54 protein-coding genes and 1 pseudogene (1 of these 55 cut by a window edge) are annotated in these 57,671 nt (G+C 45.6%); 17 read left to right on the top strand and 38 right to left on the bottom strand.

The annotated features are described in order from the left end of the window. Positions 1-100 precede the first annotated feature (100 nt). From GC093_RS03680 to GC093_RS03640, 9 genes are all read right to left on the bottom strand, one after another. On the bottom strand, positions 101-1,600 hold the full coding sequence (locus GC093_RS03680; protein ID WP_171650499.1) for an extracellular solute-binding protein: 1,500 nt from the start codon (positions 1,598-1,600) through the stop codon (positions 101-103). A gap of 58 nt (positions 1,601-1,658) precedes the next feature. Continuing rightward, positions 1,659-2,537, bottom strand: a complete 879-nt coding sequence (locus GC093_RS03675; RefSeq protein ID WP_171650498.1) for a carbohydrate ABC transporter permease — start codon at positions 2,535-2,537, stop codon at positions 1,659-1,661. A gap of 21 nt (positions 2,538-2,558) precedes the next feature. Further along, positions 2,559-3,416 carry an ABC transporter permease gene (locus tag GC093_RS03670; protein ID WP_171650657.1) on the bottom strand — a complete coding sequence of 286 codons (858 nt, stop codon included), beginning with the start codon at positions 3,414-3,416 and terminating at the stop codon, positions 2,559-2,561. A gap of 99 nt (positions 3,417-3,515) precedes the next feature. Continuing rightward, the gene (locus tag GC093_RS03665) at positions 3,516-4,838 is read right to left on the bottom strand and encodes a Gfo/Idh/MocA family protein (RefSeq protein WP_171650497.1); all 1,323 of its coding nucleotides are present in this window, start codon (positions 4,836-4,838) and stop codon (positions 3,516-3,518) included. 301 nt (positions 4,839-5,139) lie between these two features. Beyond that, positions 5,140-6,414, bottom strand: a complete 1,275-nt coding sequence (locus GC093_RS03660) for a YCF48-related protein (protein ID WP_171650496.1) — start codon at positions 6,412-6,414, stop codon at positions 5,140-5,142. Positions 6,415-6,570: 156 nt separating this feature from the next. After that, positions 6,571-6,873: a YciI family protein gene (locus GC093_RS03655; protein WP_171650495.1), complete on the bottom strand. Its 303-nt coding sequence runs from the start codon at positions 6,871-6,873 to the stop codon at positions 6,571-6,573. A 124-nt stretch (positions 6,874-6,997) separates the two neighbouring features. Continuing rightward, entirely contained in the window at positions 6,998-7,570 is a 573-nt protein-coding gene (locus tag GC093_RS03650) for a pyridoxamine 5'-phosphate oxidase family protein (RefSeq protein ID WP_171650494.1), read from the bottom strand. Positions 7,571-7,614: 44 nt separating this feature from the next. Next, positions 7,615-8,544, bottom strand: a complete 930-nt coding sequence (locus GC093_RS03645; RefSeq protein ID WP_171650493.1) for an alpha/beta hydrolase — start codon at positions 8,542-8,544, stop codon at positions 7,615-7,617. Positions 8,545-8,600: 56 nt separating this feature from the next. After that, complete coding sequence (locus GC093_RS03640) at positions 8,601-9,569, bottom strand: LLM class flavin-dependent oxidoreductase (RefSeq protein WP_171650656.1); 969 nt, start codon at positions 9,567-9,569, stop codon at positions 8,601-8,603. Between the two features lie 173 nt (positions 9,570-9,742). On the opposite strand from GC093_RS03640, the gene cysK reads away from it, so the two are divergent. Then, positions 9,743-10,684, top strand: a complete 942-nt coding sequence (gene cysK, locus GC093_RS03635; protein WP_171650492.1) for a cysteine synthase A — start codon at positions 9,743-9,745, stop codon at positions 10,682-10,684. 372 nt (positions 10,685-11,056) lie between these two features. On the opposite strand, the gene GC093_RS03630 is transcribed toward cysK, so the two are convergent. Beyond that, positions 11,057-11,713 carry a pentapeptide repeat-containing protein gene (locus tag GC093_RS03630; protein ID WP_171650491.1) on the bottom strand — a complete coding sequence of 219 codons (657 nt, stop codon included), beginning with the start codon at positions 11,711-11,713 and terminating at the stop codon, positions 11,057-11,059. A 172-nt stretch (positions 11,714-11,885) separates the two neighbouring features. Beyond that, positions 11,886-12,224, bottom strand: a complete 339-nt coding sequence (locus GC093_RS03625) for a YlbF/YmcA family competence regulator (protein WP_171650490.1) — start codon at positions 12,222-12,224, stop codon at positions 11,886-11,888. 174 nt (positions 12,225-12,398) lie between these two features. On the opposite strand from GC093_RS03625, the gene GC093_RS03620 reads away from it, so the two are divergent. The 5 genes from GC093_RS03620 (at position 12,399) to GC093_RS03600 (ending at position 18,773) form a co-directional block, all read left to right on the top strand. Then, the gene (locus GC093_RS03620; RefSeq protein WP_171650489.1) at positions 12,399-13,766 is read left to right on the top strand and encodes a YheC/YheD family endospore coat-associated protein; all 1,368 of its coding nucleotides are present in this window, start codon (positions 12,399-12,401) and stop codon (positions 13,764-13,766) included. Positions 13,767-13,783: 17 nt separating this feature from the next. Further along, positions 13,784-14,956, top strand: coding sequence for a YheC/YheD family endospore coat-associated protein (locus GC093_RS03615; protein WP_171650488.1), 1,173 nt, complete (start codon positions 13,784-13,786; stop codon positions 14,954-14,956). Between the two features lie 131 nt (positions 14,957-15,087). Beyond that, a complete protein-coding gene (locus tag GC093_RS03610; protein ID WP_171650487.1) occupies positions 15,088-16,458 on the top strand; it encodes a YheC/YheD family endospore coat-associated protein in 1,371 nt (456 codons plus the stop codon). Next, entirely contained in the window at positions 16,459-17,643 is a 1,185-nt protein-coding gene (locus tag GC093_RS03605; protein WP_171650486.1) for a YheC/YheD family endospore coat-associated protein, read from the top strand. A gap of 23 nt (positions 17,644-17,666) precedes the next feature. Next, complete coding sequence (locus tag GC093_RS03600; RefSeq protein WP_171650485.1) at positions 17,667-18,773, top strand: YheC/YheD family endospore coat-associated protein; 1,107 nt, start codon at positions 17,667-17,669, stop codon at positions 18,771-18,773. 472 nt (positions 18,774-19,245) lie between these two features. Here the strand turns inward: GC093_RS03600 and GC093_RS03595 are convergent, their stop codons facing one another. Next, positions 19,246-19,890, bottom strand: coding sequence for an HAD family hydrolase (locus GC093_RS03595; RefSeq protein ID WP_171650655.1), 645 nt, complete (start codon positions 19,888-19,890; stop codon positions 19,246-19,248). A 320-nt stretch (positions 19,891-20,210) separates the two neighbouring features. Here GC093_RS03595 and GC093_RS03590 point away from each other — a divergent pair, with 320 nt between their 5' ends. Next, the gene (locus GC093_RS03590; protein WP_171650484.1) at positions 20,211-20,633 is read left to right on the top strand and encodes a DUF6526 family protein; all 423 of its coding nucleotides are present in this window, start codon (positions 20,211-20,213) and stop codon (positions 20,631-20,633) included. A gap of 384 nt (positions 20,634-21,017) precedes the next feature. Here the strand turns inward: GC093_RS03590 and GC093_RS03585 are convergent, their stop codons facing one another. The 6 genes from GC093_RS03585 to GC093_RS03560 form a co-directional block, all read right to left on the bottom strand. Beyond that, a complete protein-coding gene (locus tag GC093_RS03585; RefSeq protein WP_171650483.1) occupies positions 21,018-21,587 on the bottom strand; it encodes a manganese catalase family protein in 570 nt (189 codons plus the stop codon). 46 nt (positions 21,588-21,633) lie between these two features. Then, entirely contained in the window at positions 21,634-21,897 is a 264-nt protein-coding gene (locus GC093_RS03580; protein WP_171650482.1) for a spore coat protein CotJB, read from the bottom strand. A 19-nt stretch (positions 21,898-21,916) separates the two neighbouring features. Next, complete coding sequence (locus GC093_RS03575) at positions 21,917-22,120, bottom strand: spore coat associated protein CotJA (RefSeq protein WP_171650653.1); 204 nt, start codon at positions 22,118-22,120, stop codon at positions 21,917-21,919. Between the two features lie 249 nt (positions 22,121-22,369). Then, positions 22,370-23,416, bottom strand: coding sequence for a sporulation integral membrane protein YtvI (gene ytvI / locus GC093_RS03570; RefSeq protein ID WP_171650481.1), 1,047 nt, complete (start codon positions 23,414-23,416; stop codon positions 22,370-22,372). Positions 23,417-23,440: 24 nt separating this feature from the next. Beyond that, entirely contained in the window at positions 23,441-24,577 is a 1,137-nt protein-coding gene (gene yfkAB / locus GC093_RS03565) for a radical SAM/CxCxxxxC motif protein YfkAB (RefSeq protein WP_171650480.1), read from the bottom strand. A gap of 180 nt (positions 24,578-24,757) precedes the next feature. Beyond that, positions 24,758-25,855, bottom strand: coding sequence for an HD-GYP domain-containing protein (locus GC093_RS03560; protein WP_171650479.1), 1,098 nt, complete (start codon positions 25,853-25,855; stop codon positions 24,758-24,760). Between the two features lie 375 nt (positions 25,856-26,230). Between GC093_RS03560 and GC093_RS03555 the strand changes: the two genes are divergently transcribed. Further along, positions 26,231-27,046, top strand: a complete 816-nt coding sequence (locus tag GC093_RS03555; RefSeq protein WP_171650478.1) for an undecaprenyl-diphosphate phosphatase — start codon at positions 26,231-26,233, stop codon at positions 27,044-27,046. A 132-nt stretch (positions 27,047-27,178) separates the two neighbouring features. Here the strand turns inward: GC093_RS03555 and GC093_RS03550 are convergent, their stop codons facing one another. Both GC093_RS03550 and GC093_RS03545 read right to left on the bottom strand, forming a co-directional pair. Further along, positions 27,179-28,624: a bifunctional metallophosphatase/5'-nucleotidase gene (locus tag GC093_RS03550; RefSeq protein WP_171650477.1), complete on the bottom strand. Its 1,446-nt coding sequence runs from the start codon at positions 28,622-28,624 to the stop codon at positions 27,179-27,181. Between the two features lie 40 nt (positions 28,625-28,664). Beyond that, positions 28,665-29,120 (bottom strand): molybdopterin-dependent oxidoreductase, encoded by a 456-nt coding sequence (locus GC093_RS03545; protein WP_171650476.1) that lies wholly within the window; start codon positions 29,118-29,120, stop codon positions 28,665-28,667. Between the two features lie 158 nt (positions 29,121-29,278). Between GC093_RS03545 and GC093_RS03540 the strand changes: the two genes are divergently transcribed. The 3 genes from GC093_RS03540 (at position 29,279) to GC093_RS03530 (ending at position 32,314) form a co-directional block, all read left to right on the top strand. Further along, positions 29,279-29,968, top strand: a complete 690-nt coding sequence (locus tag GC093_RS03540) for a molybdenum cofactor biosynthesis protein (RefSeq protein WP_171650475.1) — start codon at positions 29,279-29,281, stop codon at positions 29,966-29,968. A gap of 60 nt (positions 29,969-30,028) precedes the next feature. Beyond that, a complete protein-coding gene (locus tag GC093_RS03535; RefSeq protein WP_171650474.1) occupies positions 30,029-31,108 on the top strand; it encodes a ThiF family adenylyltransferase in 1,080 nt (359 codons plus the stop codon). A gap of 132 nt (positions 31,109-31,240) precedes the next feature. Next, entirely contained in the window at positions 31,241-32,314 is a 1,074-nt protein-coding gene (locus GC093_RS03530; RefSeq protein ID WP_312886453.1) for an HD-GYP domain-containing protein, read from the top strand. Between the two features lie 118 nt (positions 32,315-32,432). Here the strand turns inward: GC093_RS03530 and GC093_RS03525 are convergent, their stop codons facing one another. Together GC093_RS03525 and GC093_RS03520 are read right to left on the bottom strand one after the other, a co-directional pair. After that, positions 32,433-33,569 carry a C40 family peptidase gene (locus GC093_RS03525; protein WP_171650472.1) on the bottom strand — a complete coding sequence of 379 codons (1,137 nt, stop codon included), beginning with the start codon at positions 33,567-33,569 and terminating at the stop codon, positions 32,433-32,435. 418 nt (positions 33,570-33,987) lie between these two features. Next, on the bottom strand, positions 33,988-34,224 hold the full coding sequence (locus GC093_RS03520) for a hypothetical protein (protein ID WP_171650471.1): 237 nt from the start codon (positions 34,222-34,224) through the stop codon (positions 33,988-33,990). 205 nt (positions 34,225-34,429) lie between these two features. Between GC093_RS03520 and GC093_RS03515 the strand changes: the two genes are divergently transcribed. Continuing rightward, positions 34,430-35,158, top strand: coding sequence for a DUF2238 domain-containing protein (locus GC093_RS03515; RefSeq protein WP_171650470.1), 729 nt, complete (start codon positions 34,430-34,432; stop codon positions 35,156-35,158). 438 nt (positions 35,159-35,596) lie between these two features. Here the strand turns inward: GC093_RS03515 and sufB are convergent, their stop codons facing one another. From sufB to GC093_RS03485, 6 genes are all read right to left on the bottom strand, one after another. Further along, positions 35,597-36,994: a Fe-S cluster assembly protein SufB gene (gene sufB, locus GC093_RS03510; protein WP_171650469.1), complete on the bottom strand. Its 1,398-nt coding sequence runs from the start codon at positions 36,992-36,994 to the stop codon at positions 35,597-35,599. 32 nt (positions 36,995-37,026) lie between these two features. Continuing rightward, positions 37,027-37,449: a Fe-S cluster assembly sulfur transfer protein SufU gene (gene sufU / locus GC093_RS03505; RefSeq protein ID WP_216624476.1), complete on the bottom strand. Its 423-nt coding sequence runs from the start codon at positions 37,447-37,449 to the stop codon at positions 37,027-37,029. Continuing rightward, positions 37,436-38,662: a cysteine desulfurase gene (locus GC093_RS03500; protein ID WP_171650468.1), complete on the bottom strand. Its 1,227-nt coding sequence runs from the start codon at positions 38,660-38,662 to the stop codon at positions 37,436-37,438. Before GC093_RS03500 ends, sufU begins: the two co-directional genes overlap by 14 nt. Continuing rightward, positions 38,659-39,972, bottom strand: a complete 1,314-nt coding sequence (gene sufD, locus GC093_RS03495) for a Fe-S cluster assembly protein SufD (RefSeq protein WP_171650467.1) — start codon at positions 39,970-39,972, stop codon at positions 38,659-38,661. Before sufD ends, GC093_RS03500 begins: the two co-directional genes overlap by 4 nt. A gap of 28 nt (positions 39,973-40,000) precedes the next feature. Beyond that, on the bottom strand, positions 40,001-40,831 hold the full coding sequence (gene sufC / locus GC093_RS03490) for a Fe-S cluster assembly ATPase SufC (protein ID WP_171650466.1): 831 nt from the start codon (positions 40,829-40,831) through the stop codon (positions 40,001-40,003). A gap of 179 nt (positions 40,832-41,010) precedes the next feature. Further along, positions 41,011-41,577: a DUF1802 family protein gene (locus GC093_RS03485; RefSeq protein ID WP_246313319.1), complete on the bottom strand. Its 567-nt coding sequence runs from the start codon at positions 41,575-41,577 to the stop codon at positions 41,011-41,013. Between the two features lie 194 nt (positions 41,578-41,771). On the opposite strand from GC093_RS03485, the gene GC093_RS03480 reads away from it, so the two are divergent. After that, positions 41,772-41,951: an asparagine synthase gene (locus GC093_RS03480; protein WP_171650464.1), complete on the top strand. Its 180-nt coding sequence runs from the start codon at positions 41,772-41,774 to the stop codon at positions 41,949-41,951. Positions 41,952-42,190: 239 nt separating this feature from the next. On the opposite strand, the gene GC093_RS03475 is transcribed toward GC093_RS03480, so the two are convergent. Continuing rightward, positions 42,191-42,364, bottom strand: a complete 174-nt coding sequence (locus GC093_RS03475) for a hypothetical protein (protein ID WP_171650463.1) — start codon at positions 42,362-42,364, stop codon at positions 42,191-42,193. A gap of 400 nt (positions 42,365-42,764) precedes the next feature. Here GC093_RS03475 and mtnK point away from each other — a divergent pair, with 400 nt between their 5' ends. Beyond that, the gene (gene mtnK, locus GC093_RS03470; RefSeq protein ID WP_171650462.1) at positions 42,765-43,970 is read left to right on the top strand and encodes an S-methyl-5-thioribose kinase; all 1,206 of its coding nucleotides are present in this window, start codon (positions 42,765-42,767) and stop codon (positions 43,968-43,970) included. Positions 43,971-44,050: 80 nt separating this feature from the next. Beyond that, positions 44,051-45,133, top strand: a complete 1,083-nt coding sequence (gene mtnA / locus GC093_RS03465) for an S-methyl-5-thioribose-1-phosphate isomerase (RefSeq protein ID WP_171650461.1) — start codon at positions 44,051-44,053, stop codon at positions 45,131-45,133. A 458-nt stretch (positions 45,134-45,591) separates the two neighbouring features. Here mtnA and GC093_RS03460 read toward each other — a convergent pair whose 3' ends face one another. The 9 genes and pseudogenes from GC093_RS03460 to GC093_RS03420 form a co-directional block, all read right to left on the bottom strand. After that, the gene (locus tag GC093_RS03460; protein WP_171650460.1) at positions 45,592-46,455 is read right to left on the bottom strand and encodes a sugar phosphate isomerase/epimerase family protein; all 864 of its coding nucleotides are present in this window, start codon (positions 46,453-46,455) and stop codon (positions 45,592-45,594) included. 57 nt (positions 46,456-46,512) lie between these two features. Next, a complete protein-coding gene (locus GC093_RS03455; protein ID WP_171650459.1) occupies positions 46,513-47,397 on the bottom strand; it encodes a carbohydrate ABC transporter permease in 885 nt (294 codons plus the stop codon). A gap of 36 nt (positions 47,398-47,433) precedes the next feature. Then, positions 47,434-48,303, bottom strand: a complete 870-nt coding sequence (locus GC093_RS03450) for a carbohydrate ABC transporter permease (protein ID WP_171650458.1) — start codon at positions 48,301-48,303, stop codon at positions 47,434-47,436. Positions 48,304-48,459: 156 nt separating this feature from the next. Further along, positions 48,460-49,794, bottom strand: a complete 1,335-nt coding sequence (locus GC093_RS03445) for an extracellular solute-binding protein (protein WP_171650457.1) — start codon at positions 49,792-49,794, stop codon at positions 48,460-48,462. A gap of 160 nt (positions 49,795-49,954) precedes the next feature. Further along, entirely contained in the window at positions 49,955-51,046 is a 1,092-nt protein-coding gene (locus GC093_RS03440; protein WP_171650456.1) for an alanine racemase, read from the bottom strand. A 131-nt stretch (positions 51,047-51,177) separates the two neighbouring features. Then, a pseudogene (locus GC093_RS03435) lies at positions 51,178-52,053 on the bottom strand (sugar phosphate isomerase/epimerase family protein). Positions 52,054-52,086: 33 nt separating this feature from the next. Then, a complete protein-coding gene (locus GC093_RS03430; protein ID WP_171650455.1) occupies positions 52,087-53,145 on the bottom strand; it encodes a Gfo/Idh/MocA family protein in 1,059 nt (352 codons plus the stop codon). 98 nt (positions 53,146-53,243) lie between these two features. Beyond that, positions 53,244-54,809 carry a response regulator gene (locus GC093_RS03425; RefSeq protein ID WP_171650454.1) on the bottom strand — a complete coding sequence of 522 codons (1,566 nt, stop codon included), beginning with the start codon at positions 54,807-54,809 and terminating at the stop codon, positions 53,244-53,246. Further along, positions 54,806-56,635: a cache domain-containing sensor histidine kinase gene (locus GC093_RS03420; RefSeq protein ID WP_246313317.1), complete on the bottom strand. Its 1,830-nt coding sequence runs from the start codon at positions 56,633-56,635 to the stop codon at positions 54,806-54,808. The genes GC093_RS03425 and GC093_RS03420 overlap by 4 nt, the downstream gene beginning before the upstream one ends. Positions 56,636-56,809: 174 nt before the next feature. Between GC093_RS03420 and GC093_RS03415 the strand changes: the two genes are divergently transcribed. Together GC093_RS03415 and GC093_RS03410 are read left to right on the top strand one after the other, a co-directional pair. Then, the gene (locus GC093_RS03415) at positions 56,810-57,472 is read left to right on the top strand and encodes a helix-turn-helix transcriptional regulator (protein WP_171650453.1); all 663 of its coding nucleotides are present in this window, start codon (positions 56,810-56,812) and stop codon (positions 57,470-57,472) included. After that, on the top strand, positions 57,469-57,671 hold the beginning of the coding sequence (locus tag GC093_RS03410) for an alanine racemase (protein ID WP_171650452.1). It continues 910 nt past the right edge of the window; 203 of the gene's 1,113 nt are visible here — the first part of the coding sequence; the start codon lies at positions 57,469-57,471; the stop codon falls past the right edge of the window. The genes GC093_RS03415 and GC093_RS03410 overlap by 4 nt, the downstream gene beginning before the upstream one ends.

The raw sequence follows: 57,671 nt of genomic DNA, 5'->3' as shown, positions 1-57,671 counted from the left end.
TGCCATCATTATCGCATAGAGCTTGATGAAATCATATAATCATCAGCGAGACTTTTTAATGAAAAGGGAAGGGGAACCCGCTTCGGCCCCCCTTTACTGCTTACTTTTTCATTGTTTTCTCATAGTCGCTCTTATATTCGGAGATTACTTGGTCGCCGCCATTTTTCTGCCAATTCGCTACCGCTTGCTCAAAGCCTTTCTCATCCAATTCACCTATAATGAATTTAGTTCTGGCATCGGTAACCACCTGATCAAGCTGCTTTCCTTTTTCCATATAGGTTTTGGAGAGGAGAGGCAGAGCCGGATTGGGAACCGCATATTTTTCATTCTCCTGAATCAGTTTATTGAACTTGGCTACGCTCGGATCAACATTGCCTGCAAGTGCCTTGCTGCCGTCAAATACCATTAACTGGAATAAGGTGTTATATACTTCATCCGTGAAAACCTTCTCGTCGATACGGACAGCTTTACCATTCTCAACCTTATAGTGCTTGCCTTCGATTCCCCATGTCATCAAATTTTGTACTTTCTCGTCACCGAGCTTATCGATAAAGGTTAATACCTGCTTCAACTCAGCCTCTGTTTTCACGCTTGTTTTGGGAATCATGAACACACTATTATAGCCGGTTCCCCCTTGTACCTTGATGCCGTTAGGGCCGCTTACATTTGCGATAGTATCCAGCTTGGCGTTCGGGTTCGATTTGAATAAATCTGTAAATCTCGCATTTAAATCATCATAAGCCCCGATGTAGACACCTGCTTTACCTTGATTCAGCAGTACCGTACGGTCTTTAACTACAGGAAAATCACTGTTGAATACTTTATCCGCATACATTTGCTTAAGCAGCTTAAGAGTATCCACATAAGGCTTTGTCATGAAATCCGGCGTCATGCGGCCGTCTTTATACTCCCAAGTGTTAGGTGCACCCATAATGGAGAGAAAGTGGTAAAATTGTGCGCTGTTGGCATCAAACGCAATGCCGAATGTATCGTTCTTCCCATTCTTGTCCGGGTCGTTATAAGTGAATGCCTTGAACACATTCAGTAATTCCTCTATGGTTTTGGGTTCCTGAAGACCTAGGTTATCCAGCCAATCCTTGCGGATGATTAGACCGTTGCGCGCAATCGCTCTCCAACGGAATATACCGTATACTTTGCCATCAACGGAGATGTTACTCAATCGGGCTGCATCCAGCGTTTTCAAGTTCGGATAGTCCTTCAGATAGGGCCCTACCTCCCAGAACAATCCCGCTCGCGCCGCCTCGATAATAGCCGGATTGCGATCATCCTTAACCAAGAGCACCTTCGGCAAATCACCGGCCACAGCAATGGAAGCCGTAACCTTCTCACTGTAGCTGGCGCTTGGCACCCAAGTCACGTTTAGCTTGGTGTTGGTATATTCCTGCAGCAGCTTCATCGGCTCACTATCCATTTTGGGCGGCTCCGCAGTCAAATACTGGTTCATCATTGTAATTTCGATGGGACCGGATGGAGCCGCTCCACTTGGGGCTGATTCTCCATTTGCACATGCCGAAGTGATTACCAGTGATAAGGCTCCTGCGGTAAGCAGACCCTGCTTGAATAAACGTTTTGTATCCATGTATATATGCCTCCTGATCTCATTGTAAATTAGAATGCGTTTAATGAATCGGTCCTGCCTAGCCTTTGACAGAGCCAAGCAATACTCCTTTGGCAAAATGCTTTTGCAGAAACGGGTATACGAGCAAAATAGGCACCGTCGAGACCACGATAACTGCCATCTTGATCACTTCGCCGGGAGGAGCTACATAATCGTTACCCATCTGCTGAGAGTCCCCGATTCCCCCTTGCGATAAAATGACGATCTGGCGAAGCCATACTTGAATCGGCCATTTTGAACTATCGTTGATGTAAAGAATAGCATTAAAAAACGTATTCCAGTGCCCCACTGAATAAAATAAGGCGAAGGTAGCCATAGCTGGAAGCGAGAGCGGCAGCACGATGCGGATTAAAATCTGAAAATCGTTGCATCCATCGATTTTGGCCGATTCCTCCAGCCCGTCAGGAAGCTGCTGAAAGAAATTCCTCAGGATAATCAGGTTAAACGCGCTTATTGCACCTGGAATTAACAGCGACCAATAACTATTTAGCATCCCGAACGATTTGACGACAAGAAAGGTCGGAATCATCCCTCCGCTGAACAGCATCGTAAACAGTACCAACAGCATGATGGGCCTGCGTCCGACAAATTCATTCCTCGCAAGCGGATAAGCGGTCAAAGTTGTGAAAAAAAGATTGATCAGAGTCCCAGCAACCGTAATGAAGATCGTCACGCCGAGACTCCACAGAATTGTTTTTGTTGAAAAAATATACCGATAGCCGTCAAGAGAGAATTGAGTCGGAAATAAGACAACTCCGCGCTTGACCAACTCTTCTGAAGCTGTAAGAGACCCTGACAGTACGAATAAAAACGGAATGACAGCAAATAAAGCAACAGCGATCAGGATAACGGCATTAACTATATCAAAAAAGCGTGAACCGAGCGATTCGCGAACCATGGCAATAGCCTCCTTTCCACATTAGTAAACTCCCTGCTCCCCCATCTTCTTAGCCAATTTGTTAGCTGCCAGCACCAAGAAAAGGCCTATAAGCGACTTGAACAAGCCGACTGCTGTGCTGAAGCTGAATTGTCCTTGTTGAACACCATTGGAGTATACATAAGTATCGAATACCTCTCCCACTTCCCGATTAGTCGAATTGAGCATCAGGAAGATTTGTTCGAAGCCAGTATCGAGAAAATTGCCGAGCCGAAGAATGAACAAAATAACAATAGTGCTGCGAATAGCTGGCAATGTAATATGCCATAGCTGCCTGAGGCGACTTGCTCCGTCCATCTTGGCAGCTTCATACAGAGTTGGATCCACTCCTGAGAGTGCAGCCAGAAAAATAATCGTGCCCCAACCGGATTCCTTCCATATGACCTCAAGAATGATCATCGGACGGAACCAATCATTAGACATCAAGAAATTGATCTTGTCCATTCCGGCACTCACCAGCATATTGGTGACAATGCCTCCCTCTGTTGAGAAGAAGGTATATACCATCCCGACAACGACTACCCATGAAACGAAATGCGGAATATAGATAGCTGTCTGGATTGATCTCTTGAACCATTCCAGCCGCAGCTCATTAAGCATCAGCGCGATTAGAATCGGGATTGGAAAGAAGAAGACAATATTGTAGACAGCCAGTATAAACGTATTTTTAAACAGCAGCCAGAACACCGGGTCATGGAAGAAACGGTCAAAATGCTTGAAGCCTACCCAAGGACTGTTCCAAAACCCGCGAAACGGAAGATAATCCTTAAAGGCGATTAAGACCCCCCACATCGGTAAATATTTAAACAAGGCGAAATACAACAAGCCTGGAGTAACCATCACATACAAGTAGCGGCTTTTGACAATACGGCTCCAGTAGAGACTTGCCTTGCGGCTGTAATTAGCCTGTGCCGCGTTCGTTGCCTGAGTTTTCAAGCGTCATCCTCCCTTCTCTTGGTTTCCCTGTTCTTGTGGATTCATACCGAGCACATCTTCAACACGAATCGGGCGGTTCTCCTGGACCGATCTCCAAACGGCTTCACCCGTTGCTACTGAATAAGCGCCGTCCATCGAGCCGGACAAAATGGGGTACGCCCGCTTCGGATCGGAACCGAGAAAAATGTCCTCCAGCAATGCCGGATCCCCGCCGCCGTGTCCACCTTCCCTGTGTACAACATGTATCGTTTCCTTCGAACCAAACAACGGGAAGTAATCGATAGTTTGTTCCGGAACTGGGAACGGCACTCTGCCTGAGGAATGATATTCCATAGTTTCGATACGACCCTTCGTGCCATTGATAGCAAGCCTGTAGCCTTCATAAGGCAGCGAGAAGTTGACGGAATAGGATAGCAGGGCTCCACCGTCATATTTGACGTTTGCAGAATAGGTATCTTCGATGTTGATTTCTGAATCGAAGATACAGGCATCAGCCCGATAACGGCTGTACGGTGCATTAGCATCAACAGGGCTCTCCGTACCGATATGATCATCTTTCACATGTACTTCCTTGCTTCGGGACGACCAACGCATGAAATAGCTGCAATCCTGCTTGACTTCACAGGTTGAACAATAGCGTCCGTCCTCCTTCTTCGGATTCATTGCGCCATCAGTCCCATAATAGTTGAGCGCTCCGTAAGCAAACACCTCTTTGGGCTTCTGGCCGATCCACCAATTCACCAGATCGAAATGATGGGAGCTTTTATGAATGGAAAGCCCTCCGGAATGCTCACGTATACGGTTCCACCGTTTGAAGTAGCTCGCTCCATGGTAGGTGTCGATGTACCAATTTAAATCTACAGAGGTCACTCGGCCGACCTTTCCTTCCAGCACCATTTCTTTGATACGGCTGTGAATCGGCGCATAACGGTAATTAAAGGTAACGGTAACGGTTCCTTTACTTCTTGCTTCCGCTTCGATAATCCGACGGCAATCATCGCCGGTTGTGGCCATCGGCTTCTCGGACAGCACATCCAGATCATGCTCAAGCGCTTGGATAATGTACCCGGCGTGAGTATCATCCCGCCCGACTACGATAATCACATCCGGCTTTGTCCGTTCAACCATTAACTCGAATTGTTCCGAACTGTATTCAGGTACAGCAGCTAACTCCGGATATTTGATTTTGCAAACCTCAAAACGTCTTGGATCGCTATCAAGCAAACCGACGATGTCAGCTTGGTTCGAAAAGGTTTTTAGCATCGGACCAATAAACATTTTCATGCTTCGATTGCTGACCCCACATATAGCGTATCTTTTTCTCATGCAGCACCTCATTTGTGATAATGAACTTTAAGTCGACCGTTGAACCTGACTCTATTATTTCTTACAGCACTAATAAATGGCTACAATCCTCAAAGCGACAATTGAGCGCTGCCTTGCGGAAACCGTGCTGTGACGGGCATTTATGACCTCATAATCTTGAGCGCTGATTTTAGTAATCTTTATAGATACTCCGTATCATTGACCAGTGGAAACAGAGAGTTATATGGGTAAAAAGCAAAGAACCTGAGGTTGGAGCCTCAGGTTCTTGTCATAGCATATAGGTTGCAACGCTTTTGTTTCCTTACGAGCCAAAGGAATATAGCTTGCTCCACTGCTTGCCGCCATCTGTTGTTTTATACAAAACAGATGGCTTGGAGTACGCATAGGTCAGCAGCCAGCCCTCTTGGTCATTCACGAACGAAGCTACTGCATCCTGTCCGGGGAGCTTCTGGCTTCCATTCGTCCAGCTGGTTCCCGCATTAAGCGTCCAGCCAACTGAAACCTCACCCGAGTCTCCGCATGAGCGGCAATTGCCCAGCATGAAAGCCGTTTGCTGGGAAAGCGGGAGCAGCTGCCCTGGGCTATTACCAGGACCTTTAGGTACGGTTTCGCTACCTGTTTGAAACCCAGGCGCCGGTCCGCCCCCTGCAGTTGAATTGGCTACCACGTTGATCCAATTCTTCCCCGCATCCTTACTATGCAGCAATGAATAAGAGGTTTGCGTCATACCTGAATCGCCAATTAACTGGACCCAGACATCATCCTTGTTTGTTGAACGGATTACAGCCCCATTCAATATACTTCCGACAGGTTGACTATAAACAGATTGCCAAGTTTTGCCGGCGTCCTTCGTATGTTCTATTTGGAACACATTACCTTTATTCACTACAGCCCAGCCCTCGGTACTGGAATTAAAGTAAGCCTCACCTGCTATTTCAGCAGGAACTGGAAGCTCACTCCAAGCTTTACCGCCATCTTGCGTCATTTTATTCCCGCTGAAGCCCACTTGCTCTGATACAAAATGGATCTCCTTCCCTAAGGCAGCAGATGGATTAATAACGGACCAATTGGCACCTCCATCAACCGTATGAAGAAGGCTGCTTTTCTTCGGGCTTCCGGCTGGCGATCCAGCCCCCGGACCATTCATTTCGCCTTCATAAGCCCAGCCTACTTTCGGCTTATCGCTTAAAAATGCAAACAAAGCTATATTTCCTGTCCCTGAATATTGATTATCCCAATGCTGTCCCCCATCTGTTGTATGGGAGATAAAACCATTACCGCCCGCCCAGCCTTCGGTCGCACTGACGAAAGCAACCGCTGTTGCGGCAGCCTTGGATTTCGTCTGATCAGACGTCGCCGGATTTCCCTGCGAAGGCTCCTGAGGCTTTGAAGAAGGTACAGAGCCCGCTCCATCCGATGGTTTGCCAGTTGGATCCGTTCCTTGTGCCGGTTGGCTAATAGCTGGAGCTGTCGGTTCAGGCTTAACAGCCGCTCCAGGTTTATCCTCACACCCAGCGATTATCAGTAGAACGATGGTCGAAAGCAGAGCCAGCTGCACAATTCGTAAGTTTCTCATCTCTATTCCTCCCGTTCTCTAAACTATTTAGCCATTTTCATCTGCTTACCCTGTGTCCTTATAGACGGTACTTCAACAAAATAGGTTACAACTATTTTAGACAAAATAAAGAAGGCTGAATCAGTTCAGCCTTCACGATGATTAATTTTATGCTGTTTAGTCGCGTCCTATCAGTTTCAATACTTTGTAGGGATGCAGCTCCGCATCAACTATATTAGCTATAACAACAGGATCATTTTCAAAAATGCGGCGAGCTGCTTCCTCTGAATCTGCTTTAAAAACAACCATACCATATGCGCCGTCTGTACATGCTCCCGACATTAATAGAGCTCCTTCGGCATGCAAGCCGTTACAATACTCGAAGTGAGCGCCCATAGCAGCCATTTCTTCAAGACTCAGCGTTTGCAGGAAATCCTCACGCTTCGGTTTAAACATATAAACAAATTCCAACTGTTCCATTAATCCTAATCTCCTTTGATAACACTTCTTGACGAAAATGCTTATAATAGTCAATCACATAGTAAATGAACTTTTGACGATGTGTCAAGTCAACATGTTGTTAAATCAATAACCTGTGGATTTATTAAAAGTCCTTGGCCTTCCCAGCTTTGAGCCCTATCGATGTAATAAGTCCATCCATACTGGTGATATTTTTCTCATGCTGGTAATTAGTAAGTTCGGAGTCCCCTTTATTCTCAGCCCATTTCTTAAGCGTGTCGCGGTCTCCTGAATAGGAATAGTACGGAATGCTAAAGCCGCAGGAGGTCTTTACAGCATGAAGCTCTGCACATATGATTTGGCGAGTGCCTGGAAGGAGCTCAAACTTAGGCGTCCAATGATTCCACTCTTCTGTCCCAGGTAAGATAACCCGCCCCTTCCCATACAATCGCAATATCATCGGCGGACCTTCTAATGCTATGAACATAAAGGTAATTCTTCGGTTCTCCTCTAGGTGGGCGCTCGTCTCGTTCCCGCTCCCCGTTAAGTCCAAATAAGCGATTTCTGTTGGTGAAAATATTCGGAGTGCATCATATCCTTTAGGCGAAATGTTGATATGCCCTTCTGCATGCAGTGGAGCAGTCCCCACAAAAAACATCCTCTGCTTTTGTATAAACTCCATATGCTCAGGCAGTAATGCTGTAAACAGCTTTCCCATTTCTCCCATCTCCTTCTTCCCCATTTTTATTCAGTCCGGCTCAATCAGCTGGTTTGGTCATTCAGCCATGAAACCACATCCTGCATAACTTCCTCGCGGTTCGTTTCGTTCAGCATTTCATGACGTCCTCCGGGGTACAGCTTGTAAGAAACCTCTTCCATACCAAGCCTGCTGTACATATTGACGAGCTGCAAGATCCCTTTACCCATTCCTCCTACCGGATCCCGATCACCTGATAGAATAAAAACCGGCAGATGCTTAGGAATGCGCTCCATCTTGTGAGGACGGTGAATATCTACTAATCCATGAAAAAAATCTTTAAAAAAACCGGCTGAGAACACTCCCCCACAAAAAGGATCCTGTATGTAGCGATCTACTTCTGCTTCATCTCGGCTCAGCCAGTCGCTCTCCGATCGATTAGGTTGAAACTTCTTATTATAGCTGCCAAAAGACATCGCCATCAACAGCGGGCTGCGATGGTCATCTCCTTTCAGAGAAGCTACAAGCTCTGCAAGTACTATTCCTGCACGAATTGTTTGTGATTGCCGACCATTTGAGCCTGACAGCACGACACCGCTTAATTTTCCAGGGTAACGATACATATATTGCTGTGACAAAAAAGAACCCATGCTGTGGCCGAACAAATAGATGGGCAAGCCCGGATGCCTCTCTGCAATGATGTCCGTCAGTATTGCCATCGTTTCCGTCATTTTGGAAAAGCCGTTCTTCGGTGTCAGACCTACCAACTCAGGTGTCCCTGCCGTTAGGCCGTGTCCAAGGTGATCGTTCGCGTATACTATGTAACCCGCATCCGTTAATACTTGGGCAAACCTCTCATAGCGCTCTGCATTTTCCGCCATCCCATGTGAAATCTGTATCGCGGCTCTCAGTGCTCCTGCCCCCACCCTTCTCCAACGATAAACGAAAATCTCCTTATTAACCGCACCCAAAAAAGTAAAGGTTTCTTTATGCAATGAGAACCGCTCCTCACGTTTGCTTTAATCTTATTATACAAATCCCCTACAACTAATCATGCTTTTGCTGCTCCAATAACATAGGCAAGCAGCTCGTAGGAGCGAAGCCTTTTCTCGTAATCAGGGATTACCGAGATGACCAGAAACTCATCCACACCATAATGACGGCTCAGCTCTTCCAGCCGCGACTTCACCTGTGCCGGAGTTCCCGCCACCAGCTTACGCTTCTGAACGGCTCTCGCTTCTTGCTGCTCCTGCTCCCGCCCCTGCTCAGGCTCCGCTTGTCCAGGAGGATTAAACCATGCTGCTGCCTCCAAAGCCAACTGCTTGGCTTCCTCTTCAGTTTCACCGCAAATAACCCCAATCGCTACAATAATGCGTGGCTCTGATGCAAGCCGCGAAGGCTTATACTTTTGCCGATACTCCGTAATAATCTCCAGCCCGTCCCGATCACTCATAAATTGTCCAAACACGTAGCCAGTCCCGAACTCTGCTGCATAGGAAGCACTTTTACTATTGGTGCCAAGCATCCAGACTTCAGGAGGAATGGGCGGGAGAGGGCGAGCCATTACAGGTTGGCCTTCTATTTGATAGTTATGAACCAGCATTTCCGTTAAAGCCTGCAGTGACTCCGGTAAATAACGAACATTTTCCAGAAAGTTGCCGCTTAAAGCTATACTTACGTGGGCAGAGCCGCCTGGAGCGCGTCCGATGCCAAGATCGATCCGCCCCGGGCATAAGCTAGCTAGCAGATGAAAGGACTCTGCTACCTTTATAGGCTTATAGTGCGGCAGCAGCAAAGCGCCCGAGCCTAGACGGATCTGGTCGGTACGAGCGCCGATATAGGCAAGCAATACCTCGGGGGAAGTACATGCAAGCCCCTCCATATCATGATGCTCGGCAACCCAATACCTATGATAGCCAAGCTTCTCCGCCCTACGCGCGAGCTCTACAGCCTGCTCCAACGCAGCAACAGAGCCTGCCCCCTTTAAAACCGGCACGAGATCCAGCACACTCAGCAGCATGTTCTCAACTCCTTTTTCGCAGCCGAATAAAACGAGGTAAATAATGTAAATATAACATAATGTACTCATTTAAATAAGAAGTAATGATTTGCCTCGGGCATACCCACCATGGTAGCGTTAAATAAATACTAAGCTGATAGGAAAACATTAACTAATAAAGGAGAGTTTTAATTATGACCAAAATTGCTAAAAACCTAACCGAACTAATCGGCAATACCCCTTTACTCGAGCTAACCAATTTCAACCAAATGAATAACCTTGCTGCTACCTTAATTGCTAAATTGGAATATCTTAACCCGGCTGGAAGCGTCAAGGACCGCATTGGATATGCCATGATTCAGGATGCGGAAAACAAGGGACTTCTGACCAAGGACTCAGTAATCATTGAAGCTACTAGCGGTAACGCGGGTATTGCTCTTGCTTTTGTAGCAGCAGCAAAGGGGTATAGGCTTATTATCGCATTGCCGGATAACTTTAGTCTGGAGCGTAGAAATCTGCTGAATGCGCTTGGGGCAGAGCTGGTACTTACTCCTGGAAATGAGGGGATGCCAGGTGCGATGAGGAAAGCGATGGAGCTTGCTGCTACGATACCCAACTCATTCATGCCGCAGCAGTTCGATAATCCTGCCAACCCGGAAATTCACCGCCTTACTACCGCAGAGGAAATTTGGCGGGATACCGAAGGTACTGTTGATATCTTCGTCAGCGGTGTAGGAACCGGAGGCACCGTGACTGGAGTCGGAGAAATATTAAAGCAGAGAAAGCCTGCCGTGCAAATTATTGCAGTGGAGCCATTCGATTCTCCGGTACTTTCAGGAGGCGCCAAAGGACCGCATAAGCTGCAAGGACTTGGCTCTGGTTTTGTTCCGTCTGTATTTAATAGATCCGTTATTGATGAGATTGTTACAATAAAAAGCGAGGAAGCATTTGATACAGTGCGAATGCTAGCCAAAGCCGAAGGATTGGTTGCGGGAATTTCATCCGGGGCAGCCTTAGCCGCAGCCGTTCAGCTCGCTAAACGGGCAGAGAATAAAGGCAAAAATATTATAGTCCTGCTTCCAGACTCAGGCGAACGTTATTTATCTACTTCACTATTCCAAGACAGTCAACTGTAAAGGCATACCGTTACCGCGTTGGTAAAAATCACTTCCTTGTCATTAACATATACCAATCGGCTACGGCTAGCGCTGTACAAGGTAATGTTATAGCCAGTAACGCTGTCAATGTACAAAAATCAACAAACCGCCAAACCTGGAGTGAAGGAAAAACAAAGGTGATTGTGAAGCAATCCTCCAAGGCAAGCATCGGTCAAGGAGGAAATGCCTTCTCCATTAACGCTTCTGAAGTAGCTGTTGTAAGGATTCGTCCAGGACAGCAGTAAATAAGAAATGGGCTGTGACAGCAGCCTATAGTTGATGCTGTTACAGCTACAATATTAAAACAGCCCATTTGGAGGAAAGTGAAAGTCTGCATAGCCTATTTTTTGTTTACTCTTTTATAAGAAGACCAAATAGACTAGCAAATATAGACGCTTGTTCCCGAGAAATGATGCAGCCTTGCAAATCCTCAACTTCTACGCCTATCCCTGTGAATCCGCAATCACTTAAATCAATTCCTTCCAGCTTTGTCCCCGAGAATTGAGCTTGATCAATATTAGAATCGTTAAAGTAAACTTTTTGTAAAGTAGAATGGTAAAAATCCGCCTTGCATAACGAGCTATCTTGAAAATCAATCTGTTTTAAGTTCGCAAAACGGAAAGTTGCATAATCCCCAAAACAGCTCTGAAAGAGCACATTCCTTAGAGTTGCCCCCATAAAATCTAGCCCTACTATTTTACAATTTCTAAACTCCGTTCGATGAATAATGGAATCGCTAAAGTCTACATTGGACAAATCGCATTTTTCAAAGATAACATCGGTAAGCTCAAGATCCTTCAAAGATGATTGTGTGAAGGTTACATTTTGAAAGATGATAGTCTCAAAAGAAACTTTAGTTGCTATTTGATTGTCAATGCTGCAGTCGCCAATTATCCCCATGTTGAAATAGTCATCTGTTTGTAAACCGAATTCCGGCAGCGTAATAGTAGACATGCCCTTTGGAATTTTTGGTGATTCTATTTTTATGCTTTTTTTCTTATTGGTCATGATGCTTCTCCTCGAAAGTAACCATTTGAACTCATTTCTCCATGTCCATTATGTATAACCACTATTATTTGGTGGAATCTTCCTGATCCCGGCGATATTTTCATATAAAAGACCTCTTCTAACACTTCAGCATTCAAAGTGAAATTAGAGGCCTACAGATACGTCTTACCGATTATGACTTCATTACATCCTGCAAAGGCTCAGAAATGATCCGCTGCACATCCTCCATAATAACGCCTAACCGACGCTCTGCATCAAACAATCGACGCAATGAGGGATTTAAATTGATAACTTCGTACAGCTTCTCCATCTTCTGCATTTCGTCCTGTGACGGCATTTCGCCAGACATCATTTTTTGCTGCAGCTCTGTTTGGCGTTGGCGGAAGTCATCGAGCATTCTTTTGCTGTCGGCATCCCCCTTAACCAGCTCGGTAATTTCCTTGATCTCCTTAAGCTCGCTGCTTTCGCGTAGTGCTCTCGCTAATTCATAGGCCTTGTCATACATATTCATGGGTGATTATCTCCTTTAAATTATTTAATAGATTGTTAAAAATAGACGGATGAGCCAATCTCCTTTTCATGGACGTTTCGGCAGTTTCTTTTCACAAAGGGTAAAACGCCCTCATATGATGAAGTAGTTCACTTGATGTTTCATGCAAGTCGGCGCTGGGAAGGAGTTGCAAGAGTGAAAAGAACGAAGGTCAAGATTCAAGTTCAACATGCCGGCATGTACTCGGACGATCGAGTCATCATGCTTAGCGATGCGTTGGTGAAGCGGTGGAAAATACCTACAAACACAACGCTTGCACTGCGCTATGGTTCCGCTAAACATGAAGTGAAGGTCGTTCCAATCCAACAAGCAGGCATCCTTCGGATCAACGACTCCATAGCAGCCAAATGGGGATTGTCAACCGGCAGTCCGCTGTGCCTTCAGTATAAACCAACGAACCGGGCGCTTCACATCGGGCCGTTAATTGGCGTTATGATCAGTCGTGTGTATTCGGGTACACCCGATAGACCTTTTGGAGCCATAACTGCATTTTGCCGAGAGCTGGATGATGCTTGTAAATTGTACGGCGCAGCTGTGTACTACGTTACCCCTGATGAGCTCAGCGGTCAAGGCGAAACGGTCAAAGGCTGGCACTATGCAGGCAAATGGGTAAAAAGAACATTTCCGTTGCCCAATGTCATTTATAATCGGTTGACCTCTCGTAAGCTGGAAAACCGCCCCAATGTCCAGCAATTTCTTCGGCATGCCAAAACGCAGCATCATGCAGTCCTATTCAATGAAAAATACCTGAATAAAACCGAAGTGTTCGATGCGCTGCGTAAAGAAAGTGGTCTCCAGATTTATCTTCCGGAGTCATACCTGCTGAAAAATTTGCAGACATTGAAATCGATGTGCACCAAGTATCCCACTGTGTTTCTAAAACCCATTACAGGTAGCCTAGGGAAAGGGATCATTCGGATTAAACGCCTGCCTGATAACTCTTTTACCTGTCATTTTACCAATCTTGGCGGCGTCCGTAAACAGTCTTTTGGAAACTTAACCCAGATGTGTGCAGCCCTCTCCGGTAAAATCAAGCAGCAGCGCTATCAAATTCAACAAGGCTTAACGCTAATTTCGGTTGGAGATCGGCCTGTCGACTTCCGTGCGTTAGTGCAGCGGGATGAGCAGGGACAGTGGGGTATCACTTCAATTGTAGCCCGAATTGCTGGAAGTCATCACTTTGTTTCAAATTTAGCCAGAGGCGGTACCTTGTCTACAGTTAAAGATGCCTTGGCTCGTTCCAATTCCACTGCAAGCTCTGGGGGTGCGGTCAAATTAAGGCGGGCGTCTCTTGCCATTGCCAAAGGTATTGAAACACAAATTCAAGGGCATTTTGCCGAATTAGGCGTAGATCTGGCATTGGATATGCAAGGGCGGGTATGGCTGATCGAAGTTAATTCGAAGCCTTCCAAGGATGATAACACTCAGCTATCCGGCGAGAATAAATTACGTCCTTCTGTCAAACAGCTTATCCAATATTCCCGTTATGCAGCCAAATTTTAAATGATTGAGGTGATCTCATGATGACATCATCGTCCCCTTACACATTGGGCATCATGACCACGCAAATCGATGGAAATCCACCTTTTTTGAATCGCGGCTTTTACCGCCGATTGACTTTGGCCGGCAGCCATGCCGGATTTAAGGTTTTCGTGTTTTCACCTCAATCCATTGATTGGCTCTCTGGTAGAGTGAGAGGCTATGCTTACGATTCTGCAAATAATCAATGGCTGCGCCTGTATTGTCCGTTTCCCGATGTTGTGTACGATCGCTGCTTCTTCTCCACCAAGCAGCAGTACAACGAACACCGAACCACGGTCCGCAGACTTCGGGAGCAGCACAGGTCTGTCCTTTTCTTAGGCTATGGCCTAAGAGGCAAGTGGGAGGTGCAGCACATGCTTGAGCAGGACGGCCGCTTCAACAGCCACCTGCCGCGGACCGAAACCATGCGCAGCTTGCGTTCAGTCGTTGACTGGCTGAACGCAAGCGGAGAAGTGCTGCTCAAGCCGCAGAGCGGCTCGCAGGGCCGAGGGGTGCTGCTCGTGCAGCGCTGCGGCACTAACGCAGCAGTGGCGCGAGCAAGCGCGGGCGCGACGCCGCCCGCGTTCACCGTGCGCGGGCGCGACGCGCGCAACCGGCACGTCGAGCGCGGCTTCGCCGACGCGCCGACGCTGCTGCGCTGGCTGCGCCGCTTTACGGCGCAGCGAAGCTACCTGCTGCAGCAGTACTTGCTGCTGCAGACCCGCACCGGCGACGCGTACGACGTACGCTCGCTTGTGCAAAAGGACGGCGCCGGCCGCTGGCAGGTGACCGGCATGGCAGTACGCCGAGGCCAAGGCGGCAGCCTGACCTCGAATCTTCACGGCGGCGGCATCGTAGAATCAGCCGGTCCATTCCTGACCCAGCAGTTCGATGCCGATAAAGCGAGCAGCATCGTGAGCAAGCTCCACGAGCTTTCAACATTAATCCCAACAGCCTTAGAGAAATATCACGGGCGGCTAGCGGAGCTGGGTATAGACTTCGGTATCGATAACGAAGGAAATATATGGATATTGGAAGTCAATTCCAAGCCAGGCCGTTCCATCTTTACTTATCTGCAGGATAACCAAGCACGCCTTAACGCTTTAACCCATCCAATCCGTTATGCACGCTACTTGCTTCAAACTACCCGTCACAGGGCTGTAAAGCAGTAGTTTTACGATAGACTTAGTCCGATTCACCCCATACACACAGCTCATACTCACCATCCAGCTTTTCAAACGAAAAGCTTAGCACATGCTTACGAAGCCAGTTTCGTTAAAGCGAAACTCTTAGGAGGAAAACCATGAGTTTGACCACTTGCACGATTCATGTGACGCAGAGACAGGAAAGAGTCATCTACTTGACCAGTGAATTGGCGAGATCCATCAAGCTGTCAAAGACTAAATCCGTAATCCTGCACCTAGGCAGCAAAAGTGTCACCGCAGGCCTGCGTCTACTGAAAAAAACCGGGAACCATTTACATGTGCCACTGTCCATCATGTCTCAACTGCATATCCCTTACCTGGGTACAAGTACGATAGTGAGCCACAACGGCAAGGACATTCGGATCGGTCCGTTAATCGGGATTCTTACAAGTGTTAATGGGAGCACCTCCGCCCCCTTCGGTTCAAGAACCGAATTTATCCGCCAGTTTATGCGGGTAGGTGCTGAGAAGTCCTATTACTTTGGCTTTTCCCCAAATGATGTAAACTGGTCCCAACAGACTGTCACGGGAACCTTTCAGCGCAAAGAGGGCGGCGGATGGTATCGCAAAACCGTACCCTTACCAGATGTGGTTTATAATCGACTTCCCAGCCGCAAAGCGGAGAAGCTGGTTTCCATGAATGCATTCAAACAGCGGTTTGTACGAAAAAATATTCCGCTCTTTAACTGGGCTTTCTATGATAAATGGGATGTTTATAATTTACTGGAAGGCAGTGATGCCTTTCGCTATGTGCCAGAGTCGCATATCAACCCATCATCCGGCCAGATCAAGGAGATGCTCGATAGGCACAAGTTCATTTATCTCAAGCCAACGGGAGGAAGCCTGGGAATTGGCATTTACCGTCTGACCTATAACCCGAAACGTGGCTATTATGCCCGTTTCCGTCGTTCCGGTAAAAATGTTCTGCTTCGTTTCAGTAAGTTCGATTCGCTGATGTCCTTGTTGAACCGCACTAATGGACGCCTTAACCATTATGTAGCGCAGCAGGGAATTCGCTTAATTGAACTTGACAGCTGCCCTATCGATTTCCGTTTCCATCTGACTAAGAACATCAATAACAACTGGGTAGTAGCTGGAATAGGCGCTAAAAAAGCCGGGAAAGGCAGTGTAACGACACATGTCCGCTCCGGCGGGCAACTGATGACTCCAGACCAGGTGCTGCGGCAAGTTTTTGGCTCCAGAGCAGATCAAGTACTAGACAATGCCAAAGAAACCGCAATTAAACTCGCTGAAGCCATTGAACGCAATGAAAAGCATCTCTTGGGTGAGCTTGGCTTCGATCTTGGTATTGATCAGAACGAGCGCATATGGATGTTCGAAGCAAACTCCAAGCCAGGCCGTTCCATTTTCAAGCATCCCGCACTTAAAGGAGAAGGTAAGGCGGCTCTGCAGCACGTGTATGATTACTGCTTATACCTTAGCCGATTTCGAGCAAGGAGGGATTCCTAAATGGAACTACTCTTACACCAAAAGCCGCAACGGCCTACACTGGCCATTCTCACTTATGCCGATGAAACCCGGATTTTTCGAGGAAATAAAGAAAATTTTGTCGATTTAATCCGTGTCGGTGAAGAAAGAGGCGTTACTGTTTATGTCGTAACCACTGCTGAGTTTAAACTCACCGGTCAAACTTTAGTCGGATACACTTACAATTTCCAAACTAGATCATGGAAAAAGGGGCCGCAGCCCCTTCCGAACGTGGTTTATAACCGTATACCTTACCGAAAATTCGAACTGCTCCCCGAGGTGCAGCAAATTATTCAAACCTGTATAAGACATGGGCAGATCAGCTTTTTTAATCCTTCATTTTTTAATAAATGGACTCTGTTCGAATGGCTGAACAAATCCAAAGATACACAGACCTTCATTCCAACAACGCAAAAGCTGACCTCTGGCGATGATCTGGAACAGCTTTTGCAGAAGCATTCCAACCTTTATTTAAAGCCAGTTAAGGGCAAGGCCGGGAAAGGTATTATGAAGGTTAGCAGACTTGCAGATAAACAATCCAAATCACGCAAATATCAACTGAGCATACAAGAAAAAACAAAGAGCCACATTTCGCGCTATACGAATGTCCCTCAGCTATGGTCACAAATAAGACAAATGGTAGGATCGAAGGATTATATCATGCAGCAAGGTATTTCATTATCCAACTACAAACAGCGTCCTTTTGATCTTCGTGTTCTTGTGCAGAAAAACAGCAAGGGCCTGTGGACCGTTGCCGGAGTAGGAGCTCGGCTCGCAGGTAAGTCCAGCATTACAACACATGTGCCCCGTGGAGGATCCATTGATGATCCCTCCAAGCTGCTGGAGGCAGGCTTCGGGTCGCTTACCAGCAAGAAAATTTTGAGCCGCACCAAGCAGACGGCTTTGATTGTCGCCAAACAAATTGAGAAAGCAAGCGGTACCGCTTTGGGTGAAATGTCCCTTGATTTAGGAGTGGATACGACTGGCCAGATCTGGTTTTTTGAAGCCAACTCCAAGCCAATGAAATTCGACGAGCCCCATATCCGCAAAAGATCGTTGGATAACTTGATTCGGTACTGCATCCACTTATCTAAACTATCCCCTAGAAAAGAAGGACGGTCTGCTGTTCGCGCCAAGAAAAAAGCTGCCAATTTGACTGACCATTAAGCAAGATAAGCAGGTGACCAGTGATGAGCATTTATCAATTAGGTGTTTTGGCCATGTATTTGCCAGGGAAAAAGCTCGAAGAGCTTTCTTTCTTTCGCAAATTGAGTGTACACGGGCAAAAGCTTGGGATTGAAGTGCTTGTATTTACTCCCGATGACTTGGATGGATCCATGAATAAAATCAATGCTTTGTTCTTTCATACTCCAACCCTGAAGTGGTATCGCAAACGGGTACCGATCCCAGGTTTGATTTATGACCGATGCCGTTACCAAGGAGTCGACAATTTCCACAAAATTAGTAAATTCCGTACTCGGTATAGCAAGCTGCGCTACCTGAGCAAACCTTTGGCTAACAAATGGACTATGCATCAAATCTTATTGGAAAATGCAGAGATAGCCGCCCATCTCCCAGAAACTGTTCGATACAGCGGGGATAAAGATTTACTCAAATTTTTGAAGCAGCACCAACGCGTGTTTTTAAAGCCTCGCAATGGTACGGGCGGACGTGGCATCGTCCGCCTTCAGAGCATGGGCGATTCATTATTCATTCTCCAAGGACGTGACCCGCAGAGGAGAATTATTAACGCTCAGAAAGTCAATGCAACGCAAATATCTTCAAGATTAAGCGGTTGGCGATTAGAGGGGCGTTACATTGTTCAGCAAGGAATCCCTCTTACACTGAAGGATGGACGCGTCCATGATTTTCGTATGCTGGTGCAAAAAAATGGCAAGGGCCAATGGCAAATAACCGGCTGCGCCGGCAGGGTCGGACCGAAAAATTCGGTCACCTCGAACCTTCACGGGGGTGGCACCGCCACCCCTATGGAGCTGCTCCTTAAGAGACGCTTTGCCGATATGGCTAAAATCAATGCTATTAAAAATGAAGCCTATGAGCTAGGAATGAATGTTGCCCATTTTACCGAAGAAAAGTTCGGCATCCAATGTGAGATAGGCATTGATCTGGCTGTTGATTCTAATGGCAAGGTGTGGCTTCTGGAAGTTAACCCGAAGCCATCTCGGGAAGTCTTTTACCGGATCGGCGAGCGTGAAACCTACCGCAATGCCATCGTCCGTCCTCTGGAGTACGCCCTTTGGCTGTTAAAGAAAAAACCGTCAGACAATAATGAATAATGAATGCATAAGAGCTCCCTCCGTGTTTATGGACACTGGAAGGAGCTCTTATTATTCTGCCAAGCTCGTACTGTAATCATTTCTTATTGAATTTATTTTACCTGATGTCTAACCTTAAGAAACAGATAGCGGAAACGAGCCTTCCGTTATTCCCCCTAATAAACAATAAACGAAGAAATAGCGGAAGCATTCGTTCCGTTATCCCTTCGTTTTTTGTGTAGGTTGCCCACATTGTCCTTAATAGAGGAATTTTGGCTTCCGCTATCGTCTAGAATTTGACCGGGTAGATAGAATAACGGAACTTTCTGATCCGCTAAAATACTTCGTAGAGCGACTATGCTATGCCAACATGGGAATTTAACCTAAAAGATGTCCGATTTATTAAGCAGGTACCTGCTCTTTTAATTTAGTGCTGTAAGAACTCCCTGCGGAGTTTCATGTTAAAACATCTTCTGTACATCTTGTACCACTTTTAACGTTCAATCAATTCCAGAAGCTGACTAAAGTGTTGGATTCGAACATGAGCATCTTCTAATTCGCCGCCGCTTTTGAAATCAGCGTAATCGCAGCCAATGACTGTCAAGCCATTCTTCAAGCCCGCTTCCACATCTGAGGAGCGGTCGCCAACCATCCAAGCTGAGCTGATATCGTAGGTTTCCAGCAGCATCCGAACTAAATCCACCTTGGAGCGCGTTTGAAACTCACCTGCACTGTACAAGCCTTCGAACAACGGGCCGATGCTCTTATGGGCGACAACCTCTTTTACATAAGACTCCAGACCGTTACTTGCAACAAACAATCGAACGCCCTGCTGATGCAATGCAGTTAAGGTCTCCGCCACACCTTCGTACAAGATTCCTTCTCCACCAGCTAAACCGTTTAACTGGTAATCCAATAACAAGACATCAGCACGCCTATGCACAGCTACATCTGATTCAGGCATTACCTTCTGCCAAATATGCTCAAGCAGCATTCCCAGGCTGCCTAGAATCGTACTCTCTGGCGGTGTATCGCCAATATAAAGCTTCTCTGAACGCAACTGGTCAAACGTCGCATGGTAAGCCGGTAAAAGCAGTGTTTCCGTCTGAAATAAAGTTCCGTCCAAATCAAATATCATGGCTTCCGGCTTTTGAAAAGTTGGTAACAAACCCTGATCCCTCCCAATTTGACTAATCACGTTCTATACAACCATGATTTTCTTGTATTGTCAAACAGCATTTGAACCTATCAACCGCGCATAGATTAACAATTGTAATAGTTCAAAGTCCACTTTTCTATTGCCCACACCTCATGTAAATGACATAATAGATATGCCGCTATTCGAAATCATTCGATGATACAATGAAGATACTTTCGTGTTTTGGCAGCAGCTTCTTGTCCATATCAGAATTTATCAAACAAGAAATCATCTTATCCCCTCAGGAGGACTAACTAATTATGGAACAGCAAGATTTCAGTAATCATCGTAAGATGGATCCGCTTTACCACTATGTCCTATCTTTTCTTACTCTGCTTGTTCTAGTTGGCTCCATTTGGTTCTTAGTTGCAACAGGCAAAGTGTTTGAAGGCGTGCTCTTCCTTGGAATAGCTGTAGCTCTGCTGTTCCTGTTTCTGAAAGTGCGAGGCTATGCCTTAAAAGCACAGGACCGCGCTATTCGCGCCGAGGAGAACCTAAGACATTACATCCTCACTGGCAAGCCTCACGACTCCAGACTAACGATAGATCAAATCATAGCGCTGAGATTTGCAAGCGATAATGAATTTGCCCAATTGTCTCGTAAAGCTGCTGAGAATAAAATGAAGCCAAATGACATCAAGAAAGCTATTTCCAGCTGGCGTGCTGATCATAACCGACTTTAAATCCTAACACACATAAAAAGACCGTCCCCCATCCAATCGTGTTGATTAGATAGGGGAGACGGTCTTTTTTCGTTCCATGCTGCTCTAACCTTCTTTTTCTGCAAATGGGTTCATTTACCACCCCATCATATAAAGAGTTTATAACAACCGCATAGAATGTATAGATTATTGAAACTTTTCTTTATTAAGGGGGCCTACTTATGTTCATCTTCCTAGACGAACTCTATTGCAACCGATACGTTAAAAGAGCGCTATACACGATGGTAACTGTTGATATTGGGATCCTTGTCGGGCTTATTGGCAAATAATACAACGGCATTACCCTAACTTGAATATTGACAAAAGCCCCCTTGTCTACGATAAGACGAACGGGGATTTTGGCTTTTAAAATACTTTCTTCACATCCTGCTCTGACTTCAAAATCTCCACTGCTTCACGGAAGCGCAGCGAGTGAATAATCTCCCTTTCCCTCAAAAATTTAAGTCCATCCTGCAAATCCACATCATCTGTCAAATCGATCAGCCACTGATATGTAGCCCTCGCTTTCTCCTCTGCAGCGATGTCCTCGTACAAATCCGCTATCGGGTCTCCTTTGGCTTGAATATATGCTGCAGTCCAGGGTACTCCAGAAGCATTGTTGTAGAACAAGGCCCTGTCGTGAGCGGCGTAGTAATCATCCATTCCCGCAGCCTTCAATTGCTCTAGAGTCGCATCCTTGGTCAATTTGGAAACCATCGTCGCAATCATTTCAAGGTGAGCAAATTCTTCCGTAGAAATATCCGTTAATAACCCCACCACTTTATTAGGGATCGAATAGCGCTGATTCATATAACGAAGCGCAGCTGCAAGCTCTCCGTCTGCCCCTCCGTACTGCTCCATTAACAGCTTAGCCATCCTGGGATCGCATTTGCTGACTCTTACTGGATATTGCAGCTTTTTCTCATAGATCCACATGCCTTCGCACCTCTCCCTTCGTTAGTAACGTTCATTATCAACGAGTTTACACCTGCCATGGCCAAGGGGTTTCAACCCACTGCCACGGCTGTCGGGAATAGCTGCGTCCAAAGCTCTGTAAAGGACCGAATTCCAATTCAAATTTATGCGCTAGCTGCATCCTTTTATGTGCGCATTGATTGTATTGTTGAAGGGCTTGAGCATCGAGCGGGTGAGTGTCCAAATACAGCGTCAATTCGACCAATACAAAATCAACAGCCTGCAGCTCTTGCAGCATCGTATAGTAGTGCTCAGATAACTGTTGTTCCATGAAACCAGCTCCCTTCAAATTAACATTTTGTATCGTACGGACTGTAAAGCATAGGCCATAACGTACCTAGCCTTAATGCTTCCATCGGCGAATATTGGGGCAAATTCATTGGCTGAAACGGGATATACAATTGCGGCGGTGTGCTGTACGTTTTAACTCGAATTGGGGGACAGGGGTGAAACGGGCCGATAAACGGATACCATACTTTTTCCTGAGATGACATCATGGATGATAACCTCCTTAGAGCTTTAAGGGGAACTACCTTGAAAAAGCTAGCACTTTTGGGATGAAGAACTGCTATTATACATATTTAGCTAATAATCTCGTCCTTTATGAACAGTAGATGAAAACAAATTAATCAACTTACGGAGTAAGGCGCTCAATTACAAGTGGTTTGTATCGATGAGCACACAAAAAAGACCTGGCATCCATATGAACCGCCAAGTCTTGTGTATAACTGTATAAAATTCCTTCAATCCAGCTTAATATTAATTTGCAGCAGCCCTACTCGGCGCAGTGCTTGATAGACAATTATCAGTACAGGCCCCAGAAATAACCCTACTACACCGACAAGCTTAAAGCCCACATACATACTCATTAGCGCCGCCAATGCATTGATCCCGACTGCATTTCCGATTATTTTCGGTTCAATCAGTCTTCGGAACAGCATAATAATCACAAGTAGAATTAAAAGTCCAACACCAAGAAACGCATTTCCCGCCAGCATACAATATAAAGCCCACGGCACCAAAACAGCGCTTGTACCCAGAACCGGCAGCAAATCAACGACAACTATCAGCAATGCTACGGCCAGAGGGTATTCAACTCTCAAGAACAGTAGACCTATTAATGTAACGATATATGTAAGAAAGCTGATTAGCAGCTGTGCAAACATAAACCCAAGTAGAGCACGCCGCAGATCGGACAGCACACTGATAACCTTAGCCTGCGATTTGTTCTCGAATAACTGCAGGAAAGATTTTCTAAGCATTGGCAAACCATAAGAAATCAAATACAAGCCAATCACAAACACTACAAAAAATACAAATAAATTCGGTATCGTCTTGGCAATTCCCAGAAAATAACCGGAAACCGCCGTAACAATGTCTTTAATATTTTCCGTAACCGTATTAACTCCAGTTTCCATCAGGCTCTGCAACTGCTTAGCAAGCCCCGCTGGAAGAGTACTGTAAAAGCTTCGGGTCTTTTCCGATGTGTCCTCTAGAAACCTCTGTGCATTATTCAGATAGTCGGGTGCATCTTTCCAGAATTGGATTAGCTCCGATACAATCTTAAATCCGACTAGATAAAAGAATCCCAGCATAGCAGCCGTAAAAAAAGTACATACGATAGCTGCAGCCAATCCCCTGCCTAAACGGGCGTATTTCATGATCCCCTGAATCAGACGCTCCAGGAAAATCGCGATCACCAATGCCATAAAAAATGGAAAACCAATGGTAAACATCCCATAAATCAGCACTACGCCAATCGCACAAAACAATATTGTTCTAAGAGACATGAATCGGCATACCCCCCTACTATTTTAAGACGCCGACTCTTCAGCTGCTTTGCGTGTTGTAAAATCGACATCCTTGTAATACGAATCCACAACCAAAAGATTGGGCCCGCAGCATTGAGCCGCCGGACAATGGCAATTGACTGAACCATGCAGCGGGTGCGCCTCCCAGCGTTCAAATACCTGCTCCAATGTATCTGAATGGATATTACCCAGTGCTGGAACATCCGAAAAGTCAGTCACGTAAACATCCCCTGTGAACAGGTTCACATTCAGTCGATTTCGCCCATCGGGATCATTCCGTACAGTTACATTGGGCTCTTCGCGGAGCCTTCGGATCAAGCGTCGATCTTCCTCCAGCATGCTGCAAGCATAAAAGGGCAGTGTTCCAAATAGCATCCACAAGCTGGGGTCCCGCTCGTCCAAAAGCTTGGTAATTGATGCCCTGAATTGGTCTAGGGACAGTACGGGCAAGTTAGAAGCAAACGAGCTCGGATACATGGGGTGAACCTCATGTCGCATGCAGCCCATTTCCACAATAAGGCGATGAATATCCGACAGCTTATCATGCGTACGGTAATTAATCATGGATTCAGCTGAGATAAGCATCCCCCCACGACTTAGAGCAAGCGTATTCTCTACCATTCGTTCATATAGCTTTCCTGACGTTTGCTGCTTAACCGGGTGGCTTGACCGAACAAACCCAACCTCATGAAAGTCAGCAGCAGATGTATAGTTAAATGAAATATGCATAACGTCCAAATAGGGAGCCATCATTTCATACCGAGCCAAATCCAACGTTAAATTTGAATTTAGCTGAGACCTAATCCCTCGGCTTCTGGCATATTTAAGAATGGGTACGATATAGTCCCGCACCGTTGCTGCGTGATAGCTGGGCTCTCCACCTGTAATACTAATGGTTTCGAGATGCTCCACCTGATCAAGCTGCTGAAGCACTTTGGATAGCGGTATTTTGGGACCTTCTGTCATGGTTAGCGTCTCTCCAACCGCACAATGCTCACATCGCATATTGCAAAGATTGGTAACGGTTAGCTCAACGCTGGTTAAAATATGCTTGCCATGCCTATGAAGGGAACGGATCGGATCCCAGGGGTCATTCTGAGGTGTAATGGCAGAAACCGCGGGATTCAATTTATGTATCATCTTGTATTTCACACCTGACTCTATAATTATTTTACTCTCTATTGTATCCTATGACGTAGAAAAATGAAAATGTAACCAAAACCATATTTTCCAACATAATCATAAAAGAATTGAAAAAACAATCGCCGCTAAACATCCTAAGAAGGCTGCAAGCGGCGATTGATTTCATTCCTATTTATCTTAAGCAGGTACGATATCATTAACTCCTATTATCATTAGCGACAGTTTCTTCGATAAATCCACATCCTGCAGTGCTTGGATCTCCTGTCCATCCTGGTTCGTCAGCAGTCGAACAATTGGCCTATGAGGTATAAGTTTGTTCAAACCGACTACAATACCAGATTCTCCTGTATTGAGCGTTACCGTAAGTCCAATCGGGTATATAGCAATTTTATCACGAAACAGCTCAATTTTACTTTTATCATACAAGGTTTCTGTACCGGCAAAAATAATTTCCATCGCTTGATGCGGCAGCATCGCTTTTCGATACACCCTGTGGGTAGTCATGGCATCGTAAGAGTCTACCAGTCCGATCCAACGAGCATAATCGTGAATAGCCGTCCCTTCAATGCCTCGCGGATACCCGCTCCCGTTTAACCGTTCGTGATGCTGGAACGCACAGTGTGCTGCCAACAGCGGTATATTCGGTTCATCCTTAAGCAGGTAAAAACCATATTCCGCATGCTTCTTAATACAGGAAAACTCATCATCGGTAAGCTTAGCATTTTTGCGCAGCAGATCGATTGGAATTTGTGTTTTGCCTATATCATGAAGCAGCGATCCAAGTCCTAGAGTCATTAACTCCTCGCGGTTATAGCCATGCGCCATTCCGAGCATTGTCGAATAAATGCACACATTCAAGGAATGCTGAAACAAATAATCATCCATAACACTCATATTCGACAGCATGATCATCGCGTCCTTATGACCGCTCAAATCATCAATGATTAAATTCATGACATCACGAAATGCTCTGCCCATTTGAACAAATCCCGCCGATTTACGCTTCATGGAATCATCCATCAGCTTGCGGAAGGAGGTACGGATTTCCGAAATGGCTCTCAGCCTAGTGCCGTCGCTCAAAACATCAGGCACAATAATGTCGTCCGTCCGTGGATCTGCTATATAGAGGAAATCGACTCCATGTTTACCTAATCGATTAATTAAAGTTTGTGTTAGTTCGACTTCTTCACCAAGAAGGACCAATCCTTCTTCATTATAAATCTTCTTCCCCAGCTTCATTCCAGGGCGAACCATGCTAAGAGGTAGCAAACGCATATGTACAACCACGTCTTCTTTCTTCAGAAGTTCAGATTATCTAGCATAAATGTACTGGATTCAAGTAAAAAGAGCAATACATAATTCCATATTTCGACATTATTTTTACTATCTACACTTAAAATAAGGCTTCATGCACAAGCAGAAGCTTCTAATAAGTTCAGTTATGCGTTACTTTGCAACTACTTTCAGACTCATAATTAATCTTTGTTTTATAGAAAATGAGACAGGACTGGTCTTGGGTCCTTGGATTCATACGTTATCTAAGTTCAGCTCAACTTATTAAGTTTTTCTAAACACTAAACTAAAAGTTGTGTGCCATTCCATTACAAGCTAAAATAGAAGAGGTTTGTACAAAACAACTGGGAGGCTTTTATGTTAAGTTATTGGATTTCTATCGTCTTAGGTATTGTGGAGGGACTTACTGAATTTTTACCTGTTTCTTCAACGGGACATATGATTTTGACGCAAGCGCTTTTGGGGATTCCAGAAGATAATGAAATGTTGAAAATATTTGAGATCGTAATCCAGCTTGGAGCCATTATGGCGATCGTTGTCTTGTATTGGAATCGAATTCTTCGTTTGTTTGGCTTAAAAAAAGATCCTACCAGAGTCGGCAAAAAGAAGCTCAACTTGATCCATATCCTGATTGGTATAGTACCGGCAGGTGTTGTAGGACTTCTGTTTAATAATGTAGTCGATAAATACTTGTTCAACCCTAAAATGGTCGTGATCAGTTTAATTGCGGGCGGTATTCTCCTTATTTTAGCTGAAAAATCAAACGCTCCGAAAACAGCAGTCGAGCTGGACGATATTACTTACCGGCAGGCGTTTTATATCGGGCTTTATCAAATTTTATCCGTTGTATGGCCTGGCTTTTCTCGTTCAGGCGCAACGATTGCCGGAGGTATGCTGTCCGGTGTCACTAGAGGTGCCTCAGCAGATTTCACCTTTATTATGGCGGTTCCTCTTATGTTCGCGGCTTCAGGGTTATCCATCTTGAAATCGCACGAGATGTTTACTATGGATATTGCAGGCTTTTTCGCTGTTGGCTTTATCGTATCCTTCATTGTAGCTTTATTGGCTGTTGTCACTTTTATCAAACTCGTTTCAAGTATCAAACTAACTTACTTTGCATACTACCGATTCGTGGTTGCCACCTTATTTGCACTATATTTCTTTGTCCTATAATAGTTTGAATTCCCGATGAGTTTTGTTCCGGGGTAATGGTTTATTGACAGTGAAAAGGACATTCAAGCTGATAACAGCTTGAATGTCCTTTCTTCTTTGTATCAGCCTCTCAAGCTCTTTTGTTTCTGACCTCTACGATGTTTCAAACCAATGCTGTACACTGCTCTTATCGATGGACTCAGGATCCTGAAGCTCAGCTTGCATAATATCCCGTAAAAATTCCGGAAGAAAATATTGAATTTCTTTGCCTTTAGATAAGGAGTGGTACCCCACGCCAAACGTAAACATATCAATAGTTGCAACCTTGTAGTCCTTATCTATCGCTAAGAGCTCAGATCCAACCCATACCTGCTTAATTTTTGAATATTCCGGAGCATTCAAGTCATACTCTATTCTAAGCCCGTCTACATTCAGCATTCCGAGCACCTTTCCGCGAAATCCGAAGCCATATAGCAGCTTCTTCTGAAATTCGGGTAACAGGGCTTCCTCCAAAGCTTGCAAGATGTTCTTCCCGGAGAGCACAATCAAGCACGGATTAATCGGGGAGGGGCATATTTCCAGCAGCCGCCCTACTGTAACAGGGCCTTTCGCTAAGCCATCCAGAAACTGTCCTGCGTTTACAAGACCAATATCGACCCCAACCCTCTTCCGCAAGCCTGATGCAAGCAGATTCCCAAGCGGTGCCTCCATGTACCAGTCAGCTGCTAATGGCTGCTGTAAATAGGCGACTTCTTGCGAAAGCACCTGATTGGAGCTTGCTTCAAACCGTTCGATCAGAGCTCTCACACGATCATCTTCAGCCTCAGAGTAATCGTTAGCACTCCTTGCATACCCCTCAATTGATACGGGCTTTCGCGTAGTAGGATCGAATTGTACATCCACCACACCGAAATATTGACCGAATTTACCCGCTGCGCATATCACGGTATCCCCAGTCCTCTGAGGAATTTCTAATAAATGATGTGTATGTCCGCCCAGAATAATATCAATTCCCGGCACTTCTATCGCCATCTTTTCATCATTTCGTAAACCAAGATGGGATAATACTACGATCAAATCCACTTGAGTTCGGAGCTCTCTAACCAGATTAGCCGTAACCCCGATAGGCTCTTGGATATCCCAGCCCAACAGCGTATAAAAATCGATAAAATAGGCAGTGACACCGATCAGACCGATACGGATGCCGCCTTTCTCTATTATATGATAAGGGACTCCCCAGGATGGTACCTTACCTGTCGCCGAATCCAGCAAATTACTGCACAGCACCTTGAAGCTTGCTTCAGAACTGTATAGGTTGTTCAGCGCTTCCTTGGAAAACGTCAACCCTTCATTGTTGCCAATCGTTACTGCCTCGTATCCAGTTTCATTCATAACAGCCAAATTCGCGGAGCCGCAGCTCCCTTCTGTTTCCGGCCGCATACGATCCATATGGTCTCCAATATCGAGCGTCAACGTATGCTCTGCTCCAGCGGAGACTCGAAGCTCATGGAAGGCGGCTGCTATAGACGGCATCTGTTCAAAATGGCTGTGAATATCATTCGTATGAAGGATTCGAAGCCGCAGCAGCGGTGAAGTCATTTTGGCCACCCTCCTTCTTTGTTAATTTTAGAGTAAAGTATTATTTTTTAAGCTTAAGGTCCTCTATTGAAACTTGGTTTTTAAAACCGTAGGAAGCCTCAGCAGATGATCCATGATAGCTGAATTTAATCTTCACAACGCTTTTTACATTTAGACACTCACTGCTCCCGTCTGGAACATAAAGACGAATGGGGAAGCCTTTCTTCAGGGGTTCACCGGTCTGTTCATATAAGAAGGCCGCTTGCCCCAGCTGCTCCCAGGGAATCTTTGCTTGGAACTCATCGACAGCCTCAACCTCCATATAAACAGGGGTCCGGTCTGTGTTTGCAAGTTGCCTCTGCCGCCATGCTCCGTACCATGTCAATAGATCAAATGCCTTGCCTTCAACACCTTGCACTCGATCCTTCAAAGACAGATGCAGAGGTGCCAACGCCTTCAACTCATCAACAGTAAACTCAGCGTCTCCGCACAATTCATCATATACACTGACTTTCATCCCTATGCCTCCATCGTCCCAATCTAATCAGTTCTTATCATTTCAAGTATCCCTCTATTATACCATTAACCCATCAAATTATGGTATGCTATACATCAGATTTGTTCATAGGTAGTTTGAAAAGTTATGTAAATATAGAATTAATGGAGTGAACAAATATGAAGCTGCACATTTATGTTTTTGCCGGATTGGCCGAGCGAATGGGCGGTCCTTTGATTGAATTTGAATGGGAGCAATCAACTCCGCTGACATCCTTACTGTTGAAGGAGCAGCTAATTGCCCGCTATCCGCTAGCAGCCGACATGCTCCATCATTCTTTCGTAGCCGTGAACCAAAGCTACGCGGAAGATGATAATCCCATTCAACCCGAGGATGAAGTTGCTATTATCCCTCCTGTTTCCGGTGGTCAACCACAGCTTGCAGAAATTACACGAGACGCAATCTCAGTAGAGGCAGTCCAAGCTAAAGTGCTGCATCCCAATCACGGCGCCGCACTCTCCTTTATTGGAACAACACGAGAGTGGACTCATGGCAAGCGCACCCTTTTACTGGACTACGAAGCCTATGAGCCTATGGCTCTCAAAACAATGAACCAAATCATTCGAGAAATCCAACAGCGATGGGAAGGAGCCCTATGCGCTATCACTCATCGGTTAGGGCGAGTCGATATTGGTGAGATCAGCGTTGTTATAGCAGTCTCCGCCCCCCATCGGGACGCAGCCTATGAAGCAAGCCGACATGCCATTGAACGGTTAAAGCAAATCGTACCCATCTGGAAAAAAGAAATATGGGAGGACGGTTCCGAATGGAAGGGCCACCAGCAGGGACCCTGGAACCCATTGGTTTAATGGCTCTCCCTGCTGCTCTACATAATTAATAAAACTAAAATAAAGGGGATCAACCGCATCATGAATCCATCCGAACCAAACAATGAGGTGAATGCAAATTCTAGTGTCACCTCACCCGAACGCTACTCGCGGCAGCTGTTATTCGCACCAATAGGCGAGCAAGGACAAGCCAAATTGATTAATTCTCGCGTGGCGATTGTTGGCATGGGAGCTCTCGGTACTGTGCTGGCCAATCATCTGGTACGGGCCGGGGTCGGATTCATCCGCCTTATTGACCGCGATTTTGTCGAAGCGAGCAATCTTCAGCGCCAAATGCTGTACGATGAAGCTGACGCCGCTGCTTCTAAACCAAAAGCCATGGCCGCCGCTATCCGCCTGCAGCAAGCTAATTCGCTTGTGCATCTTGAGCCTGTTGTGAGTGACTTAAATGCTACCAATGCGGAAGAGCTTCTCTCCGAAGTTGACCTTATCTTAGATGGTACAGATAATTTCAGCGTACGCTTCTTAATTAATGATGTAAGCATCAAGCGAGGCATTCCCTGGATTTACGGAGGCGCCGTAAGCTCTCGTGGAGTATCCTTGACGATTATTCCTGGAGTAACACCCTGTCTGCGATGTTTGTTCGGTCAAGCACCCGCACAAGGTACGACTGAGACTTGCGATACGGCCGGTGTAATAGGTCCGATCATCCATACCGTTGCCTCTCATCAATCGACTGAGGCATTTAAGCTGCTTGTAGGCGCTCAAGAGCAGCTAAACCGTAAGATGGTACATTGGGACCTATGGTACAATCAACACTCTTCAGTAGACGTAAGCAAAGCTCGTAAAGCAGACTGTCCCGCTTGCGCACTTCACCAATACGACTACCTTGATCAGGATATTGCTGAAGAGACGATTCAAACCCTCTGTGGCCGCAACTCGGTCCAGATCCAGCCTATCTTAAAGACTGCATTCAACTTGAAGGAATGGGCTGTTAAATGGGAACCGTTAGGGCGTGTGGAAGCAAATCCGTTTTTATTGAAGCTACATCTTAATGAAACTATCACTCTTGTGTTATTTCCTGATGGTCGTTTATTAGTGCAAGGCACTGATGACCCTATAACAGCCAAAAGCATGTATAGCCGCTACATCGGTATGTAAAATAATTAATATTAGCATTCACCTCGGAGTTTAAAATTATCTCTAATTATTTTACATGTTGCCAATATTCGACATTCTTGGTAGGATGATTAATAATATCGATAATTTTCGTTTGCCTATACGAATCCCGAGGTGAGTAGCTTGAAAGTTTCTGTAACAGAATTACATGTAGGCGATCGGACCGGATCTGACATCTTTAATTGGAATGGGTTACTTGTTGTCTCGGCTCATACTGTGTTGAATGGTGAAGACATTGATAAACTACACCGACATAACATTGATTATGTGGATATAATGCTTCGTTTCGACGGTGGCCTACCGGAACAACAAAATTCTAATGTCACTAGCAGTGCCATAGATGACCTTAAAGAGGATCCAACAGTAACCTTCGCAAATGCAGTAGATACGATGAAGCTGTTATTTTATGAAGTTGAACAAAATGGTCAAATTAAAGAGGCACATATTGACAACGCTTTCAAGCCGTTGACAGATCATTTTAAACAGGAAAATGATGTTGTCTCCCTGCTATTAACCATGAATTCAAAAGATGATTACACATATCAGCATTGCGTCCAAGTTGGTATGCTTTCCTATTACATCGCTAAGTGGCTGGGTTATTCAGAAGAAGAAGCACTGATTGTAGGAAAAGCTGGTTATGTTCATGATATTGGGAAAAGCAACATCAGCCTTGATATTCTAAATAAACCGGGCCGATTGACTGATCAAGAATTTGATGAAGTTAAAAAGCATGCCAACTACGGTTATAATTTAGTTAAATCTTCGAATATGGATGAAGCCATTGCATTAGCCGCGCTTCAGCATCATGAACGTCTGGACGGTTCAGGTTATCCATCTAAGTTAAGCGGTGATGACATCCATCCGTATGCAAAAATAGTCGCGGTAGCCGATATTTACAGCGCTATGGTATCAAACCGTGTTTTCCAAAAAAAGCAAAGCCTGCTAGTGGTGCTTAAAGAATTGCACAGACTCAGCTTTGGACAACTGGATCCGCAGGTCGCGCAAGTGTTTATCCGTAACATGATTCCTAATTTTATCGGCAAACGGGTTCTTCTGTCTTCCGGTGAAATCGGACATGTCATCATGACACATCCTTCAGATTTCTTTAAACCACTCGTTCAGGTCAAAGAACGTTTTATCAATTTGACAGAACAGCCGGACCTTGAAATAGAGGAAATCTACATATAATACATGGCCTATGATCTTGTACTACTGACCGTTATATTGCAAAACAAGCCTGTAGTCCCCGAATTAAGGGAATTACAGGCTTGTTCATTAAAAAGGTATAAGGCTCACTGCTGATTACTTAATAGGCAACCCTCTTAGCCCTCAAAAATGTCTTTTTCCAATAGGCTTTATTAATATCAGTTATTTGAACACCATTCTTGGGTTCAGGTGATGAGTGAATCATCAAGGAATTTCCCATGTAAATCCCTACATGCCCTACTGTTTTATTCGTACGGAAACGTCCCGGCACATAGAAAAACAATAAATCACCTTTCCTCAAGCTTGATCTGCTAACCGCTGTCCCTTGATTTGCTTGGGCCCTCGCGGTCCGTTTCAATGTAACTCCTTGGCGTTTATACAGATATTGGGAATAGGTAGAGCAATCAAATTTACTTGAAGCAGGATACGGAGCTGCTCCAAATAAATAGGTGACTCCCAGATAAGATTTTCCTTTCTGAATCAAAGCATCTATGTCAATATTCTGAAGCGCTACGGGCAGAGCATTTTCATCTGTCTCATTCTCGAGCCTGCTCGCTGCCATCATGCTTTCGTTATGGGAATAGTCTCCTAAACTGATACCAGCCCGGGTGTTATCCTTCCCTGTCTCTGTCCCCTTAAACGGATCATTCGGATCATCTGCAAAATCCAAGTCACTGCCCATATTTGGAGCTTCTGGTCCATCTATAGGATCTGTCACCATTTCAGCAGAAGGGAATATTACGAGCTCTTTCTCCGTAACGCTATAGTTCATATCATCCTGAAGAAGTCCTATAGCAGTAACAGGTATATAAACCAATGAATTTCGTGAAATTGGAGGATCCGAAAGCTTGATAGGTTCATCTCCCTTCACAAGCTCAAGTCCTCCCACCTTCCATTCATAAGTGGCATCATTATCTCCCATTTTATAAGTATTATCTGCGGCTTCCCATCTCGTTTTGAAATTCAACACCCGCGCTAAATCGTTGCCCGAAACATAAAATTTCCCATCGAATCCAACAATGTTTACAACTCCTTCTTTCGAATTTGGAGCTCCTTGCGTCGTATTAAGCATCGAAACATTATTAGGTTCCCCCGCACTCCTAACTGTGCTTCCATTGCCTGTACCTGCATTTGAAGGCGTCTGAGACTGCTTCTGTGATACACCACTGCACCCGCTTGCCACACATACAGCCAAAGATAAAAAAACAATAATACTGTGTCGAACAGAAATTTTCATAATTCGAATCCCACCCTCAGAGAAAAGTAATATCTTTGGGTATTAGGATGAGATAAGAGTGGTGTCCCTATACATTAGAAAAATTGGAAAAACACAGCACCATTAAAGGAGCTGTGTCAGATAGAGCCTTCCATTTCGAACTGAAAAACGCTTGTAAATTAGGGAATTTCTCTTAAGTTTCAAAGAAATAAAGCCCTCAATCCCGAGGTATTAGCTTACTACAACAGTCTATGGAGATATATCTATGTGAACCACGGTTCGCCTAAGAGCATGTGAAATAAAAAAAATCCCCCATTCCCAAGGAAAAGAGGGATATTGACATTATAGCCTTTATTCCATGCCTCAAACCTAACGAAGTATCAGGGAGTCGAGTTTCCCCGACACCCATCCTTTTCACACTTAGTAAATGGAGCTAGCTTTATTTATCCTGTTTATTCGTAGTATCATCGCTATCTCCAACACCCTCGCCCACTTTATTGCCTAATGCTCCACCTACAATGCCCCCTGCAATGGTTCCAATAGGGCCTAATAAAGAACCTACAGCAGCGCCCACGACAGCGCCACCTGTGGTTCCTACAGCTTCTCCAACACCTGCCATGTCGGTCGTATTGCGTTCAGAATCATCTTTTGTTTGGCGGTCGTTGTTTTTATCCATTCATCTCACTCCTTCGTTTAATGATAGGAGACTTTACTAGTGCAGTCTCAAAATATATATTGCCCTAACAAGACTGGAAGAATTCTTAAATATATACATCCAATATCCTATATCAGCTTGGACACTCACAAAATTAATTACATCTATTCTAAGTTAATAACCAATACTAACCCTAAAATATATTTTGTAAAGGGAATTATTTACTATGATTTTATTAACATTATTTACAATTGGATGTGGTCATCTTACTAAAATATTCATTAAAACAAATATTAAATTTTCACACAATCCATTATTACAATTAATACTTGTTGTATTTCTTGCTTTTTGGGGTATTTTAGCCATTTCGCCAACAGATCGCACACAATGGCTTTTAGAAAATATACTTTTAGTATTGGTGATTCTCGTACTTTGTATCACTTATAGAAAATACAAGCTTTCAAATTTATCGTATTTATTGATCTTTGTATTTTTATGCCTCCATACTTATGCTGCACATTATACGTATCAAGGAACTCCCATTGATCAGTGGTTAAAGAGTGTGATACATACACGTAGGAGTTACTTTGATCGATTCGTTCATATGATGTTCGGTCTTTTATGGTTTTACCCTATACGTGAGCTTCTAACTCGAATTACTGGACTTCGTATGTTCTGGTCTTTAATTACTACGATCTCTTTCATACTCAGTCTTGGTGCAGTCTTTGAAATCATTGAAATGCTGGTTGCTATTTTAGCTGGACAGACAGGCCAGGACTATATGGGACTTCAGGGCGACGTATTTGACTCAGAAAAGGATATGGCTCTTTCATTAATCGGTGCAATTATTAGCAGTTTCATTCTTGCAATTATATTCCGGAAGAGGAAATATCACTCTTTACATTTGGCAAAAGGGATGGCAAAACAAAAGCTTAATCCGAACACAAATAAATAAAGGGTGATTTGCCTGAAGAAGTTGCACATCTAAAAAGTAAACCAAGGACTAATCGTTACTTTTGGTCAGGCGAAGAAACTGCTTTACTCTATAATCCTAATGATCGGGAACCAGCTGCACAATAGATGCTGAGAAGAATATCAACTATTTCTGTTTCGAAGAAGACGGATATCAGAGAATTGTATTTTAAAGTCAGTTGCAAACGTGCGAAACTTCCTATTCTTTCGTCGCTACTTGAATCTGACGCAAATAAAAAATACGTGTCCGAGCGACTTGGGCACGCAAGCGTGAAAGTCACAGCGGACACGTATCTACATGTTACAAAGAAGATTGAGGATGACGCTTTAACACTTTATGCTCAGTATATCCAAAAATAGAAAACGGACAAAAACCGGACAAAGAGCATTTACCCTCTCGAAAACCCTTATACGGCAAGTGTTAGCCGATAGAGCCTTCCATTTCGAATTTGATGAGTCGGTTCATTTCTACTGCATATTCCATTGGCAGTTCCTTCGTGAACGGCTCGATGAAGCCCATAACGATCATTTGCGTTGCTTCTGCTTCGGTTAAACCACGGCTCATGAGGTAGAACAATTGATCCTCAGAAACCTTGGATACGGTAGCTTCATGCTCCAGCGTAATGTTGTCGTTCATAATTTCATTGTAAGGAATTGTATCTGAAGTGGACTCTTTATCCATAATCAAAGTATCGCATTTGATATTTGCTTTGGAGCCTTGTGAATTACGTCCAAACGATGCCAAGCCGCGGTATGTTACTTTGCCGCCATGCTTACTGATCGACTTGGAAACAATCGTTGAAGTAGTATCTGGAGCCAAATGCGTCATTTTAGCGCCTGCATCCTGATGCTGTCCGCGACCTGCAACGGCGATGGATAATACCATTCCTTTAGCGCCACGGCCTTTCAATACAACTGCTGGATACTTCATAGTCAGCTTGGAGCCGATGTTGCCGTCAACCCATTCCATAGTCGCATTTTCTTCAGCAACAGCACGTTTTGTAACCAGGTTATAAATGTTAGGAGCCCAGTTTTGAATCGTTGTATAACGAGCACGGGAGTTCTTTTTGCAGATAATTTCAACCACGGCACTGTGTAGGGAGTTCGTGCTGTAAATAGGTGCTGTGCAGCCTTCTACATAATGCACGAAGCTATCTTCGTCCGTAATGATCAAAGTCCGTTCGAACTGTCCCATATTCTCCGAGTTAATACGGAAATAGGCTTGCAGCGGGATATCTACTTTTACGCCTTTTGGAACATAGATAAAGCTGCCCCCGGACCAAACCGCACTGTTCAATGCAGCGAATTTATTGTCGCTTGGAGGAATGATAGTTCCGAAGTGTTCCCTAAAAATTTCAGGGTACTCACGCAGAGCTGAGTCTGTGTCGGTAAAGATAACCCCTTGATCCTCAAGCTCTTTTTGCATGCTGTGGTAGACAACCTCAGATTCATATTGAGCCGATACGCCAGCCAAAAACTTTTGTTCCGCTTCAGGAATACCAAGCTTATCAAATGTTTCTTTGATCTCGGTAGGAACCTCTTCCCATGTTTTCCCTTGTTTCTCGGATGGTTTCACATAATACTGAATCTCGTTGAAATCCAAGTCATCCATATTACCACCCCAACGCGGCATTGGCATTTTCTCGAATTGCTCAAAAGATTTCAGACGAAAATCCAACATCCACGCCGGTTCGTCCTTCATTCTTGAAATTTCTTCAATGATCTCACGATTCAAACCTTTTCCGCTTTGAAATATTGATTGATGCTCATCACGAAATCCATATTGATAAGCTTCCATTTCGGGCATTTTCTTAGCCATTATTTCCAACCTCCTTATAATTTTAAAATGTATTATTTATTCACTTGTTCAATCCCTTTGCGCAGTGCATTCCAAGCCAACGTGGCGCATTTGATCCGTGCCGGGAACTTGTTCACACCTGAAAGAGCCTCGATATCTTCATATTCGAACTCGACAGATTCACCCTTCATAAGGCCTGAAAATTTCTCAGCCATTTCGAGTGCTTCCTCTAAAGTTTTACCCTTCACAGCATCCGTCATCATTGAAGCAGACGACATACTGATCGAGCAGCCTTCGCCAACAAACTTCGCGGCCTTCACTTTACCATCTTCAACCTGCATTTGCAGCTGGATTTTATCTCCGCAGGTTGGGTTGTTTAAGTCGATGGTAACTGCTTCATCTTCAAAGGTGCCGCGATTTCGGGGCGTTTTATAATGATCCATAATGACGCGACGGTACAAATCATCCAATTGCATGGCCGAAATACTCCTTTGTTTTTATTAGTGAAGCTACCAAACGGTCAACATCCTCTTCTGTATTATACAGATAAAAGCTTGCCCTCGCCGTTGAGGATGCTTTCAGCCAACGCATGAGCGGCTGGCAGCAATGATGTCCTGCACGGATGGCGATTCCATCAGCATCCAATACGGTAGCCACATCATGAGGATGTACTTCTCCAAGATTAAATGTAATGAGTCCAGCTCGATCATTCCGTGGTCCGTAAATTGTCAAATCGTCAATTGTAGACATCCGTTCCATTGCATAGGCAGTAAGCTGCTTCTCATGTCGGTCAATTGCATCCAGACCGATGCTTTCAAGAAAGTCAATCGCGGCTCCCAGACCAACAGCTCCTGCAATCATAGGGGTACCGCCTTCGAATTTCCACGGCAATTCCTTCCATGTGGATTCATACAAATCTACATGGTCAATCATTTCACCGCCGAATTCGATAGGATCCATCTCCTGCAGCAGTGCTTTTTTTCCGTACAAGGCTCCTATACCTGTAGGCCCGCACATTTTATGTCCAGATAGGGCATAAAAATCACAATCGAGATTCTGTACATCAACCTTGAGATGAGGAGTGCTTTGCGCACCATCAACGACCATCTTAGCGCCTTTGCGATGAGCAATAGCTGCAATTTCTTTCACAGGGTTGATTACGCCAAGTACGTTGGAAACATAAGTTATGGAAACAATCTTGGTCCGTTCTGTAATAGTTTGCTCCACATCTTCCAGACTTATGGATCCGTCCTCCTGAAGTGGAATATATTTCAAGATAGCGCCAGTGGCCTTAGCCGCCTGCTGCCATGGAATGAGATTACTGTGATGCTCCATAGGAGTAATAACGATTTCATCGCCTTCTCTGCATACAGAGCGAGCATAACCAGTAGCAACCAGATTTAGGGCCGTTGTTGTGCCGCGGGTAAAAATTATTTCCTCTGTCGACTTGGCATTAATGAATTTAGCGACCTTCTCCCGAGCGCCTTCATAGGCGTCGGTAGCCCGGGAACCAAGCGTATGAACACCGCGGTGAACATTAGCATTATCCCATTCATAATAATGTTTGATCGCTTCTATTACGGACACCGGCTTTTGAGAGGTTGCCGCCGAGTCCAAGTAAACTAATGGATGTCCATTTACTTCCTGATGAAGGATAGGGAACAACTGGCGGATCTCTTTTGTGTTCATTGTCCGAGCTTCCTCTCTACGAAGCTTTGCAGTTGGGATTTAACCTTCTCCATTGGAATTTCAGAAACTACAGGAGCCAGGAATCCGTAAATGACCAACCTTTGTGCTTCTTCTTTTGTGATACCGCGTGACATCAAATAATGGATTTGATCGGGATTCACTTGGCCAACGCTTGCAGCATGTCCAGCCTTAACATCATCCTCATCGATCAGCAGGATTGGATTAGCGTCTCCACGTGCTTTCGGACTAAGCATAAGAACCTTCTCTGTCTGCTCTCCGTTTGCACCCGTCGCGCCTTTTTCAATCTTGGTGATCCCGTTGATAATCGCTGTAGACTCATCTCGCATAACAGCACGAGTGATCATTCCACTTGTCGAAGCTTTTCCGAAGTGAATCGCTCGAGTTGTTACATTTAACTTCTGTTCGCCAGTTCCTACGCAAATAATTTTTGCATCTGAGTTTGAACCGTTGCCTTTCAATACAGAGGTAGTGTCCGACAGCACGTTACCGTAGTTCATCTCACCGATTACCCAATGCACATTCGCATCATTCTCAACAATGGCACGGCGATAGCTAAGATCAACGACTGAAGCATTTAAATTATGAACAGAAGCAAAATTAACCGTTGCTCCAGCTTTTACTATGATTTCAACGATTCCATTCTGAACTAAATTGTTCAATTCGCCCACGGAAGCAAAATTATCTACATACGTTACGGAAGAATGCTGCTCAGCTACAATTAGTATATGCGGCGAGAAGGTAGCTTCTGCATCATCTGTCAAAAACAATGCTTGAATAGGCACATTTACTTGAACATTCTTAGGAACATATAGGAATACCCCGCCGCTCCAAAGCGCGGTATGCAGTGCAGTCAATTGATTCTCGTCTTTGCTGATAACGTTCATGAAGTAGCTTTTCACAAGATCAGCATGATTAACCAAAGCATCCTCTAGGCTGGTGAAAATAACACCCTGTTTTGCAAGTTCATCCGATGCGCTATGGTAAACAACGCTGCTGTTTTTTTGCACAAGCAGATTCTCCGGTTGGCCTTGACCCTCATCTTGCAGTAATGCTTTGGCAGATTCCGGCAGCTCCTCAAGAGAGGTTAATGCAGCTTCCGCTTTATAGGTTCCGAAGGAACGAAGATTCCAACGGTCGATTCTTGTTTTTTCCAGCTTCGGTAATTCCAACGATCCGGCCAACTCTAACGCTTCAGCGCGTAGATTGGTCATCCATTCAGGCTCACGTCTAGATTTCGACAGCTCCACGATGGTTTGACGATCGATGGGAAGAATTGTGTTTGCACTCATTTCAAATATTCCTCCAGTTCGGTTGTCCTTAGTATCTTGGTGCTGTCGTGTTCATTGGAACCTTGAACTCTTCATCTTGTCCGCCAACAGTCTCGTCAACAATTCCAAGTTCCTCTTTAATCCAATCGTAGCCTTCATTTTCAAGACGCTCTGATAGCTCAGGACCACCTGATTTAACAATACGGCCTTGCATCATTACATGTACAAAATCCGGCTTAATATAATTAAGCAAGCGCTGGTAGTGAGTGATAATCAAGAAGCCGCGTTCCTCGGAGCGCATAGCGTTAACGCCTGTTGCTACGATACGCAAGGCATCAATATCAAGACCTGAATCGATCTCATCCAAAATAACTAAGCTCGGCTCAAGCAGCAGCATTTGTAAAATCTCATTACGTTTCTTCTCACCGCCGGAGAAGCCTTCGTTTAAATAACGGTGCATGAATTCAGGATTCATCTCAAGCTCTTTCATCTTAGCTTCCATTAGACGGATAAATTTGATCAAAGAAATTTCATTACCTTCGCCGCGGCGTGCATTAATAGCACTGCGTAGGAAATCGGCATTCGTTACGCCAGTAATTTCACTCGGATATTGCATAGCCAAGAACAATCCTGCTCTCGCTCTTTCGTCAACTGCCATTTCCAATACATCTTCACCATTCAAAGAAATGGAGCCTTCAGTTACTTCATATTTAGGATGCCCCATGATTGTGGATGCCAACGTACTTTTTCCTGTTCCATTAGGTCCCATGATGGCATGAATTTCTCCACCTTTAATTTTCAAGCTCAAGCCCTTCAAAATTTCTTTACCTTCAATAGTCGCCTTTAAACCGTCTATAATAAATTCCGGTGCATTCGCCATGTTTTCTGCCTCCATAATTTGTAGTCCTTTTAAAGTATTGATTCTTAGATGATAATCATTCTAAACTGATTATCAATGATTCTCAATACTAATATATTATATCTTACCAAGTCAAATCAATAAAGCCTAAAAATGTTTGTTTTCAGAGAGTTTTCAATATTGCTTAAATAACAGCTGTATTAACGCAGAGCTTCTTTTATTTCCTCGATTGCTTTTTGAAAAGCAGTATCATTAAGAACAGGTTTGCGCTCCATGCTATTCAACGTATCACTTTCCAGTTGTATCCAAGATTTGCACCCATTATACAGAGGCAATATCGGTAATTGGGCTGGAGCTGTGAGTTCGTAAACTCGCAGTAACATCACATGCAAAGGTTGCGTACGCTTCCACTTCAATCTTTCATCTGCAAATGTGTCAGTCCATATATGCAGTCCGCCCAGCCTGGACAACTGCTCCTGATCTTTTACTAGAATATCTTCGGCTAGCTCAGCGTAGCATTGGATGGAAACATCCGTATGCTCAAGGCTCCAACCTGCCAAAGTGGAATCCAGCTGGTGCTGATACTCCGGTTTGATCCATTGCTTTTTCTGGTGCTCGTAGGTTGGGAACAAATAGAAACTATCACTTTCTATCTGAAAATCCCTTGTCTCTTCACGGATACCACCCTTGCGCATAATGAGTATTTGCTGGCCACTTCGAAGAGCTTCGATAGCAACTGCCCACTCTTTCAAAGCAACTGGCTTCATCTTATTATCATTTAACATCAGCACTGTCCTTTCCTTAGCATTAGAGAAATGAATACCCGATTTAAAAGTTGATTCCTATGACATTATAAATAAGATTGAGGTCCAAAACAATCCAACCGATAACAAGCATAAAACAGTTCATAAAGCCCCAAGCTATAATCGCATTTATTAAATCTCTCAAGGAGGAACAAACGATGCGTGAAGGACTTATTCCAACCGTTTTAGGGACAGCTGTTACAGCTTCAGGTGTAGCGTTACGCAACAAATACCCCATGGCTGCAGCCGCTGTGGCAGGATTCGGACTCGCTCATGTTGTGCTGGGGGCTATTGACTTGGTTGAGCACCGCAGCATCAAAAGTAAATATTTTGACTAATCATGCTAAAATAATGGAATCATTTGTTGCTCTAAATGTGAAGAGCCATACTATGGCGGGCGAAAGCCCGCTTTCATTAACTCCCAGCAGAGCTGTCCTTATTATACCAGATAAATAAAAGAAAACCTCTTGATAGTCAAGCTTCATTAGTAGCGATGATGTTTTTCTTTTTGGGCAAGTTAAAAAAGAGCACCATCGGTACCCTTTTATAAACATATATATTCAACTTGTACGTCAGCTTATTTATTTACATTTACAAACATAGCAGGTTCATGAATGCGTTCATATTGCTGCTGGTTTACCTTCATTGGATTCATCCCTACTACAGCTTGATTTTCCTGAGAAGTCAGTCCAAGCGTCAATACTACTCCAAGAGCAGCGGTAGCAAACAATAGTCTCACGATTAACTTCATAGTTATGAAAACCTCCTGTTATGCTTCGATTAAATATGTAAACCTCTGCTTAACCCTCTCAAAAACAACAATCCAAAAACGCTATAATAATTGACCTTACCTACTTCTATTTTATAAAGTAAGCATCAAGTGGATGTTAAAGGAACGTGTTTTTTTTGTAAATATACGCTTTTTTATTATAAATGCAGTTAGAAGGCCACTTAGCAACACTCATATAATTCAGGTCTGATTACTTGGGATATCTTCCAAGATGACGAACATTTTGCTATACTAGATTGTGATATGTTTACGGACTAAGCCTATGCTTACGAAGAATAGTTTCTTTGATAATCCAGCGAAAGCTTTGAAGCCCGTTTTTGCTGATACAATAACTCTAACTCTTAAGGAGGAATTATTTTTAATGACTACATACCATGCTTTTACTGAAGCTGAAGCCGTTGAATACGCGCGCACTATTCCTAATCTTTTTACACCGGGTAGCGAGCTAACAAGCCGTGAAATCGGCGATGGCAACTTAAATCTCGTATTTCATATTTCCGAACTGTCTACTGGTAATAGTATTATTTTGAAACAGGCACTTCCCTATGCAAAGGTCGTCGGTGAATCATGGCCGCTCACTTTGGATCGCGCTCGGATTGAAAGCGAAGCCTTAATTATTCAAGAATCGTTGTGCCCAGATCTAGTTCCGCATGTTTTTGTGTATGAAAAGGATCTCGCTCTAACCGTTATGCAAGATTTAAGTGATCATGTTATTATGCGTAAAGGACTTATTGAAGGAAACCGTTATCCGTTATTTGCTCAGCATATAGCTCGATTTTTGGCACACACCCTATTTTACACATCAGACCTTGGTATGAATCAACAGGAGAAAAAGGAACGCGTTAAGCAGTTCATTAATCCCGAGCTATGCAAAATTACTGAGGATTTGATTTTTGACGATCCTTATCATAATGCTGAAACCAATAACGTTCCTCCCGCTATTCAAGATGCAATTGAAGCAGTCTGGCAGGATAAAGAGCTACATTTGGAAGTAGCTATTTTAAGAAACAGCTTTCTGACACATGCTCAATCACTGCTTCATGGCGATCTGCATACCGGCAGTATTTTTATTACGCAGGAATCCACTAAAGTTATCGATCCCGAATTCGCTTATTATGGTCCCATGGGCTTTGATATCGGTGCCGTGTTTGCCAATCTGCTCTTGAACTATGCTGCTCAGGAAGGCTGGAGCAAGGATGCAGAGTCGCGTGCGGACTACCGTGGCTATTTGCTCGGAACCATCAAGGATGTGTGGACATTATTCCAAGGCGAGTTCCGTTCTTTGTGGAGCTTGTACGGTGAAGACCGATTGTCCAAGACAGAAGGTTATCAGGACTGGTACATGCAGCAGGTACTGCGTGACACTATTGGTTATACCGGCAGCAAGATGGTCCGCCGTGTACACGGCTTGGCACAGGTTGCCGACATTAATAAGCTTGAAGATGAAGCGGCTAAAGAACGTGCCCAACGCATCGCTCTGAGGATCGGAACAGCACTCATCAAACATAATCGTCAAGCCCAATCGATTGATGAACTGTTGGAAATTGCAGTTAAGGCTGTGGAATAGGTTATTCACACCTATGTTTACTGCTGAAGGAAGATACTTTGCGGAACAAAACGAAAGAAGAATAAAGGAGACACTCTATTATGGGAACATTAGATAATCAAACGACTGCGGACTGGCTGCAATCAGTCCGTTGGAATTCGGCAGATAACCAGCTTGATCTGCTGGATCAGCGCCTGTTGCCGGACGAGATCGTATACCTGGAGCTGACTACGTCAGAGCAGGTATGGGATGCAATCAAGCAGCTTGCGGTCCGCGGAGCGCCGGCGATCGGCATCGCGGCGGCGTTCGGGGTGTACCTCGGCGTGAGGGAGACAAGCGGCAGCCGGGAACAGCTGCTTGACGAAGCCGTCAAGCAGTGTGATTATTTGGCGACGTCGCGCCCGACGGCGGTGAACTTGTTCTGGGCGCTGGATCGGATGAGACAGCGCGCAGGAGCACTCGCTTCCGCCGGCGGCGAGCCGGAAGCGATGAAGCAGGCGCTGCTGGATGAAGCGAAGCTCATCCAGAGCGAGGATGAGGAGACGTGCCGCCTCATTGGCGAGCACGCGCTGGCGCTTTTCGAGGACGGCATGGGCGTCCTCACGCACTGCAACGCGGGCGGCCTCGCCACCGCCCGCTACGGCACGGCTCTTGCGCCAATGTATTTGGCGCAGGAGCGCGGCATACACCTCAAGGTGTATGCCGACGAGACGCGGCCGGTGCTGCAAGGCGCACGCCTGACGGCGTTCGAGCTGCAGCAGGCCGGCGTCGACGTGACGCTCATCTGCGACAATATGGCAGGCGCAATCATGAACAAGGGCTGGGTGCAGGCGGTAATCGTCGGTACAGACCGAGTAGCAGCCAACGGTGACGTCGCCAACAAAATCGGCACATACAGTGTTGCCGTGCTTGCGAAGGCACATGGCATTCCTTTCTACGTGGCATGTCCCATGTCCACGATCGATCTGAATACTCCTAACGGAGATGACATCCCGATTGAAGAGCGCCATGAGGATGAAATTACACAAGGCTTCGGCAAACGTACAGCTCCACAAGGAATTAAAGTGTACAACCCAGCCTTTGATGTGACGCCTAACGAATATGTTACAGCCATCATTACAGAGAAGGGTGTTATTCGAGCACCTTACAATGAAAATTTAAAAAAGCTATTTGCTGAAGCATAAACTTGAGGACCGTCCTGACACCTGGACGGTCCTTTTCTTTGCAACCCTCTACGTGTGTGCGTTGGGGAGGGAATCGGTGATGCAAATAAAGCATCGTAGTTCCGTTCCACCCGAATGACCACGTGTGCATGACAAAATAGCGTACCTCAGTTCCGCCACCTGACGAGTAATTGATTCGACATGATGTGAAGCTATTCTGAGATAACCTCTTTACCTATTTCAAAAATCGGTGAAAATTGTAACGAACCTTTTTAAAGGATAGCCTCGATCACCCCAAAAGCATATAAATTTTGGCTATATACTTAGAAAAGCCAGACATACCTATTAGACTAACCATTTTCATTAGCGTATTATCAAAAAAACGACCGTTTCTCTTCAATGAGAGCGGTCGCCTTTTTGTTGTTTTTAGACAGATTCTTACTTTCACAAAATCGAGTTTGTCTTTGACTATCTCACACTTAAGCTTCATCCCATAACCGACGCGCGTTCTTGAAGCCAATGCTCGTTCCGATCTTGTCCTCCTCCATACCTTCGAACTCGATCGAGATCGGACCGTCATACCCGGCTTCCTTGATTACCCGGATTATTCGCCGAACATCCATGTCGCCCTGACCCAGGATAGATCCCCGGATGTAATTGCCGTTCCATGTTTCTAGCCAGCCTTCTCCGGGGAAGTTGTCGCTCTTGCGTATGAAGAAATCTTTAAAATGCACGATCGCGGCAGAGGCGATCGCCTGTTTTACAGCGGCATACGGGTCTTCGTCCACGCACAAGAAATTACCTATATCCAGCAGCAGTTTGAAATTTGAGCGATTAACCGCATGCACAATACGGAGTGCTCGATCACTTGGTGTGACATAAAATCCGTGATTTTCAATTGTTGTAGTAATGCCGAACCTAGCCGCATAGTCAGCGATGGTTCCGCACGCCTCTACAATGCGCGAAAAATCTTCTTCGAACTGCCCTGGGCGCTCTTGTTTTTTCGCCCATGGGACAACATCGTGACGCATCCGCGAGGAACCGAGCCGTGCCGCGGTCTCGACTTGTTTCTTCAGTCGCGCGATTTCTTGCTCGTACTCCTCCAATGTTGGTTTCAGCACATCCCCCGCTACTGCGAAATTCGCCACTTCCAGACCGAGCTGTCTGCCTTGGGCGGCAATCCTATCAGCAAGCTCCGGCTGCCCATCCAAGTCAATACCGATCGGTGTGATTTCCACGTGGTCGGCTCCTTGTTCCTTCATCCACTCCATCGCCTGCAAAATATCGGTCTCCTGAGCACGAAGGCTCGGAGCCAAGCAATACGAACTGATACCCAGCTTCACACTTGTTCCCCCTTCCCCAGTCGGGAAATTTAATGCTGCGAAATGACTTGCAGCGATTTATCCTTTCACCGCACCCGCCACCATGCCTTTCATGATTTGCTCTTGAAAAATCAAATAAATGATAATGGTCGGAATGACTGCTATCGCCATAGCTGCCATCGTCAAGCTGTAATCCGTGCCATAACCGTCAGAGAAAATCGACAAGCTAAGCGGCAGCGTTTTTAAGGACTGTTTATTAATAAATACCAGTGCGAAGGCGAAATCATTCCAGAACCTCAGAAATGCAAGAATAGCAACAGTAGCCATAGCCGGGATTGAAAGCGGGAAGATCACCCGGAAGAATATACCCCAATATCCGCTGCCGTCGATCATTGCTGCCTCTTCCACTTCTTTGGGCACCGATGTCAAATAAGCGGCAATGATGAAGATGGCAACGGGTAATTCAAACGCTGTATAAGGCAAAATTAAAGCCGCATATGTGTCCAGAATCCCCATAGTTTTCATCATAATAAACAGCGGCACAAGTGTACTATGAATCGGAATGAGCATCCCGAGTACGAACAACGCCAGGATGGGCTTTTTGAACCGGAATTCAAGACGCGAAAGAATATAAGCCGAAAGTGAGCCAAGTAAAATGGTCAAAGCGAGCGAGCACAGCGTCACGATAACGGAATTGGCAAACGCTGTGCCGAGGCCCGCTACTTTCCAAGCTCGTGTATAGTTTTCTAATTGCCAAACGGAAGGCAGTGAGAACGGCTTGCCAAAAAAATCTTGATTCGATTTGAACGAGCTGATAAACAGCCAAATGAGCGGATAAATCGTTGCCAGCGCGTAGACCGCCAGCAGGATGCTTCCCCCCCATGACGTCCCTTTCTTAATGGCTTTGGAGAGAGGGCTATGACTCGTACCCACTGGTACATCGCCGGAAGTTATCGTCTTCATATCAGTCCCCTCCTTCTTAGGTTGTCTATTAAAAGCTTACTTGCGCTTCATCAGCATCTGGCTGCCAAGCACCAAAAACATACTGATGATGATGATCAATGTAGAAACAGCTGAACCGTAGCCGTAACGGAAGATTTCGAAGGTATTGTTGTACATATACGTAGCAAGCAATTCCGTCGCTTGCGCCGGCCCCCCGCCTGTCATGACGTAAATGAGATCGAATGCCTTCAGACTGCCCGATATACAGAGCACTATTGCGACTTTGATCGTATCCCAGATCATCGGAATGACAATCAAGTATAATCTCCTGGCTTTGACGGCACCGTCGATTTTGGCGGCGTCTTCCACTTCAGATGGAATATTTTGAATAGCGGCAATAAACAGAATTAAATACGGTCCAATGTTTGCCCAAATGATCGGGATGCTGACCGAATACATATTGATTTTGGGATCGCCAAGCCAATCACGGATCCATGAGCTTAAGCCTACTTTATCTAAAATGAAGTTCAATATACCGATTTCCGGATGGTAGATGTAGCCCCACATGATACCGATCACGACAGATGCGACAACCATCGGCATGAATACCGCCGAACGGACAAACCGGTGAAAGAACGTGCTTTTCCACAAAATAAGCGATAGAACGAGCGCTATCGGCACTTGTCCGAAGATTGAGGCGCCGACGATGATCAAGTTGTTTTTAAAAGATTTCCAAAATATCGGGTCCTTCAACGCTTCGATGTAATTATCAAATCCAATGAACTTTGAAGCTCCAATGCCTTTCCAATCGTAAAAGCCGTAATACGCCGACCAAATGATCGGAACGATGACGAATACCAAATAGATTAGCAAGGCAGGAAGCAGCCCTAATGTAATAAATCCTCTAACACGGCTCGTGGTCGCCATAGCTGGCCTCCTTTGTGCTTGCTTATGATGTCATTGCTTATTGAGATTGTTCAAAAAGTCCCATTTGAGCTCTCGCTTATATATGCGATATCGGCTTTTCCAATGAAAAAACCGATATATCATCATGAAAAGCTCATTCATTGCGAACACAAGGAATTACTTGCCAAGTGCTTTCACTTGTGCGTCCTGCAGCTTCTTGGCTACATCCTCTGGTTTGCCGCCAATTAGAAGCTCCTGCAAGCCGTTGTTGATCGCTTCCGTGCCAGCCGATGTCAGGTACGCGTCGTATACCGGCGTCAACTTCACGGATTTGTACAGGTTAAACGCTTCGAAGAATAACGGTGTCACTTTGGATTGATCCAGGTCGATTTTATAATTAACGATCGAGTTGCTGTGCGCGATGGCACTAATGCCTTCCGGACCGCTAACTGTGTAGATCAATTCTAGAGCCGCATCAAGCTGCTTGCCCGTTGCCTTTTTGCTCAATGCCAAACCGCCGCCTGGACCACCGGAGATCGAGTTCGGATCCCCCTTACCCCCAGGAATGGATGGTAGGACCGTCACTTTAACCTGGTCAAGCTGTTCTTTTGTACCGCTAGCCGCCATGTTGGTCAGAGCCCATGCTCCATCGATCATCATAGCCGCCTTGCCTTGAATGAAGTACTGCTCCATTTGCGTATTGTCCAAGCTGTTGAAGCCTTGTTGGAACGCACCTGCATCAGCGAGGCTCTTCATATTCGTTAGCGCTTGCACGAATTCCGGATCGGTGAATTTCGCCCCATCCTGCTTCGCAGCTTTCAAGAACCACTCAGTTCCGGTCACACGATCGGCAAGCGACGACAGGATACTGGACTGCGCTAGCCATGCCGCTTTGTTCCCAAGCGATATCGGCGTCACTTTGTTGTCTTTGAACGTTTTGATAGCAGTCGTCAGCTCGTCCCACGTAGTTGGCACTTTCACATTATATTTATCAAAAAGCGATTTATTGTAGAAAAACAAAGAGGTGGCCGAGCCGCTTAATGGCGTTGCATATACTTTGTTATCGAATGAAAGAGGATCGAATGCCCCTGGCGTGAAGTTCTTTTTCCAGTCCGGATTTTTGTCGAGCAGCTGTGAGATCGGTTGAATTAGCCCGCCATCATAAAACTCCTGAATCGACGTTCCGGCATTCGTGTAGAATACGTCTGGCATTTCATTGGCGGCCGCTACCGTTTTCAAGCGTTGACGGTACCCGTCTGGAGGAATCGCTTGCGCATCCAGCTCCACTTCGGGGTGTGCGGTTTTAAATTTTTCGATTTGCGCGCGAACGGCTTTCGCTCTCAAATCATCTCCCGAGAAGTTATGCCAGATGGATAGTTTGACTTTTTGCGCTGGCGGTTGCGCTTTTTCTCCTCCGGCCTGTGCGGTCTTCGCCGGTTCATTGCCACAAGCTGCGAGTATCGTCGACAACGCAAGCACGGATGTACAAACTATGATTGCTTTTCTTTTCATATTCAAACCCTCCTCTTTAATTATGTCCTTAGTATAGGCTTAAAAGAATATTTGCTGTAGGGGATATCCTACTGCCATAGGGTAGACATAATTCAGTTTTTCGTTGCTTCGCCAAATTTCATAACCATAAAATTCAGCATGGCTGTAAGTCTTTTCTTCCTTAATCGTTTCGTCCCCGGGCATCAACTGGAATGGACATTTCGAATACTCCCCCGCGTACCCCATTAACCGCATCGCATAAATTCGATACTACACAAGAATGGTTCGGGATAATTTCTATTCGGTCTCCGACGGACAACATCGTTTGGAACGGGTCAAACTCCAAAAATCCGTGTTCTTCGTTCAATCCCGTTATCCGTAATTCGGGACGTCCGACTACGATTCCGAATCCGTCCCGATGGTGCGCTAGGTCGCTCGTTAATGTTTTCGTTCCAGAGTCGATCGTCGCTCTGCCCGGAAACGGTGTACTGACAACCGTAGCGATAACCCGTAGTGCGCAGTCAGTCTCTTTCGCAAGCCCCAAGGAGACGCCTGATGCATCGAAGAAAATGTAATTTCCTGCGCGCACCTCCGTCACCCCGATCAAATCCTCGCACAACAGTGCCGATGGAGTCGAGCCTGCACTGATAATCTCTATAGCAAAGCCCGCATCACGAAGCATCGATACCGTTTCCTGCATGACAACGGACTCCGTTCCTACCGCCTGCCGCAGCCCTTGCTCGTCACGGTTACGGTAAATCATTCCGAAGTAGCCCATGATCCCGTATATACGAATACCAGGCATCACCGCAAGTTCCCGGGCAAACGAGAGTGTATCATCACCAGGCTGACGTCCGCCACGATGCAGCCCTCCGTCTATCTCTATCAGTACAGAAACCGGTAGTCCAGAACGCTCGCCAACGGCAGATAACCCTGTAGCCCCTTCGAGGCTATCAACGACAGCAATCACATGAACCTGACTATGCAAAGCTTCGAATCGGCGAAGCTTGTCTTCACCGATGAGTGGAAATGCGATCAGAATATTATCAATACCAGCTCGAGCGAACGTCTCCGCTTCGCCAAGCTTGGCTGCCGTAATGCCAATAGCTCCCGCTTCAAGCTGCTTTCTGGCGAAATAAACCGATTTGGTCGTTTTGATATGTGGTCGATGCTGAATACCTTGGGCGCTAAGCCTCTCCGCCATTTGCAAAATATTTCGTTCGACGATGTCCAAATCGACGATGACCGAAGGTGTCGTAAGCTCAAAGTACATAAGGTTACCCCTTTCTCGTTAGAGCATGCATTAAAAACAAAAAGCTCCTGTTCGGGAGCTTTTCTAAGAGAATAGCAGGATGACAAAAACAACGGGATAGTTTCTATAAATGCTCCAATTTTAACAATCAATTATTTATAACGCCTAATAAATTCGACTGCCTTGTGGATGTCGATTTCGGGTTGTTGTCCAACTTCACGTTCTATCGTCAAGTAACCCGCATACCCGATTTCCTGCAACGCAGCAAAATAGGCATCGAACGCCACTTGGCCTTCACCGGGTGGCACTTCCTTGAAGATCTCTCCTGATGTGACCATCTGAGCGATTTTGCCATGATCCATTGGTTCATAGCCAAGGGCTCCATATACTTCCCGCGGGTCTACCTCGCGATAACGAATGCCATCTTTCACGTGTGTTGCACGATATAATCTTTAAGAATATACACGCCTTCTACCGGATCGTCACCAGTCACCATAACCATGTTTGCCGGATCGAAGTTAACCGATACGCCGTTCGTGCTTAGTGTATCGAGGAAGCTTTTCAGATGGGCTGAGCGTTCCGGTCCGGTTTCGATCGCAAAATACGCGCCAACACTTTTCGCATATTGGCCCAGCTCCTCGCAAGACGTTTGCAGGCTGTTATATACTTCACCGTTCCGGTCATCCGGTACGATGCCGATGTGCGTGGTTACGATGTTCGTTCCAAGGTCTAGAGCCAGATCAAGAATACGCTTGGATTTTTCTACCTTCATCTTGTTCGCGTTCATATCTTTGGAAGCCATGGCCTCCTAGGTCGCCGCACAAAGCCGAAATTTCAAGCCCGAGCGATTGGATATACGCTTTCAGCTCTTTACGGTCGCTGGCGGACAAATTCGCTGGATCCATCTCGCCGCTTACGGCATAAATCTGGACACCATCGGCGCCGACATCCTTAGCCTTTTTCAGCCCTTCGCGAACACCAACCTGGAAGCTATCAACTATGACGCCAATTTTGTTCGTCAGTTTCATGATTCTGTCTCCTTTCCGCTCCATGATTTCACATTAGAACCGAATTTCATGTCCTTTGAGGCTCGATTCGTAAATACCGCACAAAATTTTCGTAATTTCCACACCATCCTCAACTGGGCTGATCAGATCAGTTCGGCCCAGCACACTGTTGACGAAATGGTTAATCTCATTCTGGAATGCTTCTTCGAAGTTAAAACCTGGATGGTCAACCTGAGGATGCATATTCAGAATCGTATCGTGCTTCTCGGAGACGATTACGAAGCTCGGTTCGATCTCAGCTCCGCCTTTGTCGCCAAAAATTTCAACCTGCGAACACGACGCTTTGGCATGAAGCGCAAAGCTGACATCTACGTACAATGATGCCCCGTTCTCAAAACGGATCAACGCGTTCGCCAAATCTTCGACCGTGTTTTTCGATGCATCAAAGTCGGCAGCCTTGTAGAAATTCAGGTTGTTGATGTTGGAACGGTTACCGAGCTTTTTATAGGTATTGCCTGTAACCGAAACAACTTTCGGACGCCCCATCAAATACCAGCACAGGTCGATAATATGCACGCCGATATCCATCAGCGGACCGCCACCGGAACGTTCTTTATCAGAGAACCAACCACCCGGGTTGCCGAGACGGCGCAGGATGGATGCTTTGGCATAATAGATGTCACCAAGCTCGCCCGCATCGATGAACTGCTTCAGCACTTTTGCGCTGCCGCTGTAACGACGCACGAAACCAACCTGCAGCTTCTTGCCCGAACGCTTGACCGCTTCTTGTAACTCAAGAGCTTTATTAATATCTGTGCTCATCGGCTTTTCGACGAGGACATGCTTGCCCGCCTCAAGCGCCGCGATACTGATTTCAACATGTGTGTTGTTCCACGTACAGATGCTGACAGCATCAATTTCTGGGTCTGCGAGCAAATCATTGTAGTTCGTGAATACCTTCCTTGCGCCATACTTGTCCGCTTTCGCTCTAGCTCTTTCTTCGATCAAATCGCATACGGCAACCAGTTCAACCTCTTCGTTGTTCACATAGGAATTGAAATGGACATCGGAAATCGAACCCGCACCTATTACAGCTATTCTTAATTTACTCATAGGTATGCTTCCCTCCTCTAGATCTCTACGTTTTGAAGTATAGCTGCGTTATAGCTATTTTCAAATGGGTCATTCTTCGGCATTAGGGGCGAATGAATTCAGTCGTTGGGGAATTGACGGAATTTAGAAGGTGTAGAACCCATATATTTTTTGAACTGCTGGCTAAAATATTTAATATCCTCGTACCCCACTTCGCCAGCCACTTCACTAATTTTTTTCTCAGTGCCACGCAAAATGTTCGCTGCCCGGTTCATCCGCTCCTGAGTTAGAAATTCCATATAGCTTTGCCCTGTTTCTTTCTTAAACACTTCGCTAAAATGATTCGGATTCAAATGAACGAATTTGGCTACCTGCTGCAACGATACATGCTGGTCGAGATGATCGCGGATATAGGCTGTGGCCCGATGAATGTACGAATATCGGCTGCCGCTAACCAGTTCGTGAAACGCGTTCATGACAGAGGACAGATACTTGAACAGTTCATCCTCAAGCCGAATATCAGGCTCAAAAGCAAAGGTCGGAGCCGATCCCGTTTCAACGCCATTATCCTTCTTAGCACGGTCAAGCCAGCGATACGCTGCTATGATGATCGATTGCAGGAACGCTTGAAGAGTCGCGGGAGTCACCGTTGAATCCTCCATCTGCTCACGCACGATCTGGTTCGTCCAGTGGCGGAGCTGCGTTGCATTGTTGTTCATCAGCTTTGCCGACAACTCGTTTTCTTCCTTCTGTGAGCAGACTGTTCGCCCACCACCCCGGTACTCCACATCCTTCTTCTCGTAAAGTCCTTGATCACCAAACAAGATGCGATAGGAGAACACATTCTCCGCCTCCTCGTAAGAACGGCGCAGGTCGTCTACAGACGTTACTACGTTCCCTGCCGCTGCAAATACAGCGCATTTGAGAGTATCGCTCACCCGGAGGATCGCCCTCTCCAGCTTGTTCGTTCCAGCCTGCCCACCCTCCGTACGGGAAACAACGATAATTTTGTTGCTTTTGAGCAGCGTTACGCACGGAAGAAGCTCAAACAGCATATTCTCAGCTGCAAAGAGCAGGCTGGTAAACATAGATTCTCCCCAGCCTGTAGCTCCAATCAGTATTACGCGCAGGGGCTGGCAGATGCCGCTCGTTTCTTCGCGAACGACTTCATTGTGCTCAAGCCAACTTCTCACCGGTGTCAGTGAAGCACCTGCTATCGCCGCCCCTTCGCTGCTCCCCGTCAACATCCGCTCGAATAATTGATTTCGCAGTGCAGCCGCTTGTACCGATTCCTTCTTCATCATCTCCCATTTTTCAAGCAGATTTTGCTTCGCCTTCATCGTAGCTTTAATGATTTCCTCGGGACCGCTTGTCTTCAACAAATAATCGGTCACTCCTTCACGGAGCGCCTGCTGGGCGTAGCCGAAATCGTCGTACCCGGTCAGGATGACGATCTCAGTGTCTGGCAGAATCTTTTTGATTTCCTTCGCAAGTTGGATCCCGTCCATCCCAGGCATGCGGATATCGGTGAGCACTATATTCGGCTTCTCGGCCGGAATACGTTCAAGCGCCTCTTCTGCCGACTCTGCCGGAGGCAGTAGCGTCAGGCCGAGCTCCTTCCAATCAATTACCGTACACAGCCCTGTACGGATAATGAGTTCGTCGTCAATGATCATAATTTTCATGGCGTTTCCTCCAGAATGGGAATGGTGAATGAAATTCGTGTGCCGCCGCCTGACTCACTTTCGATGTGCAATCCGTTCTCGCTACCGTAATGCAGGAGCAGCCGACGGTGAACGTTGCGCAAGCCGTAGCCCGATTTCATCTTTTGCGGATTGTTGCCCTCCATCTCGGAAATGCCGCTCAGTTGGTGGCGTATGTTTAGCAGCTTCTCTCTTTCTATGCCAATTCCGGTATCCTCAACGATGAATGTCATCGAATCGGAGTATCGCTCGCCGTGCACGTAGACGAAGCCTTTCCCATTTTTCTTCTGAAGACCGTGCATGATGCTGTTCTCAATCAAGGGTTGAAGCAGCAGCTTGAGCATCATTCTTCCTTGCAGATCGGAATCGATATAGAACTCCGAATCGAACTTGTCCTGAAACCGTTTCGACATGATACGGATATAGTTTTGCGCGTGCGCTACTTCCTGCTGCACGGAGCAAAACTCCTCACCGTTGTTCAGGCTGAACCGCAGGAAGTCGCTGAGCGCGCCAACCATCTCGGCGATCTGTTTATCCTTGTTCATCAAAGCCATCCAGTGGATGGATGACAATGTATTGTACAGAAAATGTGGATTGATCTGGGCCTGGAGCGCCTGTATGTCCACTTCCTTCTTCATCGCCTCGTTTTGCTGCAGCTGGACCTTTAGCCGCTGGATCCGGTTGCTTAGCATATTGTAGCTGTGAAGCAGCAATCCCACTTCATCCTTACTCTTGACCTCCATCGTTGGGATCGGCTCGTCAGGATTGATGTCTTTGAGCTTCCGCGCCATTTCGGTCAGCGGCCGCGTAACCCATGTGATGAAATAAAGCACAAGCGCCATAGCTAATAGCGCCGCTATCCCGATAGCATAAGCCGTTAGAGCGAGAACGTATTTATTCTGCGCGGTATACACCTTCGTTGGGATAACCCCGATGAGGGTCCAGTTGAGGCTCGGAAGCGTGTGATAGAGCACAGTATTGCTCTCGCGTTCCGTCGCATAGTTCATAGCTCCCCCAGTCCCTTCCAGTTCACTGAGGTTCGGTAGCATTTCGCTGAGCTGAAGACCCAGCCCTTCGCTGGTTTGCGAAGACAATATCCGGTTATCCTGGTCAACTAGCCAGATTGACCCCTTCTCCTCCCAGCCTGCGTCCCTCAGAATACGCCTTACTTCCGCTTCGTCGATGCTGATCGAAAGATTGCCCGTCCTTTGAAAATAATTCATGTTCCGAATTGGCCGAACAAGGGAGACCACCCGTCTCAGACCGTCATCCGTTGTCTGGTTTTCGTAAAGCGAAGTCCACCATTTGCTGTTCGACTCATAAGCTTTCGTGTTGGATTTCAATAGCTCGGGCAGTCCTGATTTCAACACAGTCGTATTGGATAAGGCTGGGTAGCCGCTATCCGAAGTAATCGTAATGTTGGAGATATATTTTTTGGAAGACGCCAAATTCATGAGGAATGCGACATTTTGCGAATACAACGAAATATCCACCCGCTCGTTGTCGAGATACGACTGAATATCCTTTTGCCCTATTATGAATACCGACATATTCTCAACATCGCGAACAATAAAGTCCAGCTTGTCTGAAATTTGCTTAAGCGTATTCATCCCGGACAGCTTCTCTTTTTCTTCGGTCAAATTCGAAGCAATCCGGTACGAAATGACGCCGGTCGTGAGGAGCGGGAATATGACAGCGACAAGCAGCAGCAGAGACAATTTACTTTTTAATGATTTTGTGAACCATAGGCTCATACGACCACTCATTTCCATTGATGTCGGCTTGCGAAGGCGCAATTGAAAGCGCATGCACTACTAGCTCATAGTACCATTTTTCAAATTATCGGGTTAGCCCCAAATAACGGATTAGCCTCTCTCAAACACTATCATACTTTTTTTCATTCTAACATACTTTTTGTTTGACATTTTATATGTTTGTGTTAATCTTTAGCCATAAATAATATTGGGGAGGTCCAGTGGAGAGTGGAATCGATTCAAAAGGAATTTGAATTTCTGTCTGATTTGGTGCAAGGAATCGCCGCTCAGTTTGGGGAGTATTGCGAAGTCGTGCTTCACGACTTGACCCAGCCTTACGAAACTACGATCGCGGCCATCGAGAATGGCCATATCACCGGCCGAAAGGTCGGCGACCCTGGCACGAATCTCGGACTCGAGCTGCTGCGGGGCAATCAGGTCAACGGCAACAAGTTCAACTACGTTACACAAACCAAAGACGGCCGTATTCTTCGTTCCACTTCCATGTACATGAAGAATGCTGAGGGTAAGACAATCGGAGCTCTTTGCATCAATTTCGACATCACCTCACTTATGATGGCGGAGAAGACACTACAATCATTAAGCATAGCTTCGCTGCAATCCGAGGTCAAAGAGTCGTTCGTGACGAACGTCAACGATCTTATGGACGCATTAATTCAAGAAGCTCAGGAGCAGATAGGCAAGCCCGTGGCGATGATGGCGAAGGAAGATAAGGTGCGCATGATAGCGCTGCTCGACCGCAAAGGAGCCTTCCTGATCAAAAAAGGCGGAGAAAAAATAGGCAGTTATTTAAATATTTCCAAATATACACTGTACGGCTACCTGGAGGAAGGCAAAACCATATACCCTGAAGGGATGGATGAAGCATGACTAAACAGTTCGAACCTGAAACTCCCTGTGTTGTCATTGACTCGGAAATTATGGAACGTAACATCCTCGCCATGGCAAATACTGCTCAGCAAGCCGGCTTGAACTTACGTCCCCATGCGAAAACACATAAGATGCCATGGATCGCCAGAAAGCAGATCTCAGCTGGCGCCATCGGCATCACAGTCGCCAAAGTATCCGA

The organism is Paenibacillus foliorum (assembly GCF_013141765.1).
Taxonomy (GTDB): domain Bacteria; phylum Bacillota; class Bacilli; order Paenibacillales; family NBRC-103111; genus Paenibacillus_S; species Paenibacillus_S foliorum.
The sequence above is the reverse complement of the archived record's forward strand: the minus strand, read 5'-3'. Positions and strand labels throughout refer to the sequence as shown.

Coding starts and splice junctions, on each gene's coding strand:
- GC093_RS03680 (WP_171650499.1), bottom strand. CDS start 1,600: ATGGATACAAAACGTTTATTCAAGCAGGGTCTGCTTACCGCAGGAGCC.
- GC093_RS03675 (WP_171650498.1), bottom strand. CDS start 2,537: ATGGTTCGCGAATCGCTCGGTTCACGCTTTTTTGATATAGTTAATGCC.
- GC093_RS03670 (WP_171650657.1), bottom strand. CDS start 3,416: ATGGTTACTCCAGGCTTGTTGTATTTCGCCTTGTTTAAATATTTACCG.
- GC093_RS03665 (WP_171650497.1), bottom strand. CDS start 4,838: ATGAGAAAAAGATACGCTATATGTGGGGTCAGCAATCGAAGCATGAAA.
- GC093_RS03660 (WP_171650496.1), bottom strand. CDS start 6,414: ATGAGAAACTTACGAATTGTGCAGCTGGCTCTGCTTTCGACCATCGTT.
- GC093_RS03655 (WP_171650495.1), bottom strand. CDS start 6,873: ATGGAACAGTTGGAATTTGTTTATATGTTTAAACCGAAGCGTGAGGAT.
- GC093_RS03650 (WP_171650494.1), bottom strand. CDS start 7,570: ATGGGAAAGCTGTTTACAGCATTACTGCCTGAGCATATGGAGTTTATA.
- GC093_RS03640 (WP_171650656.1), bottom strand. CDS start 9,569: ATGCTGCTGAGTGTGCTGGATCTCGTGCCGGTTTTAAAGGGGGCAGGC.
- cysK (WP_171650492.1), top strand. CDS start 9,743: ATGACCAAAATTGCTAAAAACCTAACCGAACTAATCGGCAATACCCCT.
- GC093_RS03630 (WP_171650491.1), bottom strand. CDS start 11,713: ATGACCAATAAGAAAAAAAGCATAAAAATAGAATCACCAAAAATTCCA.
- GC093_RS03625 (WP_171650490.1), bottom strand. CDS start 12,224: ATGAATATGTATGACAAGGCCTATGAATTAGCGAGAGCACTACGCGAA.
- GC093_RS03615 (WP_171650488.1), top strand. CDS start 13,784: ATGATGACATCATCGTCCCCTTACACATTGGGCATCATGACCACGCAA.
- GC093_RS03610 (WP_171650487.1), top strand. CDS start 15,088: ATGAGTTTGACCACTTGCACGATTCATGTGACGCAGAGACAGGAAAGA.
- GC093_RS03605 (WP_171650486.1), top strand. CDS start 16,459: ATGGAACTACTCTTACACCAAAAGCCGCAACGGCCTACACTGGCCATT.
- GC093_RS03600 (WP_171650485.1), top strand. CDS start 17,667: ATGAGCATTTATCAATTAGGTGTTTTGGCCATGTATTTGCCAGGGAAA.
- GC093_RS03595 (WP_171650655.1), bottom strand. CDS start 19,890: ATGATATTTGATTTGGACGGAACTTTATTTCAGACGGAAACACTGCTT.
- GC093_RS03590 (WP_171650484.1), top strand. CDS start 20,211: ATGGAACAGCAAGATTTCAGTAATCATCGTAAGATGGATCCGCTTTAC.
- GC093_RS03585 (WP_171650483.1), bottom strand. CDS start 21,587: ATGTGGATCTATGAGAAAAAGCTGCAATATCCAGTAAGAGTCAGCAAA.
- GC093_RS03580 (WP_171650482.1), bottom strand. CDS start 21,897: ATGGAACAACAGTTATCTGAGCACTACTATACGATGCTGCAAGAGCTG.
- GC093_RS03575 (WP_171650653.1), bottom strand. CDS start 22,120: ATGTCATCTCAGGAAAAAGTATGGTATCCGTTTATCGGCCCGTTTCAC.
- ytvI (WP_171650481.1), bottom strand. CDS start 23,416: ATGTCTCTTAGAACAATATTGTTTTGTGCGATTGGCGTAGTGCTGATT.
- yfkAB (WP_171650480.1), bottom strand. CDS start 24,577: ATGATACATAAATTGAATCCCGCGGTTTCTGCCATTACACCTCAGAAT.
- GC093_RS03560 (WP_171650479.1), bottom strand. CDS start 25,855: ATGCGTTTGCTACCTCTTAGCATGGTTCGCCCTGGAATGAAGCTGGGG.
- GC093_RS03555 (WP_171650478.1), top strand. CDS start 26,231: ATGTTAAGTTATTGGATTTCTATCGTCTTAGGTATTGTGGAGGGACTT.
- GC093_RS03550 (WP_171650477.1), bottom strand. CDS start 28,624: ATGACTTCACCGCTGCTGCGGCTTCGAATCCTTCATACGAATGATATT.
- GC093_RS03545 (WP_171650476.1), bottom strand. CDS start 29,120: ATGAAAGTCAGTGTATATGATGAATTGTGCGGAGACGCTGAGTTTACT.
- GC093_RS03540 (WP_171650475.1), top strand. CDS start 29,279: ATGAAGCTGCACATTTATGTTTTTGCCGGATTGGCCGAGCGAATGGGC.
- GC093_RS03535 (WP_171650474.1), top strand. CDS start 30,029: ATGAATCCATCCGAACCAAACAATGAGGTGAATGCAAATTCTAGTGTC.
- GC093_RS03525 (WP_171650472.1), bottom strand. CDS start 33,569: ATGAAAATTTCTGTTCGACACAGTATTATTGTTTTTTTATCTTTGGCT.
- GC093_RS03520 (WP_171650471.1), bottom strand. CDS start 34,224: ATGGATAAAAACAACGACCGCCAAACAAAAGATGATTCTGAACGCAAT.
- GC093_RS03515 (WP_171650470.1), top strand. CDS start 34,430: ATGATTTTATTAACATTATTTACAATTGGATGTGGTCATCTTACTAAA.
- sufB (WP_171650469.1), bottom strand. CDS start 36,994: ATGGCTAAGAAAATGCCCGAAATGGAAGCTTATCAATATGGATTTCGT.
- sufU (WP_216624476.1), bottom strand. CDS start 37,449: ATGCAATTGGATGATTTGTACCGTCGCGTCATTATGGATCATTATAAA.
- GC093_RS03500 (WP_171650468.1), bottom strand. CDS start 38,662: ATGAACACAAAAGAGATCCGCCAGTTGTTCCCTATCCTTCATCAGGAA.
- sufD (WP_171650467.1), bottom strand. CDS start 39,972: ATGAGTGCAAACACAATTCTTCCCATCGATCGTCAAACCATCGTGGAG.
- sufC (WP_171650466.1), bottom strand. CDS start 40,831: ATGGCGAATGCACCGGAATTTATTATAGACGGTTTAAAGGCGACTATT.
- GC093_RS03485 (WP_246313319.1), bottom strand. CDS start 41,577: ATGAAGCCAGTTGCTTTGAAAGAGTGGGCAGTTGCTATCGAAGCTCTT.
- GC093_RS03480 (WP_171650464.1), top strand. CDS start 41,772: ATGCGTGAAGGACTTATTCCAACCGTTTTAGGGACAGCTGTTACAGCT.
- GC093_RS03475 (WP_171650463.1), bottom strand. CDS start 42,364: ATGAAGTTAATCGTGAGACTATTGTTTGCTACCGCTGCTCTTGGAGTA.
- mtnK (WP_171650462.1), top strand. CDS start 42,765: ATGACTACATACCATGCTTTTACTGAAGCTGAAGCCGTTGAATACGCG.
- mtnA (WP_171650461.1), top strand. CDS start 44,051: ATGGGAACATTAGATAATCAAACGACTGCGGACTGGCTGCAATCAGTC.
- GC093_RS03455 (WP_171650459.1), bottom strand. CDS start 47,397: ATGAAGACGATAACTTCCGGCGATGTACCAGTGGGTACGAGTCATAGC.
- GC093_RS03450 (WP_171650458.1), bottom strand. CDS start 48,303: ATGGCGACCACGAGCCGTGTTAGAGGATTTATTACATTAGGGCTGCTT.
- GC093_RS03445 (WP_171650457.1), bottom strand. CDS start 49,794: ATGAAAAGAAAAGCAATCATAGTTTGTACATCCGTGCTTGCGTTGTCG.
- GC093_RS03440 (WP_171650456.1), bottom strand. CDS start 51,046: ATGTACTTTGAGCTTACGACACCTTCGGTCATCGTCGATTTGGACATC.
- GC093_RS03430 (WP_171650455.1), bottom strand. CDS start 53,145: ATGAGTAAATTAAGAATAGCTGTAATAGGTGCGGGTTCGATTTCCGAT.
- GC093_RS03425 (WP_171650454.1), bottom strand. CDS start 54,809: ATGAAAATTATGATCATTGACGACGAACTCATTATCCGTACAGGGCTG.
- GC093_RS03420 (WP_246313317.1), bottom strand. CDS start 56,635: ATGCGCTTTCAATTGCGCCTTCGCAAGCCGACATCAATGGAAATGAGT.